Here is a 56758-nt window from a genome sequence, read left to right as displayed (position 1 = left end):
TCCCATGTATTGTAAGGAATCCATCCTCACTTTGTCCATAAAAAAAGCGGCTGGAGCCGCAAGTGCTTTTATCTTGCTCTTAGATTGACATGGTCGGCTGTCTGGTCTTTTCCAATGACGAAATGGAGCTCATAAGGGCCTGTATCATAGATATAGTCGATTTCATCCGTGAATGGGACGGTTAAAATTCGGTCGGCGGGGCCAATTTGATCGCTCAGCACATCCGGTGTAACCCCTCCAAGATTCAGACGGCGTTCTACTCCGGTTCCAAAGTAACGGATTTCTGAAATGGTCATGTCTTTGTTATAGGAAAAGCCGTAGCCGGGATTTCCCATATTCCAGCTGTATAGATCAAACATATTGTTTCCTCCAGCCGGTCTTTCCGGTTCTCCCATCTTGGCATGGACATCCCCTTTTGTGCTTTTGTTAATCGTAAGACCTTGTACCTGCTGCGGCATTTCACCTGTAAAAGCGGTGTTATAAAGATTTTTTACAAGCTCAGCGGATGATGAGGTTGTTTCTTCAGCAGGCGGATTTGCCTGAGCGGCAGCTTTTGCCGGAATTGCCGTCCCAAAGCCAAAAACAGTGCCTGACAGTGCTGCCGCCGCTGTTAATGCGGAAATGGTTTTCTTCATGGTTATCCCTCCCTTTTTGTCTATCATGACGTTTCCCGGTGTTCGTGCATTAAAACCTTTGTATGCGCTCTGTATGTTTTAATCAGCACATGCAAGGGAACTGAAATGGGTAATTCGGTATATAAACGCAAGAAAGGGGAATGGAGATGGCGGACACAAAAAAAGTAACCATAAACGGCGTTGAGATGGAGACAGCCGGAGATCAGACGGTGCTGCAGCTTTTGAATAACAGTTCAATTGAAGTGCCGCAAGTATGCTATCATCCGAGCCTTGGGCCGATAGAAACATGTGATACGTGTATCGTCAGCATCAATGGTGAGCTGAAGAGATCGTGCTCTGCTGAAATAAAGGATGGCGATGTCATTGATACGCTTTCGTCTGACGTGAAAAAGGCACAGGTCATCGGGATGGATAAAATCTTATATAATCATGAGCTTTACTGTACAGTTTGCGATTACAACAATGGAGGATGCGAAATACATAATACGGTGAAGGAAATGAAAATCAATCACCAAAGCATCCCGTTTGATCAAAAGCCTTATCATAAGGATGAATCCCATCCGTTTTACCGGTATGATCCTGATCAATGTATTTTGTGCGGCCGCTGTGTCGAAGCATGCCAAGACGTACAGGTGACAGAAACACTGACGATTGACTGGGAGCGGGAACGCCCGCGCGTCATTTGGGATCATGACGTGCCGATTAACGAGTCGTCATGTGTGTCGTGCGGCCATTGCTCAACCGTCTGTCCGTGCAACGCGATGATGGAAAAAGGAATGGAAGGGGAAGCCGGATATTTAACAGGCATCAATAACGAATCACTGCGCCCGATGATCGAGATTACGAAAGGCGTAGAGACAGGATACGGCTCGATTCTCGCCATTTCTGACATGGAATCTGCCATGCGTGATGAACGAATCAAAAAAACCAAAACCGTCTGCACCTATTGCGGTGTCGGCTGCAGTTTTGATGTTTGGACTAAGGGCAGAGATATTCTGAAAGTGGAGCCGCAGGAGGAGGCGCCTGCCAATGGCATTTCCACTTGTGTAAAAGGCAAGTTCGGGTGGGATTTTGTAAACAGTGAGGAGCGTCTGACAAAACCGCTCATCCGCGAAGGCGACCATTTCCGGGAAGCAGAGTGGGAGGAAGCCTTAACACTGATCGCAAGCAAGTTCACTGAATTGAAAGTAGAATGTGGCCCTGACTCACTTGCTTTTATCACGTCGTCTAAATGTACGAATGAAGAATCCTACCTGATGCAAAAGCTGGCCAGAGGGGTTATCGGCACAAATAATGTGGATAACTGCTCGCGCTATTGCCAGTCTCCGGCTACTGCCGGCCTGTTCCGGACAGTCGGATACGGCGGTGACTCAGGATCGATTACAGATATCGCCCAGGCAGATCTTGTTTTAATTATCGGTTCGAACACATCAGAGTCGCATCCGGTATTGTCTACCCGCATTAAACGGGCTCACAAGCTGAGAGGGCAGAAGGTTATCGTGGCAGATATCAGAAAACACGAAATGGCTGAGCGTTCTGATCTATTTGTTCAGCCGCGTGCCGGATCAGATATCGTCTGGCTGAATGCCATCGCCAAATATCTGATTGAAAACGGCAAGGCCGATGAACGCTTTTTGCAGGAAAGGGTCAACGGCCGGGATAAATACGTGAAAAGCCTTGCGCCGTACACACTTGAATATGCAGAGGAGAAAACCGGAATTGATAAACAAACCCTGATTCAAATGGCTGAAATGATTCATGAGGCTGACAGTGTGTGCGCGTTGTGGGCCATGGGCGTGACACAGCACATTGGAGGCAGCGATACAAGCACTGCGATTTCAAATTTGCTGCTTGTCACAGGAAACTACGGAAAACCGGGTGCGGGTTCTTATCCATTACGCGGCCATAACAACGTGCAGGGAGCAAGTGACTTCGGAAGCATGCCAGACAGCCTGCCGGGCTATGAAAAAGTGAAGGATGAACAAGTCCGCAAGAAATACGAACAAGCCTGGGGTGTGCAGCTGCCGAAGGAGCCGGGCATGACCAACCATGAAATGATTGAAAAAATCCATTCCGGCCAGCTGAAAGCGATGTATGTAAAAGGGGAAGAAATGGGCCTTGTCGATTCTAATATCAATCATGTGCACGCCGCATATGAAAAACTTGATTTCTTTGTTGTGCAGGACATTTTCCTATCTCGGACGGCAGAATTTGCAGATGTTGTTCTTCCTGCGAGCCCGAGCCTTGAAAAAGAAGGAACCTTTACAAACACTGAGCGCCGTATTCAGCGTTTATACCAGGTATTTGAACCTATGGGTGAATCAAAGCCGGACTGGCAGATTATTATGGAGGTAGCGAATAAGCTTGGGGCCAATTGGAATTATGAGCATCCTTCCGATATTATGGAAGAAGCTGCAATGCTGTCACCAATTTATGCAGGAGTAACCTATGAACGTCTTGAGGGCTACAACTCCCTGCAATGGCCTGTAAGTGCTGATGGGAAGGATTCACCTTTACTCTTTACAGAACGCTTTCCTTTTCCGGACGGCAAAGCGATTCTTTATCCGGTTCAATGGACTGAGCCTGAGGAGTTCGGTGAGGAATATGACATCCATGTAAATAACGGCAGACTCTTGGAGCATTTCCATGAAGGAAACCTGACGTATAAATCAAAAGGCATTTCTGAAAAAACGCCGCATGTATTTTTAGAAATTTCTCCAGAGCTTGCGGCAGAACGGGGAATCCAGAACGGGACCCTTGTCAGACTCACGTCGCCTTTTGGAAATGTGAAGGTGAAATGCCTGATCACTGATCGTGTCAAAGGGAAGGAAGTGTATCTGCCAATGAACGATTCTGGGGAAGCGGCGATCAACCTGTTAACAGGCAGCCACGCGGACAAGGATACCGACACGCCTGCGTACAAAGAAACATCAGCAAAGATGGAAATATTGAAGCAGGATGGAATCAATCCGCTGCCTAAAATCAATCACCGCAACGGAAATCCGCAGCCGCAAATCGGTGTGCAGGTTCATAAGAAATGGGCGCGGAAGGATTACATCTTCCCTGGCGATGCTGTGAAAAGGGGGATTGGGCACAATGGCTAAAGCGATTAAACGCATTCAGAAAGTACAGGTGACCGAAGAAGATCAGCGCAAACGTGATTTGGAAGAAATCGAAGATGCCTTAGTCGACAACAAAGAAGCCATTCTGGAGACGCTGCAAATGCTTGGGCACATGAACGAACGGGGCGTGCTGCCTTTGCTCCGCGGTCTTTTTGGCCAAGGTGATAAAGTCCTTGACATCCTAGTGAAAAAGGCAGATACAGAGGAAACGGCCAATATGCTTAAAAACCTGCTTCTCCTGTTTGGAACACTCGGCATGCTGGATGTCAAACAGCTGGAGCCGCTCATTTTGAAAGTGAATGCCGGTGTGGCGAACGCGGTAGAACAGAAGAACAGCGAAGAGAAAACAGGTTATTTTGATATCATCCGTTCGCTTAAAGACCCGGAAATCAACAAAGCGGTTACGCTGCTGTTCTCCTTTTTAAAAGGAATGGGACAAGATACAAAGGAGCTGGAACGCACAACTCAGCCTCCGGAACATCAAAAGCATCATCAGGAACCCCGAAAGAAAAGGGGAATGGATAAGCGAGATTGACACCCGCCCGAGCCGGCTAATGCCAGCTCGGGTTTTTGTCGATATGAGTCTTTAGAACTAGGAGGAAATATCCGAATTAGAAACAAGACAAAGAAGCTTTTGTTTTGGAAAATGATATGCCATCACCGGCCTGTCCAGTATTTTTTCCAGTAAAGGATAAATATCTATGTCATTAGCTGACCAATACTATGAATGGATTTGATAGAGTAATTTGTTACTTTATTCCCTGTTAAGAAAAGGAAAAGCGTGATTATAATAGAAAATGATTACTTTAGATGGAGGAACGGCAATGAAAAAAGCATTATTCATTTTGTTTGTGCTAACGATTGGATTTGCGCTTTCTGCGTGCAGCCAGTCCAGTGATGCGTCAGCTGAGCAAAAGACAGAAAAGAAAGAAGCAACAGCAACGGAAAAGAAAACAGAGGAAAAAGAAACCAAAACGGATGAAAAGGTGTATAAAGTAGGCGAAACTTTTAAAGCTTCCAGCACAAATTTCTCGGTCAATAAAGTATATACAACGGCAGAACAAGGCGAGTATAAGACAAAAATTGGCGAGAAAGAAAAAACAATAAATAATAATGAAGAATTTTTAATAGCTGAGGTAACGATCGAAAATACAAGCGACAAGTCTTTCAATTATACGAGTGGCGGTTTTGAATTGAAAGATGGCAAAGATCAATCAATCAGAGCAAACATAGTATCTACTGCTGACCTGAAAACAAGCCTTAAATCAGGAAAGTTAGCCTCGGGTAAAAAGGTAACAGGCACAGTCAGTTTCGTGATTCCAAAAGGAGAAAAAAACCTTAATCTGTCATATAGTCCATCATTTTTAAATTTTGAAACAGAGGATATTACATATTTCGTAAAACTGAATTAAGGTATCTTTTGAGCATGTCACCGGAAAATCGGAGCATGCTTTTTTAATTTAAAAGAGATTGATAGTATAAAATGGTAGTGAGGTGATCAATTATGCAAACCAAATGGCTGGAACGGGCCCAGCGGATTCAGGCGATCGCACAGGCGGGGCTTGCTTTTTCCAAGGATGTGTATGACAGGGAAAGGTACGAAGAGCTGATGAAGCTCAGCGCAGAGATGATGGCGGATTACTCGGAGAAGGACATTGAAGTCATCACTGATTTATGGAAAGGCGAGAAAGGCTATCCGACACCGAAGGCGGATGTTCGCGGCGCGGTATTTCGAGAGAATCGCATATTGCTTGTCCGGGAGAAGCATGACGAGCTGTGGTCACTCCCAGGCGGTTTTTGTGAAATTGGTTTATCACCCGCTGAAAATGTGATCAAGGAAATCAAAGAAGAGTCGGGTTACGATACAGTGCCTTCTCGATTACTGGCCGTGCTGGACAGCCATAAGCATCCTCATCCCCCTCAGCCTTATCATTACTATAAGATCTTCATTGAATGCAGCATAACGGGCGGGCAGCAGAAAACCGGAATTGAGACGAACCATGCCGCTTTTTTTCCGGAAGACAGGCTCCCTCCGCTTTCTCCAAAACGAAACACACAGTCACAGCTCAGTATGCTTTTTGACTTTCAGCGTCATCCGGATAAAAAAACTGTATTGGATTAAACAAAAAAGAGCCGGAGGCTCTTTTTTGTTTTTACAGGGCAATATGTTTTTCGCTGGCTAGCTTCAAAAGGGTTAGTACCGAATCGGCTTGTTTATGGCCGAGCTTTTGTTTTAGTTTGCTTTCTTCCACTAAACGGCTTCCATATATATCGACAGAGGCTTTGTCGACGACAGTATGCCAGTTTTCCTGTTTTTTTCCCTCAACGAGCGGTTTTGAATGTCTCTCAGAAAAAGAGAACACAAACAATACAAATGCAAGTGAAAGTACGATGCCGACAACTAGTTTTTTACGGTTGATCTGTGCTGTCATTTGTTCTCTCCTTCACCATTTTACTTTCTATTTAATCATATCTTCAGCATGCTTTACATAATGGAAAAGTCATCTTTTAGAGTAGTGCTTACGTTGCGGATGAGGGCGACGTGTGAGATTTTCATAAGCTATTGATTGCGTTTCTAAAATCGATGAGCATGCCTAAGGTCACGTTGTGAACCAAATTGGGTGTGCGTAATAGAAAAAAATTGAAAGATTATGGTAAGATGAACAACATTCGAGGGGGATTATATGATGCCTGCACCGGCATCTTGAAGACCTGCCTGCTGTTTCAGACGACAAAATGGATGTCCCTCTCTTTTTCGATAGCAGGAGGTGGTGAAGTTCGTCAATTGCTGAATCTTTTCTTTCATGGGGAGGGGAAACGCATGAATGTGGTAAATCGGCGACAAGCTTTGCAGCGTGCACTGATGAACGGAAAAAATAAACAGGATGCTTATCATCCGTTTCCGTGGTACGAATCGATGAGAAAGGAAGCTCCTGTTACCTATGATGAAGACAATCAAGTATGGAGTGTTTTTCTTTATGATGATGTCAAAAAAGTGATTGGGGATAAAGAGCTTTTCTCCAGTTATATGCCGGAGCAGACAAGTTCTATCGGGAATTCGATCATTAATATGGACCCGCCAAGACACACGCAAATCCGTTCTGTTGTCAATAGAGCGTTTACACCGCGTGTCATGAAGCAGTGGGAACCAAGAATTCAAGACATCGCAGATGATCTGATACATCGTTTTCATGGACGAAGCGAGTTTGATTTGGTTCAGGATTTCTCATATCCGCTTCCTGTCATTGTGATATCTGAGCTTTTAGGCGTTCCTTCAGAGCATATGGATGCGTTTAAGACATGGTCTGATATTTTGGTGAGCACACCAAGAGATGGAAGTGAGGAAGCGGAGAAAGCCTTTCTGAAAGAGCGGAACAAGTGCGAGGAAGAGCTAGCCGCGTTTTTTGCCGGCATCATAGAAGAAAAACGGAAGAAACCGGAACAGGACATCATCTCCATTTTAATTAAAGCGGAAGAAACCGGTGAGAAGCTTTCCGGAGAAGAGCTGATTCCGTTTTGTACATTACTGCTGGTGGCGGGAAATGAAACGACAACGAACTTGATTTCAAACGCGATGTACAGCATTTTAGACACGCCGGGCGTTTATGACGAATTGCGGCGGCATCCAGAGCTGATGCCTCAGGCGGTGGAAGAAGCTCTGCGTTTCAGGGCGCCTGCACCTGTTTTGCGGCGAATTGCCAAGAGGGATACGGAGATTGGTGGCCATCAGATGAAAGAAGGCGACATGGTGTTAGCGTTTGTGGCGTCTGCAAATCGTGATGAAGCGAAGTTTGACAGGGCGCACATGTTTGATATTCACCGCCATCCCAATCCGCATATTGCGTTTGGCCACGGCATTCATTTTTGTCTTGGGGCTCCGCTTGCACGGCTTGAAGCAGCCATCGCGTTAACGGCATTGACTCAAACGTTTTCTCGTATGGAGCCGGTCAGTATCACCCCGATTGAAAATAGCGTGATTTACGGACTAAAGAGTTTTCGCGTCAACATATAATATGAAAATTGGAGGCTGAAATGATGAGACAGCATCATATCTCAATTATTAATATCCCGGCATACGGACATGTGAATCCAACTCTTGCGTTAGTGGAGAAGCTTTGTGAAAAAGGGCACCGTGTTACTTATGCGACGACTGAGGAATTCGCGCCTGCGGTGAAGCAAGCCGGGGCAAGCCCGCTTTTATATCAAACTACGATTAACGTGGAACCGGAACGCATTAAGGAAATGATAGAGAAAAATGAAACACCGATTAGCATTTTAAAAGAATCGCTCGAAATCTTGCCTCAGCTTGAAGAATTATATCAAAATGACCAGCCTGATCTTATCGTTTATGATTTTATCGCATTTGCGGGAAAATTGTTTGCTGATAAGCTGAATGTGCCGGCCATCAGGCTCTGTTCTTCCTATGCGCAAAATGAATCCTTCCAGCTTGGAAGTGAAGAGATGCTCAAGCAACTCAAACAAGCGGAGGCCGATTTCCAGGTTTACCTTGAGAAAGAAAACTTACCGGCTGTCTCATTTGAACACTTGGCTATACCGGAAGCGTTAAATATTGTCTTTATGCCGAAGTCTTTTCAGATTAAAAACGAAACCTTTGATGAGCGATTCTGCTTTGTCGGCCCTTCACTTGGAAAACGAGGTGAACAAGAGAGCCTGCTGCCGGAAACAGGCAATCGTCCGCTCATGCTGATTTCATTGGGAACCGCTTTTAACGCATGGCCGGAATTTTATCGTATGTGTATAGATGCATTTCGGAATTCCGACTGGCATGTTGTGATGTCAACAGGGATATCAATTGAACCTGACAGTCTAGGTGACATTCCTGACAACTTTACAGTACGCCAGCGCGTTCCGCAGTTGGATATCTTAGCGAAAGCCGATCTGTTTGTTTCTCACGGGGGAATGAACAGTACGATGGAGGCAATGAATGCGGGGGTACCGCTTGTTGTGATTCCGCAAATGTATGAGCAGGAGCTCACTGCCCGGCGTGTTGATGAATTAGGCCTCGGCGTCTATTTGCCGAAAGAAGAGGTCAGCGTCTCCCGTTTGCAGAAGGCAGTTCAGGACGTATCCGGAGATAAAGAAATGCTCAACCGCGTAAAAGACATGCAGAAAGACGTAAAAGAAGCAGGCGGAGCGGAGAAGGCAGCCGCGGAAATTGAAGCCTTCATAAAAAAGTCTGTCGTTCCGCAATAACATATTTGCACCCGAAATCTGCTGAGATTTCGGTTTTTCTTCTTTTAAAAAGGATGGGATGCAATGAGTAAAGAAAACGCCGTCTATCTGATTACAGGGGTGATGGCAGCGGGAAAGTCCACAGTTGCCCAGCTTCTTTCTGAGCGTTTAGACAAGAGCGTTCATGTCAGGGGAGATGTATTTAGAAAAATGATTGTAAACGGCGAAATACAAATGTCAGACACTCCTTCAGCTGAGGCGCTGGAACAGTTGCGTCTTCGCTACCGGCTGGCGGCTAACGTATCAGATATGTATGCTGAAGCGGGGTTTCATACGGTGGTGCAGGATGTGATCATCGGACCTATGTTAGAAGAAATGGTGAAGTTGATCAGTTATCGTCCATTGTATGTGATCGTGTTGGCACCCCGAGCTGACATAATAGCCGCAAGAGAATCAGCACGCAAGAAAAAAGGATATGGAGATATCAGCATTGAATCTCTCGATGCCGTCTTGCAGTCAGAAACACCGCGTCTTGGCCTGTGGCTGGATTCGTCAGAGATGACGCCGGAAGAGACGGTGGGAATGATATACAAAGGGCTGGAGACTGCAGCGAAAATAAAATAATGAATTCCGCTTTCTCCAGCTTGTTCTCGGGTGCAGAGGCTAACCCCTGACCCGCGAACACCATCTATTAAATATTCTTTTTCATCCCGCATCTCCGGCATTCTCTCAAAAACTTTCCGCCTTTTACGGAGCTTTTAAAAAGCGTATAGTCACAATTATCACAGCGTCCGCTATGGACGTCGGGATATTCGTTGAATTCATAAATAACCGATGTGTCGTAGCCTTTTGTTTCGTATTCTTCTTTTGTTTCCATGGTCGATCCTCCGTTAAAGCGTGTCTGTTGTTTATATTACAGCATGCATCCGGTGTATTCAACGGGTAATGAGAGGCATTTGGTTCATCTTGATTTCTCCCTTGGTTTGCGACACAATAGCTTTATTAAAGGTTATATACATATAAAGCCTAAGCTGGCAAAGAGGAGAGGAACGGATATGGGTAAAGGTTTACATGGAAAACGCGTTGCGATCGGCGGTTCTCGGAAAACGGAAGAAATCAGCACAATCATTGAAAAACAGGGCGGAATTCCTGTCGTCCGGCCTCTCCAAGGAACAGTGTACTTGGCAGAGGAGCAGGTGGAGCCGGAGCTGCGCAAATTTGCGGAAGAAAAAGCCGACTGGGTGATCTTTACGACAGGCATCGGTACGGAGACGCTTGTGAAGATGGCAGAGAAAATCGGCGTAAAGGACGAGTTTCTGCTGGCGATTCGCCAGGCTAAAGCGGCGTGCCGAGGGTACAAAACATTGTCTGCGTTAAAAAAGCTTGGAATCACCGCAGAGGCTTCTGATGAAGATGGGACAACCAGCGGATTGATCCGGTCCTTGGAGCCTTACGACTTTTCAGGAAAAAAAGTAATGGTGCAGCTTCACGGAGAAAATGCACCTGCCCTCATAGCATTTTTGGAGGAAAAAGGAGCTTCAGTTTTGCCGATTCTCCCTTATCAGCATATCCCGCCAGAGGAGGAAACGGTAGAACAGTTATGCCGGGAACTGCTGAATGGTGAATTGGATGCTGTTTGTTTTACCACGGCGATTCAGGTTCGTTCTCTGTTTCAATTTGCCAAGGAGCGCGGCTTTATCAATGAAGTGAAGGCTGTATTCGAAGAGCGTGCCATCGCAGCGGCTGTCGGAAAAGTGACTGCTGAAGCGCTGCGGGAAGAAGGCATCACAAGGCTGCTTGCTCCGGAGATTGAGCGGATGGGCGCGATGATTATTGAACTTTCACGGTATTATGAAGAAATGGCTGGGGAATAACCAGCACAAAAGCCGCTTTTCTGTTGAGAAGCGGCTTTTATGTGATCTGCAAATCCCGAAATTGCTGTCATAATGTTAACCATTTTGCTTCAGCTGCTGATGCGCGGTAAATAATGACGGGTATGTCAGCACGCTGAGTATGACACAAGTCAGTGCGGCGGACGCCATCGTTGTAAAAACAATCAAAAGCTGAAAGCGTACCGCCTGAATCGGATCGGCGCCCGCTAAGATCTGGCCGGTCATCATGCCGGGAAGCTGGACGAGCCCTAATGTTTTCTGGCTTTCGAGCGTTGGGATCATACTCATTTTCATGGCGGAAGTCAGGATATGCTGTATGGATTGTTTTGGTGTGCCGCCAAGCGACAAAATCAATTGAATTTCTTCCTTGCGCACCCCGACCTCGGAGCTGAGCCGGTTTAAAAATAGGCTCGCGAGCACCATTGAATTTCCGATGACCATTCCGCTGATCGGGATGACATACCGGGCGGTAAGCGGGATGATGTGAAGCGCCAGAAGAATGCCTTGGGTGACGATTTCTACAATCGCTAACGCTACAAACACCCTCCAAAAAGAACCGATTTTCATTTTCTTTCGTTTGACGACGTTTTGCGCCGCCACCGCCAGCATTAACAGCACCATCAGCAGGATAAACACAGGGTGATCCCCATGAAATATCAGCGACAGCACATAACCGATCACAAGCAGCTGTACCGCCGCCCGGATCGTTGCAATCATCATATCTTTTTCAACGCCGGCTTTAAAGGATTTTGATAAAAACAAGGCAATCAGCACAAAGATCATGGTGAATGAGAGAGAAAGGTAATCCATTACCGTGTGCCTCCCTTCAAAAATTCACGGGCTGCTTCATGCTGAGGATGCGAGAAAAATGTGTCTGTCTCAGCGATTTCCAACAGCCGGCCATCAGCCATAAACCAAATGGTATCGGCTACTCGTTTCGCCTGTTCCATGTTATGGGTCACCCACATCACCGTCAGTTTTTTCTCTTGATGCTGCCTTTTGATCAGCTCTTCAATCTCCAGAGCAGAAACAGGGTCCAGGGCAGATGTAATTTCGTCCAATAATAGGATGGAGGAAGGGTTTGCGAGTGTTCTGGCAAGTGAAAGCCTTTGCCGCTGTCCGCCTGATAAATCCTTGGCGCTTCTGTCTAACAGCTCTGGAGACAGGCCTGTCAGTGAAGCGAGCTCTTCAGGAGAGTAAAGCTGGGTTTGGTGGAGCTTTTGTACCAGATTCAGATTGTCACGCACCGTTCCGTCAAGGACGGGGGCGGATTGAAAGGCAAGGGAGGCCGTCCGCCTCAGTTCATTCACATTCCAGTCTCTGACTTCCTTTCCGTAAATCTTCACTTCACCGTGATCCGGTGTTTTCATCAAATTGCACATTGACAGCAGTGTGCTTTTTCCTGAACCGGAAGGGCCCAAAAGTGCCACGATTGCACCCTGTTGAATGTCTCCGGTGACATCCTTTAATACATCATAGGTTTGTCCCTCTTGTTCATAGCTTTTTCGCACAGATGTGAATGAGATTGCTGGTATATCGTCTTTTTGATTGTTTGCTTCCATTAAAATATCACCTTTCAGTTAAGTGGGCTTAGACTATACATAAATATAACGTGAAACAGGTCTCTTTTGGAAGGCGTTAAAAAGAAAGGAGAACGGGCTTTCGCCCATTCTCCAGAAGCTGCTAAGCAGTCAGATTTGACTGAGTTTTCTCTTTAGGTTTTTGTTGGGAAGCGAAGGTATGTAACACCATTCCGGCAATAATGATCATTAATCCGGCAAACGATAAAATGGAAGGGAAAACACCTGACAGCAGGATTATTTCACCAAGCAAAGCGAATATCACTTCCCCGGATTGTGTTGCTTCAACAGCAGCAAGCTTTTGCGGATTATCTCTTACCATATCCGTTGCCCAGAAAAATAAAACGGTCGCAATGATGCCTGAGCTGACGGCAACGATAAAGGATTGAACGGTTTGTCCCGCGGTCGGGAGGCCATCTGACCACCAGCCGTAAGCTGCCAATACAAGCCAGAATGGAAGGCTTGCAAGGGTCATTCCCAGCACACGCTGGAACGTATCAAGCCTGCCTCCGTATTGCTCAAGCATTCTCCGGTTTCCCAGCGGATAGGCGAAAGCAGCAATGACAACGGGCAGCACGCTGAAGAGCAGCATTTTTCCGGAAAGCGATTCTGCATGCTGGAGCTGAATCAGCGCTGCCCCAATCAGAATGACGACGGAAGTGCCCAGCGAAACAAGGGGAATCTTTTGCCGAACGAGCAAAGTGCCTCCAGGCGTGTCTTTTTTCTCATAGAAAAATGGAGACAGCAGCACACCGGCTACAATGGTAATTTGCCATGTTCCGGCTACGAGCCAGCCCGGCCCGAATGCGGCGGCAAACGTGATCGGCGCATAAAAAAGAACAAAGCCGACGAAGCTCCACTTTATCCAAAAAAACGGCTTTTTCCGCATCTCTTGTAAAAGAGGAACGAACTTCCCTTTCATTATGACAATCAGACATAAAAACGGAACCATAAAAATAAAGCGTAACGAGGCGCTCCAAAGCCAGCTGCCTCCGGATAATTCCATCGCCCTGTTTAAAATAAAGGTAACGGCGAAAAAGAGAGAAGCCAATATCCCGATTACAATCGCTTTCATCAAATCCCTCATTCTGGCATTATTTTTTTATACTATACTACCCGGGATGATACAGATCAACGGAATTGTGAGAAAATAATGATGTTTTACGGATCAATATAAGTGGAAGACAGAAATAGGGAGGTGAAAATGATGGAAACAGAAACGTATTTTTTTCAGGATGACGGCAGGATTCCAAATCACCCTGATTTTCCGCTCGTTATCTATAAAAATGTTTTTATGGGACGTGCTGAACAGGCAGAGCGGATCGTCAACCGGCATGGCTGGCTAAACAGCTGGTCGGGCAGTGTTTTTCCGTACCATCATTATCACAGCAACACGCATGAAGTCCTAATCGCAGTCCGAGGGGAGGCTGTTATTCAATTTGGGGGAGAAAAAGGAGCTGCTGTTCCTATCAAAACGGGCGACGCAGCGGTCATTCCAGCCGGTGTCGGCCATAAAAAGCTAAGCGCGAGCCCCGATTTTACCGTGATCGGCGCTTATCCAGATGGTTCTCGGTATGATATGAAGACGGGAAAGCCGGATGAAAGAGCGGCTGCGCTAGAGAATATAGAGCAAGCAGTACTTCCGGCATTGGATCCAGTTACAGGAAAAAGAGAACCTCTATTGGACATATGGGTAACGCGTAGGGGAGAAAATTGATGGATTGTCAATAACTAGTGCTGAAGAAATGTTATGACACGGGCACCATATAAATTAATTTCATAATCGAAGCAATTCACGTTCAAATTTTGTTCAAAAAGTGTTATCATATAGAAGGTAATCAAATTGGAGTTTTTTATGTTTGCTATTTTCAGAGAGAGTAAAGGATTTTGACTTATTCAATGGTTTATTTTTGAGATAAAAATAATACTGAATATGGCAAGATGAAAAACTGGGTAGTAAACATTTATTTTTGCGAATGATTGTGCACGAATTCACAATCCTTCTTCTCATGCTTTCAAACATGAGATCAGGGAGAGGCACTACCCTTTCCAAAAAATCAGCATACTGCTTATAGTAAAGGAGAATTGGATATGCCAGAAACAATCGATCAAACAAATGCGTCTGTCAGCCAAAGCCAGCAAGATCTTATTGATCAGCTGTTAAAGCCAGAAGTTCAAGAATCACTGACTGTTTTAGTTGACCAGCTTCCAAAGCTGACTGAGTTAGTGAATATTTTAACGAAGTCTTACGATTTCGCTCAGTCTGTTGCGACTGACGAAGTATTGAAAAGCGATACAGTCGGTGCAATCACTGAAATTCTTGAGCCTGTAAAAGAAACAGCAAAAGAAGTGGCTGCGACTGCAATCGAAGCGAAAGACCGCGCGGATGCTAGCAACGAAACGATTGGACTTTTCGGCCTGTTGCGCATGCTGAAAGATCCTCAAGCTCAAAAGCTGTTCCGTTTTGCTAACAGCTACCTTGAAATCATGAACGAAAAACAAAAATAATCTCAGATTCAAATTGATATAAAGGACGGAGGATATACGATGTCAAAACATATTGTCATTTTAGGCGCTGGTTATGGCGGTGTTCTTTCTGCTTTAACAGTTCGCAAACATTACACAAAAGAACAAGCACGCGTGACAGTGGTAAACAAATACCCAACTCACCAAATCATTACGGAATTACACCGTCTTGCAGCAGGCAACGTGTCTGAAAAAGCGGTTGCAATGCCGTTAGAAAAACTTTTCAAAGGCAAAGACATTGATCTTAAAATCGCGGAAGTCAGCTCTTTCTCTGTTGATAAAAAAGAGGTTGCGCTTGCTGACGGTTCTGCATTAACTTATGATGCGCTAGTAGTAGGCCTTGGTTCTGTCACTGCTTACTTCGGCATCCCAGGACTTGAAGAAAACAGCATGGTTCTTAAATCTGCTGCTGATGCTAACAAAGTTTTCAACCACGTTGAAGACCGTGTGCGCGAGTACTCTAAAACGAAAAACGAAGCGGATGCAACAATCCTTATCGGCGGAGGCGGCTTAACAGGCGTTGAGCTTGTCGGTGAGCTTGCTGACATCATGCCGAACCTTGCGAAAAAATACGGCGTAGACCACAAAGAAATCAAATTGAAATTGGTTGAAGCAGGTCCGAAAATCCTTCCTGTTCTTCCGGATGATCTTATCGAACGCGCAACTAAAAGCCTTGAAAAACGCGGCGTTGAGTTCTTAACAGGCCTTCCTGTTACAAATGTAGAAGGAAACGTGATTGATCTGAAAGACGGATCAAAAGTTGTTGCCAACACATTTGTTTGGACTGGCGGCGTACAAGGAAATCCTTTAGTCGGCGAATCAGGTCTTGAAGTGAACCGCGGCCGTGCGACAGTTAACGATTTCCTTCAATCTACATCTCATGAAGATGTATTTGTTGCGGGTGACAGCGCAGTTTACTTTGCGGCAGACGGCCGTCCATACCCGCCAACTGCACAAATCGCATGGCAAATGGGTGAGCTGATCGGTTACAATCTATTCGCTTACTTAGAAGGAAAAACACTTGAAACATTCCAGCCAGTAAACTCTGGTACACTTGCAAGTCTTGGACGCAAAGATGCGGTAGCCATCATTGGTGCTAATTCTACACCGCTTAAAGGTCTTCCTGCTTCCTTGATGAAAGAAGCAAGTAATGTACGCTACTTAACACACATTAAAGGACTATTCAGCCTGGCTTACTAATCCTTTCTTGTAAAATCGGACATTGCCAAAAAGAGGTCTTTTCAGGCAGCTTTACGGCAATGTCTTTTTTGCGCTTATTTGCTAACGTTAACATTTAAATTTTAAAAAGAGATTGATCCCAGAGGAATATAAAGGTAAAATAAAAACAAATCAAAATGTTAACGTTAACATTTTGAAATAGAATGAAAGACGGTGAGGACATGGAACCCTTTATGGGAGAAAACTTTTTGCTGAAAAATGAAACCGCTGTCAACCTCTATCACCATTATGCGAAAGACATGCCGATTATTGATTATCACTGCCATTTGAGTCCGAAAGAAATCTATGAAAATAAGAGATTTCAAAACATGACAGAAGCCTGGCTGTATGGAGACCATTACAAATGGCGCATCATGAGAGCCAATGGAATTGAAGAAACATACATTACAGGCGATGCAGCTGATGAGGAGAAGTTCATGGCATGGGCGAGAACAGTACCGATGGCGATTGGCAATCCGCTCTACAATTGGACCCATTTAGAGCTGCAGCGATTTTTTGGGATTTACGAGATATTAAATGAGCAATCGGCGCCAAATATTTGGAAACGGACGAATGAACTGCTGGAAGGAGAAGGCTTCGGGGCAAGGGATTTCATTGTGAAATCAAATGTAAAAGTAGTATGCACAACCGATGACCCTGTCGATTCCCTCGAGTACCACCTATTATTAAAAGAGGACAAAGATTTTCCTGTCAGTGTGCTGCCGGGATTTCGGCCGGATAAAGGGCTGGAAATCAATCGCGAAGGCTTCCCGGATTGGGTGCAGGCGCTTGAAAAGGCTGCGTCACTTTCGATTACAACCTATGATGAGTTTTTGAAGGCTCTTGAAGAACGAGTGCGTTTCTTCCATTCAGTCGGAGGCAGAGTATCTGATCATGCGATTGATTCAATGGTGTTTGCCGAAACGGACAAAGAGGAAGCGGGCCTCATTTTTATCTCAAGATTAAACGGGGAACAGGTTTCTTACGAAGACGAGAAGAAATTCAAGACATATACGCTTCAATTTCTTTGCGGATTGTATGCTGAGCTTGACTGGGCGATGCAGTTTCATATCAATGCACTCAGAAATACGAATACGAAAATGATGAAGAAATTGGGGCCGGATACAGGCTATGATTCTATGAATGACGAAGAAATTGCGAAGCCTTTGTACAGGCTGCTGAATTCAGTCGAAATGAAAAACCAGCTGCCGAAAACGATTTTATATTCGCTCAACCCAAATGATAACTATGTCATTGCCAGCATGATAAATAGCTTTCAAGACGGCATCACGCCTGGGAAAATACAATTTGGCACAGCATGGTGGTTTAACGATTCCAAGGATGGGATGCTCGATCAAATGAAAGCGTTGTCAAACGTCGGGCTTTTCAGCCGTTTTATCGGCATGCTGACTGATTCCAGAAGCTTTTTGTCGTATACACGCCATGAATACTTCAGACGGATTGTCTGCAATCTGATCGGCGAATGGGCTGAAAACGGTGAAGTGCCGAAAGATATGGAGCTTCTTGGCGGTATCGTACAAGGCATTTGCTATCACAATGCGAAACAATATTTTCAATTTCAAGAAGAAAAGGCAAACGTATAAAATAAGTTCCGCTCAGAATAGCCAGCGTCATACTGAGCGGACATCTCATCGAAAATTCTTAAGACACAGAGGTGGAAGATGCGAGCAGAACTGGAAAATAAGGTTGTGTCGATTGAAACGGAGAAGAGGCTTTCGCTGAAGGAGAAAATTTCCTATGGTTTTGGTGATTTTGGGAACGGTTTTATGTTTGATTTAGGCCAAATCTATTTATTAAAGTATTTTACTGATGTGGCGGGAATTCCGGCCGCAATGGCGGGAAGTATTTTTTTAGTCAGCAAGCTCTTTGCGGCTGTAACAGACCCCATTGTCGGCTCATCAATTGATTATCGCAAAAACATCGGCAGGCGGGGGAAATTCAGGCCTTATTTATTAATCGGCAGCATTGTTCTTGCGGTGCTTACTGTTCTTATTTTTCTGTCCCCGAATGTATCAACGACAGGCAAGCTGATTTATGCGTATGCATCCTATATACTGTGGGGCGTGGGCTATTCATTTGTAAACATTCCGTACGGCTCATTGGGAGCGGCGATGACTCAAAATACCGAAGACCGGACTTCTATCTCTACTTTTCGCCAAATCGGCTCACTCGGGGCTTTGTTTATCACGAGCGTGGCCGTCATGCCGCTGCTCGTCAAGTTTGATAACCCGAAGGTAGGCTATCCGGTGGTCATGGGATTGTTTGCTGTTCTCGGTGTGCTTTGGTTTTATATTTGCTATCGCAACTGCAAGGAACGTATTGTTCTTGCGGAAGCGCCAAAAGAGAAATTAACATTTTCATCTGTCGTCAAAACGTTTATAACGAACAAACCGCTGTTAACCCTTGTCCTGATGACCATTTTTTCGATTTCCGCATACAACATTAAATCCGCAATGCTCGTATACTTCGCACAATATAACCTAGGCAATGTCGAACTGATGGCTTATATGAACTTTATCATTATTGGATCTTCCTTTTTGGGCGTCGTGTTTCTGCCAAAGCTCGTCAAGATGTTTGGAAAGAAACAAACCGCAATGATCGGTTTCGGCATCAGTGTTGCCGCGGATCTGATCAACTTTATGCTTCCTTCAAATGTATATGTGTTTACGATCCTTGCAAGCATCGCGTTTATTGGGATCAGTATTCCCAATGGCATTACGTGGGCGCTTGTCTCAGATATCATTGACTACGGCGAGTGGAAATCCGGTGAGCGGAAAGAAGCAACGACATATTCCCTCTTTAACTTCTCGCGAAAGCTTGCTCAGTCATTGTCTGGTTTTCTCTCGGGGATCGGATTGGGGCTTGTCGGATATATGCCGAACGTAGCCCAGACGGCACAAGCGCTGCTCGGCATTAAAGCGCTTCTTCTTCTGTATCCCGCCATTGCTTTGGCATTAGCTATGGTCATTATCGGTTTTCTTTATAAACTGACAGATCAGCAGCATGCACAGATTGTCGAAGAGCTTCAGCATAGAAACTGATCAAACAATCATATAAAGAATATTTTGAATAGTTCGCAAGTAATAATAATTTGTAAGGGTTTTCGCTAAGTGATGAAACTGAAAGAAAGGAGGCTCTTTATTGAATTGAATACGGTAACGATTTCCGCTGAAGAAGCGAAGGAACTGGTTCAGCAAAAGCTGATCGGCGCCAATTTGAATGAACGAGATGCCGAAAAAGTAGCAGACGTGCTCATACACGCCGATTTACGCAATGTGAATTCTCATGGTGTTTTGCGAACAGAACATTATGTGAACAGGCTGAGGGCTGGAGGCATCAATCCAAAAGCGTGTCCCATTTTTAAAGAAACGGGGCCGGTGACAGGAGTGCTGGACGGTGATGACGGGTTCGGCCATGTGATTGCCGATAAGGCGATGGCTCATGCCATTGAAATGGCAAAGAAAAATGGTGTTGGCATGGTCACCGCGACAAACAGCAGCCATTGCGGAGCGTTAAGTTATTTTGTGCAAAAAGCGGCTGAGGAAAAACTGATCGGAATCGCTATGTCTCATACTGACAGTATTGTAGTCCCGTTTGGCGGGAGGTCTCCTTTTTTAGGCACGAATCCAATTGCTTACGGTGTGCCGGCAAAGCATAAAAAACCGTTTATCCTAGATATGGCGACGTCAAAAGTGGCATTTGGAAAGATTCTGCAGGCGCGTGAAGAGGGCAGAGAAATACCAGAAGGATGGGGAGTCGATGAAAACGGAGAGACGGTAACAGACCCTCACAAGGTCGTCTCACTTTCAACGTTCGGGGGTCCTAAAGGCTACGGGCTATCTGTTGTGGTGGATGTGTTTTCAGGTTTGCTGGCTGGGGCGGCTTTTGGTCCGCATATCGCTAAAATGTATGGCGATCTTGATCAAAATAGGAAGCTTGGACATTATGTTTGCGCGATCCATCCGTCCTATTTTACCGGACAAGATACGTTTTTAGAGCAGATGGACGCCATGCTTGATGAACTGCAGCAATCACCTTCGGCTAGAGGAGTCGAGCGAGTGTATGTGCCTGGCGAATTGGAGCAGCTGCATGAGGAAAGAAACAGGAAACACGGAATTTCAATTGCTCGGAGCGTGTATGAATTTTTAAAAAGCAGGTGAGAAAATGAAAGCGGTTCAAGTGCGAAAAGCGTATGATTTGGTGACAGCAGACATGGAAAAGCCTGTTCTTTCAAAGGCTGATGAGGTGCTCGTCAAAGTAAAACGAGTCGGAATTTGCGGTTCTGACATGCATATTTATCATGGCACGAATCCGCTTGCGACACTTCCGAGAGTAATCGGACACGAGGTAACGGGAGAAGTGGGGGAGGTTGGTGCAAATGTTAAAGGCCTGAAAGCCGGAGACCATGTTGTGATTGAACCGATTTCTTATTGCGGAAACTGTTATGCCTGCCGTAAAGGCCGGCCAAATGTTTGTGCGAAGCTTTCTGTGTTTGGCGTTCATGAAGACGGCGGGATGCGGGAATATGTTGTGCTTCCTGAAAAGCAGCTTCACGCGGTTTCAAAAGAGCTGCCTTGGGAGGAGGCAGTTATGGCCGAGCCTTATACAATAGGTGCCCAGGCTGTTTGGCGGGGACAGGTGGAAAAGGGTGATCGCGTTCTGATTCAGGGGGCGGGGCCTATCGGCATCTGTGTGTTAAAAATGGCAAAGCTAGCGGGTGCTTCCGTCATGATAACCGACTTAAATAATGAGCGGCTGACATTTGCTACAGAAAACGGTGCCGACGCTGTTGTGAATGTTCAAACAGAACATGCGGCTGAGCGGGTTCGGGAATGGACGGGCAATGAAGGAGCCAATGTAGTCATTGATGCTGTCTGTCTCCCTGCGACTTTTGAGCTTTCCGTTGATGTTGTTTCTCCGGCAGGGCGTGTGGTGGTGCTTGGATTTGATGAGAGAGCGTCACAAATTCCTCAGCTCCCCATTACAAAAAAAGAAGTCACGATTACCGGCTCAAGACTCCAGACAAATCAGTTTCCGAAAGTTGTAAAGCTGCTGAATGAAGGCCGGTTAGCGCATAACGGGCTCGTCACCCATACGTTTTCAGTTGAAGATGTCCATCACGCGTTTCAATTTATCAAGGAGCATCCTGATCAGGTGCGGAAGGCAGTGATCACATTTGATTAAAAGGCTCAATCCGGAGGTGTAGGATGAATATTACATTTCGATGGTATGGACGAGGCAACGATACAGTCACACTTGAACACGTGAAACAAATTCCCGGGGTGAAAGGCATTGTCTGGGCTCTCCATCACAAACCTGCCGGGGAAGTGTGGGAAATAGAGGAAATCAAAGCCGAGACGGAATATATACAATCCCATGGTTTTCATGCGGAGGTTGTCGAAAGCGTAAACGTTCATGAAGCGATTAAACTGGGCAGCGAAGAACGCGGCCGGTACATTGAAAATTATAAGCAGACCATCCGCAATCTGTCTGCTTTTGGCGTGAAAGTGATTTGCTACAATTTTATGCCGATTTTCGACTGGACACGCACCGACATGTTCCGTCCGCTGGAAGACGGCTCAACCGCTCTGTTTTTTGAAAAAGCCAAAGTGGAGAGCCTGGAGCCTCAAGAGCTGATTCGGACGGTGGAAGAAGCGTCTGACCTGACACTCCCAGGGTGGGAGCCTGAAAAAATGGCTCGGATCAAAGAACTGTTTAAGGCCTACAGGACGGTCGATGAAGAACAGCTGTGGAACAATTTATCATTTTTTTTGAAGGAAATTCTGCCGGTTGCTGAAGCGCATGGCATTCAAATGGCCATTCATCCGGATGACCCGCCTTGGCCGATTTTTGGATTGCCGCGTATTATCACAGGAGAGGCAAGCTATGAGAAGCTGCGGGTCATATCAGACTCACCTTCTAACTGCATCACCTTATGTACCGGTTCCATGGGGGCCAATCCCGCCAATGACATGGTGGAAATTGCTAAAACATATGCCGGGCTTGCTCCATTTTCACACATCCGCAATGTGAAGATCTTTGAAAATGGGGATTTTATTGAAACGTCTCATCTGACAAAGGACGGTTCGATTAATATTCATGGGGTCATGGCAGAACTGCACAAGCAGGATTACAACGGATATGTCAGGCCGGATCACGGTCGCCATATTTGGGGAGAGCAATGCCGTCCGGGCTACGGCTTATATGATCGCGCTTTAGGCATCATGTATTTGAACGGACTGTGGGACGCGTACGAATTAATGGCGAAAAAAGAGGTGGAATTATGATTCCTCTTCATCATCGGCTGGCAGGTAAAGTTGCTGTTATCACAGGGGGCAGCGGTGTGCTCTGCTCGGCCATGGCCCGGGAGCTTGCCCGCCATGGCATGAAGGTGGCGATACTGAACCGGTCAGCTGAAACAGGACAAGAGGTTGTGAGGGAAATTACGAAAGCTGGCGGCACGGCATATTCCGTTTCTGCTGATGTGCTGGACAGGACGTCGCTAGAGAAGGCGAAGACTGATATCCTTGACCGATTTGGCGCTGTTCATCTCTTAATCAATGGAGCAGGAGGAAATCATCCCGCTGCGATTACTGATGTGGAGACATATGAAGCAGAAGGAGAAGGGCAATCATTCTTTGACATGGATGAAAACGGATTTTCAACTGTTTTTTCAACCAACTTCACTGGGGCATTTCTGGCTACCCAAGTATTTGGAAGGGAATTGCTGAAGGCAGACTCACCAGCCATTGTGAATATCTCATCAATGAGCGCTTATTCACCTATGACGAAGGTTCCGGCGTACAGTGCGGCCAAAGCATCAATCAATAATTTTACAATGTGGCTGGCTGTGCATTTTGCGGAAACCGGACTGAGGGTTAACGCAATCGCACCAGGCTTTTTTCTGACAAAACAAAATCACGATCTGCTGATCAATAAGGATGGAAGCTTTACAGACCGCTCTAAAAAGATTATTGCGGGAACACCGATGAAGCGATTTGGAAAACCGGAGGACCTGCTCGGCACGCTTCTTTGGCTGGCGGATGATTCCTATTCAGGCTTTGTCACCGGCATCACCGTTCCTGTCGATGGAGGTTTTATGGCTTATTCAGGAGTGTGACGAAAGCAGATACAGATACTGAACCAACATAGGGGTGAGGTTGAGATGTTTTCAAAAGATAAGCTTCCAGTCATCCTTTTTTTGTTCCTGGCTGGTGTGATTAACTATCTGGACCGTTCGGCATTGTCCATTGCAGCTCCATTCATTCAGGATGATCTCACACTGTCCGCTACACAAATGGGCTTGATTTTCAGCAGTTTTTCGATTGGATATGCCGTTTTCAATTTTCTTGGCGGTGTGGCATCCGACCGCTATGGAGCAAAATTGACCTTATTTGTGGCCATGGTCGTTTGGTCGCTGTTCAGCGGAGCAGTTGCATTGGCTTTTGGCTTTGTCAGCCTGCTGATCATACGAATTTTGTTTGGAATGGGGGAAGGGCCGCTTTCGGCGACCATCAATAAAATGGTCAATAACTGGTTTCCGCCGACTCAGCGGGCGTCTGTTGTCGGAGTCACAAATAGCGGAACGCCCCTTGGCGGAGCCATTTCCGGACCAATTGTCGGCATGATCGCCGTTGCATTCAGCTGGAAGGTTTCCTTCGTTCTCATCATGATCATCGGATTGATTTGGGCATTTCTCTGGTTAAAATTCGTAAAAGAAAAGCCGGCTGAGCCAATGGGCAATGCACCTGCGATGAAAGTTGAAGCCGCTCCCGAGGAGAAAATTCCGCTGACCTTTTATCTGAAACAAAAAACAGTCTTGTTCACGGCGTTTGCTTTTTTCGCTTACAACTACATCCTCTTCTTCTTTTTGACGTGGTTTCCGAGCTATCTTGTCGAGGAGCGGGGATTGAGTGTTGGGTCAATGAGTGTCATCACAGTCATTCCGTGGATTTTAGGATTTATCGGCCTGGCAGCCGGGGGATTTGTTTCGGACTATGTATACAAAAAAACAGTCCGGAAAGGCGTGCTGTTTTCGCGTAAAGTCGTGCTCGTCACGTGTTTGTTTTCTTCCGCGGTATTGATTGGTTTAGCTGGGCTTGTCACCACAACTGTAAGCGCTGTTACGCTCGTGGCTCTGTCTGTCTTCTTTTTATATTTGACGGGCGCGATCTACTGGGCTGTTATTCAGGATGTAGTCGACCAAAAGAATGTCGGTTCTGTTGGCGGATTCATGCATTTTCTCGCCAACACCGCAGGCATCATCGGTCCCGCTTTAACCGGCTTTATTGTTGACCGGACGGGTACTTTTTCTGGCGCATTTTTACTTGCCGGAGGGCTGGCCGTCTTCGCTTCACTGGCTGTCATCCGTTTTGTGCGGCCGATCATCGGCAGCGCAGCAGGAACGCATGCTGATGATACGGTTTCTTATTAATCTGGAAATATGGTGGGAGAGGCGGTGTGTTTGATGATACAATATGTAATAACGAATCGCAGCCGGTATGATAAGGAAGGGAAATAGATGGTAACCATTAAAGATATCGCAAAACTTGCAAACGTATCCCACACAACCGTTTCCAGAGCACTCAATAACAGCCCTTATATTAAAGAACACACAAAGAAAAAAATATTGGAGCTTGCCTCACAGCTCAACTATACACCGAATGTGAATGCAAAAAGCCTTGCAATGCAAAAATCCCATACGATCGGGCTTTTCTTTACAAGCATCATAAACGGAACCTCACACAGTTTTTTCGCTGATACCATAAAAGGCGTAAACCAGGCAATCAGCGAGGAGTACAATCTGTATGTGCGCGGCATTGATGATCTGAAAAGCTATGACTCTGTAACACCAATGAGATATGACGGCATTATTTTAATGAGTCAAAGTGATATTGATAATTCTTTTATTTATCATATTCGGGAAAAAAAGATCCCGCTCGTCGTGCTGAACCGGGATATCGATGACAGAGGCATTACCAACATATTGTCCAATGACAAGGAAGGTTCTCAGGAAGCTGTAGAATACTTGATTAAAAACGGACATCAAGACATCGCCATCATTGAGGGAATCGAAGGATTTAAATCCTCTCAGCAGCGAAAGGAAGGCTACTTAGCGGCGCTGATTCGCCATCATATACCGATCAAACATGAATACAGTGTAAAAGGGCAATACGATATGGAGAGCGGCTTTCAGGCGATGGAACGCCTGCTGGCGCTTCCGAACACTCCAACCGCTGTCTTTTGTTCGAATGATGACATGGCGATCGGAGCAATGAATGCCATATTTGCCAAGGGGATGCGCGTGCCTGATGATATATCTGTCATCGGATTTGATGATATTGGTTTTTCGCAATATATCACGCCAAGGCTTTCTACAGTGAAACGTCCTGTTGAAAAAATCAGCGTGCTCGGTGCAAAAAAATTATTGAAGCTGATCAGCACACCTGATACGAAGGCAGAAAAAATCTTTGAAAACACAGAGTTTATGGTGCGTGATTCAGTAAAAGATGTCACGACATGATGCCCCGTTTTTCCAGCGGGCATTCTTTATAGAGAAAAATGTTAACGTGTGCATAAATCTGAAAGGGAGGCAATGACGGTGCAAAAGCTGAATAAAAAATTGTACGAAAGCTATACACAGTATCCGGAAAGGATTCTCCAGTTTGGAGAAGGAAATTTTCTGCGGGCGTTTGTCGATTGGCAAATTGAGCAATTGAATCGACATACTGATTTCAATGGAAGTGTCGCGGTTGTACAGCCGAGAGGTTCAGAGAAAATCAAAAGATTAAATGACCAGGATGGCTTGTATACTCTTTTTTTACAGGGAATGAAGGATGGAGAAGCGGTAAATGAAAAGATGATTATCAATTCAATCAGCCGCGGGATTGATCTGTTTTCCGACTATGACGAGTTCAAAAAGTTGGCTTCAAGCGAAGCACTGCGTTTTATCATTTCTAATACGACCGAAGCTGGTATTGTTTGTGAGAAAGAAGACCGCTTAGAGGATAGGCCGCAAAAAACATTTCCAGGGAAATTAACAGCTTTTCTGTACTTTCGCTACCAGGCTTTTGCTGGAGACGAGACAAAAGGGTGTGTCTTGATTCCGTGTGAGCTGATTGAGAATAACGGGCAAAAGCTGAAGGAAGCGATTCTGCATTATGCTGATCTATGGGAGCTGGAAGAGGGGTTTACGCAATGGATTCAGAACGCCAACACGTTTTGTAATAGTTTAGTAGACCGCATTGTTCCCGGTTTTCCTGTAGACAGCATTAATGAGATCACTGCGGAATTAGGCTATCAAGATGAACTGGTTGTTGTGGGAGAACAGTATTATTTATGGGTGATTGAAGGGCCGAATTGGATTGGAGAAGAATTGCCCTTTGCGGCAGCCGGTCTTCATACAAAGATTGTCAGCGATCTGACCCCATACCGGACGAAAAAAGTGAGAATTTTAAATGGCGCGCATACGGCAATGACGCCAGTGGCTTCTTTATACGGTTTGAAAACGGTGCGTGATTCAGTTGAACATCCGGCAGTGGGGCGCTTTGTTGAGGAGCTGATTCATGATGAAATACTTCCTGTTTTGAAAATGGAAGGGCTTGCTCAATATGCGGAGGATGTGCTGAATCGCTTTAAAAACCCGTACATCAAACATTATGTGGAAAGCATTGCACTGAATTCAGTGTCAAAGTTCAAAACGAGAAACCTGCCGACCCTTCAGGAATATGTTGAACAAAAGGGTCAGCTTCCTGCACGTTTAGTGTTTTCATTCAGCGCGCTTCTGTATGTTTATCGAAAGAAGGAAATGCAGGATGACCCGGCTGTTCTTCAATTTTTCCAAGAGGTTTGGAATCAGGAGACCGGAGATATGCTCCGTATCGCTTCAGCCTTATTAGGAGAACAATGGCTGTGGGGAGCAAATCTGAATGAAATTCCGAAGCTGACTGAGAGAGTCGCTGATTACTTGAATGATATTCAAGAACTGGGAATGGAGCGGGCTCTTGAACAATGCTGTCTGCAAAGGGGGAAAGTGCTGTGAAATCATTTATAAAAATTCATAGACAGGACAATGTCTTGCTTGCTCTGCGTGATATTCAGAAGGGAGAGCAACTGAACGCGGACGGCGTGTCGATTGAAGTAAAAGATGATATTAAAAGAGGCCATAAGATTGCATTGCAGCATATAAAGGAAAACGGCAGCATCATCAAATACGGGTTTCCGATCGGGCATGCGTTAAAAGATATTTTTATTGGGGAGCATATTCATGTTCATAATACAAAAACAAATTTATCTGATATCCAAACGTACAGTTATACACCGAGATTTGAACAAAATCCCTACACACATGAGGACCGGACATTTAAAGGATATAGAAGAGAAAATGGCAATGCCGGTGTTCGCAATGAATTGTGGATCGTGCCAACCGTCGGCTGTGTCAATGGAATAGCCGAAAAAATGCTTCAGCGGTTTGTCAGAGAAACGGGGGATATTGCCCCATTTGACAACGTATTAGTGCTAAAACATCAATACGGATGCTCACAGCTTGGCGATGATCACGAAAATACTAGGCAAATCCTGCTGAACGCCATTCGCCATCCAAATGCCGGCGGTGTCTTGGTGCTGGGGCTCGGCTGTGAAAATAACGAGCTGGCAGCAATGAAAAAAGCGCTTCAGGATGTCAACAAGGATCGGGTGAAGTTTCTTGAATCCCAGTCGGTGACAGACGAAATGGAGGCAGGTGTCGCATTGCTGAAGGACATCCATGAAGCGGCCAAAGGGGATAAACGGGAAGACATACCGCTTTCTGAGCTGAAAATAGGGTTGAAATGCGGGGGGTCTGACGGTTTTTCCGGCATCACAGCGAACCCATTGCTCGGACGATTTTCTGATTATATCATTGCGCAGGGAGGCAGCACGGTGCTGACGGAGGTGCCGGAGATGTTCGGTGCGGAAACGCTGCTGATGCAGCGGGCTGCCAATGAAGAGGTATTCCATAAAATTGTCGATTTAATCAATGATTTTAAACAATATTTTATAAAGCATGATCAGCCGGTGTACGAAAACCCTTCGCCAGGCAACAAAGCAGGCGGCATTTCCACCCTTGAGGATAAATCGCTGGGCTGCACGCAAAAGGCGGGGATTTCTCCTGTCTCGGATGTATTAAAATACGGTGAAGTGCTTCAGACAAACGGACTGACGCTATTGAGCGCGCCCGGCAATGATTTAATCGCCTCCTCCGCATTGGCTGCTGCCGGCTGCCACATTGTTCTGTTTACAACAGGACGAGGCACGCCGTTCGGCACTTTTGTTCCAACGGTAAAGGTGGCGACGAATACACAGCTGTACGAGACGAAGCCGCACTGGATTGATTTTAACGCAGGTCTCTTAGCAGAGGATGATGTTCATGAGGAATTTGTGCTTCGTGAGTTTATCGATTATATCACGAAGGTTGCAAGCGGAGAGCTCGTGAATCACGAAAAAAATGACTTCAGAGAGCTTGCCATTTTTAAATCGGGTGTGACGCTATAAACCAAGAAAGGCTATCCTGTTCAGGATAGCCTTGTTGATTAAATCAGCTTCAAGCCGCTGATTAAGATAATGGATGCCATAATAAATTGCAGCGGACGGGGTGAAAATCTAGGTGAGAGATGACTGCCAACCAGCACCCCCGGAATGGAACCGATAAGCAAATTGGCCGCTAACAAATAATCAACGCTCCCGAAGCTTGCGTTTAAAATACCTGCCGCAGTAACGAGCAGAAAAGCATGCGCAATATCTGTTCCGACAATGTCGGATGTTTTCATTTTAAATAAGTACAGCATAGCAATCGCAAACAACGAGCCGGAACCGATCGACGTTAAGCCAACGATAAATCCAAACACGACACCGATAAGAATCGTAAGCATCCGCTTGTCTTCTAGCGGCATCAGCTGCCAGCGGTTCGGGCGAAGTTTTTTGTCCAGAAACAGGCGGACGATGATCGAAATGGCAACTAGGGTCAACACATAACCAAGAGCGTGTTTAATAATCTCTTCCTGATGCTGGTGGAAGGCGGGGAACAAATGAAGTATGCCAATGGCTATAGAAGCACTCGGAATACTGCCGATGGCTAAGTATTTTACCAATTTAAAATTGATTGTTTTCTGCCGCCAATGGGACGCAACACCAAACAGCTTGGTGATCGAGTTATAGACAAGGTCCGTACCGACTGCAATGGAAGGATTGATTCCAAGCACTATTAAAAGAGGAGTTAAAAGCGCAGCTCCGCCTACACCTGTCAATCCGACTAAGACACCGACTAACAAACCCATCAAAATGATGCTAACACTCATGATAAAGGCCTCCTGAAAACCCGACTATTTTTATCAGATTATATATGATTAGGTCGCTTTAATCAATTAAATTTTTTGAATATTTGTACGGGTGTTTCTTTGATTTTTGTATGCTCAATATCTTTATTCATTTGCCCTATAATGAGTGTCAGGACGAGATGGGATTGAGTTTGACCGGTTAAAACAGGTAATTCCGGTCGGTATTTGGCTGAATGAGGTCAACCAGTCAGCTATATGCAAATACTGGCTGTCACTGGGAATGGGGTATATTGGATACGGTAGTGAACTGAAGGCAATAAAAAAGATACCTTTAGATCAGGTATCTTTTTTTAGGTTACATGCGCTGCTGATAAAACGGCAGCTCCGTATGGCCCATTTCCCTTACATAAACAAACAGGTTGCCTTTATGGTGAATTTCATGCTCCATCGCAAGCTGAAGCAATGCGCTGCCAGTGACTTTTCTTCCGAAAGTGGCTGTCAGGTCAATTTCTCTGTCAAGGTGTTCCTCAGTGAGCTGCTCAAGGATGGCAGCCGTTTTTTCTGTAAACGTTTTAGCCAAAACATTGAGATCTGTTTCCGTTTCTTCCTGCTGGTTTTGAAAAGGTGAGGCATTGCCTTCTTTAATGACATTTGCGAACAGATGGAAAGTCGTCAGGATGTGCTTGACAAGCTCTTCTGCTGACATTGATGTTTCCGTCGGTTTGTAGCTGTAATGATTTTTGCTGATTTTTTCTGTCAGCTCAATCGTCACATTGCGATGTGACAAAAAGTGACTCACAATTTGAGTGGATTTGCTCAATAGAATCTCCTCCATATGTAAAAATAAATGGTGCAATGAAATCCTATATCAATGGGCATAAATTAACAAGCAATATGCTGAGAAGTGATTGTATTTTTTGCGGTTAGCCGAAATTCGACAATTGCGGTCTTTTTGCGTTCTTCTTTTTCTTGTAAATATGATAAAATATGACATATCTCGGGTATATAAAAGGGGGGATTAATTGAGGATGAAGCAGACTATTCCGTCCTCTTATGTCGGGCTTAAAATTAATGAATGGTATACCCATATCCGGCAGTTTCACGTAGCTGAAGCCGAACGGGTCAAGCTCGAAGTAGAAAGAGAAATCGAGGATATGGAAGAAGATCAAGATTTGCTGCTGTATTATTCTTTAATGGAATTTAGGCACCGTGTTATGCTGGATTACATTAAGCCTTTGGGAGAGGACACCTCGCAGCTAGAGTTTTCAGAATTATTAGAAGACATCGAGGGGAATCAGTACAAGCTGACAGGACTGCTCGAATACTACTTTAACTTTTTTCGCGGGATGTATGAATTTAAGCAGAAAATGTTTGTCAGTGCCATGATGTACTATAAGAGGGCAGAAAAGAACCTTGCCCTTGTGTCAGACGACATTGAAAAAGCTGAATTTGCTTTTAAAATGGCTGAGATCTTTTACAATTTAAAGCAGACTTATGTCTCTATGAGCTATGCCGTTCAGGCGTTAGAAACGTATCAGATGTATGAAACGTACACTGTCCGCAGAATCCAATGTGAATTCGTTATTGCAGGTAATTATGATGATATGCAGTATCCAGAAAGAGCATTGCCCCATTTAGAACTGGCTTTAGATCTTGCAAAGAAAGAAGGCAATCCCCGCCTGATCAGTTCGGCCCTTTACAATCTCGGGAACTGTTACGAGAAAATGGGTGAACTGCAAAAGGCAGCCGAATACTTTGAGAAATCTGTTTCTATTTGCAAGTCGGAAAAGTTCGATAATCTTCCGCATTCTATCTACTCATTAACACAAGTTCTGTATAAACAAAAAAATGATGCCGAAGCGCAAAAGCAATATCGTCAAGGATTGGAAATCGCCCGTCAGTATAGTGATGAATTATTCGTGGAGCTTTTTCAATTTTTACATGCGTTATACGGAAAAAACATTGACACAGAATCAGTCTCACACACCTTTCAATTTCTTGAAGAACATATGCTGTATCCTTACATTGAAGAGCTGGCGCATGATGCTGCCCAATACTATATAGAGAATGGACAGCCTGAAAAAGCACTTTCCTTTTATGAGAAAATGGTGCACGCACAAAAACAAATCCAGAGAGGAGATTGTTTATATGAAATCTAAATGGATGACAGGTTTGTTGCTCGTTGCGGTCGGGTTCAGCTTTACTCAGGTGATGGTCCATGCAGGAGAAACAGCAGATACAGAGGGAAAAACATTTCATATCGCGGCACGCAATCAAACATGATGATGACAAAAAAAGACCCTCCGGTTGCGGAAGGGTCTTTTTTATTTCAGCTTCCATTCCTTAATGGTCAGCTCAGAGGACCCGCTGAACACCAATGGATCAGCTTGTCCGATTTCGCGCGCCTCTTCCAGTGAGCCCGCTTTGATGACGTAGGCTCCGCCTGTGGCGTCGCTGAAAGGCCCGAACATTTTTAAGCGTTTTTCTGCCTGCAGACGGTCCAAAAATTCATAGTGTCCGGCTGCATGCTTCTGATTGAATTGATCTGTTCTCGTAGTCAGCATTAAGTACGTATTCAAGAATGTCTCCTCCTTTTGAACTTTAACTTAGCACAATTATCCATATAGCGGTGCTTTTCGTCCTACGAATGCCACCTATTGATGAAAAAAGAAAAAGGAGAGATGATAGGTGAGCATTCAAGTGAAGAAAAATTTGGTTTCTGAGGCAAAGTACGCGCTGAAATGCCCGAATGCGATGTCCGCTGAATATATTACCATTCACAACACGGCAAACGACGCGTCCGCTGCCAACGAAATTAGCTACATGATCGGGAACACCAGCTCGACAAGCTTTCATTTCGCGGTTGATGATAAAGAGGTGATTCAGGGATTGCCGCTTAACCGTAACGCTTGGCATACTGGTGACGGCACAAACGGTACAGGCAACCGCAAGTCGATTGGCGTTGAAATTTGCTACAGCAAATCGGGAGGCCCAAAGTACGAGGCAGCCGAGGCATTGGCGATCTCTTTTGTGGCACAGCTTTTGAAGGAGCGGGGCTGGGGAATTGATCGAGTCAGAAAGCACCAAGACTGGAACGGAAAATACTGCCCGCACCGCATTTTATCAGAGGGGCGCTGGGAGCAAGTCAAGGCGGCAATTGAAGCGGAATTAAACGGCAGCGCCTCAGCGAAAAAGGTTTCTCCTTCTGCGCAAGTGTATCATGTGAAAAAAGGAGATACGCTGTCCGGCATCGCAGCATCACACGGTATCAGTGTGAAAACTCTGCAAAGCTTAAATCACATCACTGATCCAAATTACATTAAAGTCGGACAGGAGATCAAGCTTTCCGGGACTGCCTCTTCCTCTAAAAGCCATGCCGCATCCTCTTATCCGCTGCCATCGGGGGTAATCAAAGTAACGAGCCCGCTGACAAAAGGCACAAAAGTAAAGCAGGTTCAGACTGCGCTGGCAGCTCTTTATTTTTATCCTGATAAAGGGGCGAAGAATCATGGGGTGGACGGTGTATATGGGCCAAAAACAGCAAATGCTGTCAAACGCTTTCAATCTGTCAGCGGATTAACGGCAGACGGCATTTACGGGCCGAAAACGAAAGCTAAAATTGAACAAAAACTATAATGAAAAAAGGAAGCTTCACTTGGATGGAGCTTCCTTTTTTACCTTACATACAAACGGCAGCAAGAACCTTTTGACTGATTTGGCACAGCAGGAGAGTGCCGTGCCACAATAGGATGTTAAGAGTTATGAACAATTTGCTAGGCATAAAGTTAACAAGAAATCTAGAAAAGCAAAAAACCTTCGAGCAATAAAATAGAAAATAAAAAGACCCGGTGATCACCGGGGAAAAGAAATAGAACGTTAAAGGTTTAGTAATACTTTTTATATTCTACTTTGTAATCATAGTCATGCTTGTCATGATCATAACACTTTTTGCCGTGGTCATAATATTTTTTGTCATGGTCATAGTATTTTTTGTCGCAATCATAATCTTTCTCATGATCATCATAATACTTTTTATCGTGGTCGTAATACTTCTTGTAGTACTTCTTTTTGTAAGTGTAATACTCTTCTTTATATTTTTTATAATAACCCATACTAACGCCTCCTTTAATGTTTGATCAGTTTTATTATATGGATTAAAAAAGAGATGGTATGGTCAAATGTATTCGTTATCAAAAAAAGGCTGTTTTCAAAAACAAACTGATAAAAATGGATAGCGTGCCAGCTTACATAAGCCTTTTAAAAGAATGATTTATAACATTTATACTTAATCCACCTGTAGATCGACCGCATAAGGCCCCCATTTAAACGCCGCAGTTTTTCTTTCTAGTAAAATAAGTGCTTACTTTTCTATCGCCTCAGCTGTTGAAAGAGTTGACACATTCCAGCAAGATATCGATAAATCCCTTCATATATCTCCTGATATGGAAATACGATAAAAAGGTTTTCATTCATAGATGAGTAGAGTAAACTGGTGCTGACTGATAAAGGAGAGCGCTTAACATGAAAGATATGTATGACAGTTTTTTATCTCTTTCTGCGTCTGAATCGGAATACCGGATTATTTATGAAGAGAACAGCGGGAGCGAGCATATTGTCATCGGCCCTCACGGCGGAAGAATTGAGCCGGGCGTCAGCGAACTGGTGCGGGCATTTGCTGATCAAAGTTCCATTTATATCTTTGAAGGATTGAAGCAGCGCAACAACCGTTCGCTCCACCTGACAAGCACTCGTTTTGATGAACCGCTTGCCATAGAAAAAGTAAACGCCCACCGATTCGCGCTGGCATTTCACGGCTATCATGATCTGAAAAAGCCGCATACATTGGTCGGGGGCGCGGATCGGATAAAAGCAGAAGCCATTTGCGAGTTGCTGAATGAGGCAGGTTTCAGTGCGGAACTGGTCAGTGAAAAAGACCGGCTGGCAGGTGTTCATCCGCAAAATATCGTCAATCGGACGAAAAGGGAGATGGGGCTGCAGCTGGAATTGAGTACGGCGCAGCGGAGCGCGCTGTTTCACAATTTTGGCTGCCGTAAGGGACAATACATAGAAAACAATCTTTTTTCTCGATATGTGAATGCCGTTAAGCTTGGTTTTTATCGAAGAAGCAAGCAGGACCTGCAATAACTGCCTATTCCTTCATATGCTGTGATTGTTTGAATGCGCAGGGAGGAATAAACGATGTTTTATCATATTAAAGAGCTTCAGTATCAGGCAAAGCCTTCCCATCCGGATCCTGTTTATGCGAAAAAGCTCCAAGAGGTGCTGGGCGGCCAATTTGGTGAAATTAGTGTGATGATGCAATATTTGTTTCAGGGTTTTAACTGCAGGGCGGATGCCAAGTATAAAGATTTGCTATGTGATGTGGGGACGGAAGAGATCGGACATGTGGAAATGTTGGCTACGATGATTTCCAGGCTTCTGGATGATGCTCCCGCTGATGTACAGGAGAATGCTTACAAAAGCAACCCCGCTATTGCAGCAGTGATGTCAGGGATGAATCCTCAGCACGCTATTGTGTCCGGCTTGGGTGCGATGGCATCAGATAGTGAGGGCTATCCGTGGAATGCAAAATACATTATCTCAAGCGGAAATCTGCTGGCGGATTTCCGTGCAAACTTAAATGCGGAAGCCCAGGGGCGCCTTCAGGTGACACGGCTTTACGCCATGACTGATGATCCCGGGGTAAGAGATATGCTGTCATTTTTGATTGCGAGGGATACTTATCATCAAAATATGTGGTATGCAGCGATTAAAGAGCTGGAAGAAAGAGAACGGGATATTGTCGTTCCCACGACATTTCCGCGTGAGCTAGAAAAGCAGGAAGTATCCTATGACCTGTTTAACTTTTCCAGAGGGGATGAAAGCTCACAGGGAAGGTGGGCTCATGGCGAATCATTTGACGGCCGGGGAGAATTCAGATATATACCGGCTCCGATTGCATTTGGTCCGGAACCTCATCTTAAACCGGCACCGAAGTGGTTGCATGATACGATGCCTCCCATGTCAAAATGCTAGTTTCTCTGCGGTCTGAGGACATATGTCCCCAGACCGTTTTCATGTCAGCCGCGCCTTCTGATATTGTACAGTGCTTTTGCTTCCGCTACCTGTAATGGGGGCTGATCTTCCTCATATTCCGCTTTTGGCCGCTTATCAGATAATAAATAAGCAAGCCGCTTCTGAAATTGAATACCTGCTTTACGCCGTTCAAACATTTCAAGTCTTTTCTCAGCAAAGTCCTTTGTCACCCGGAATACCGTCGCAATGGTTGCAAGAGCCTGACTTCTCCATTGCGGCAGTTCCATCTGCAACAGCATAAAGGTTGGCACACAGAAGTGGTACATAAATTGGTTCGCCTGAAATTCCTGCAGCTCCCTGAAGAGCTTGTTCATCTGAAAATGATTGCCTGCATGCTTTAATACGTGGCACAGTTCATGGCCAAAATCCTCCCATTGCTCTTCCTGGGACTTTCTTTGGTTCAATATGATACTGTACATGCCGTCGTATTTCACCATCATGCTTCCCATATCCTCGAAATGAACCCATATATCAAGATCGTTTGCGATTTTCAGCATGTCAATGTGATGGGGAGAGGTGATGCCCAGCCGGCTGTATAAATTTTTTACGTATTCCTCCAGATGTGATAAGTAATCGCCCAATTGAATACTCCCTTTCGAACATATGTTCTGTTTGTAGCGAGAAAGAAAAGCCCGTTTAGGACTAAAAAGTGTGTTGAAATCTTTCCCTTTTCTTTAAAAAATAAACACTTTTTCTTTATATCGGTCTATTTTTTATATGTTTTAGAGAACAGAGAAATATTTATTTGTTTTTCGATTTCCGGTTTTTCTCTTTTTCTTTTAAATAGTTGATAAATTCGATGGCCTGCTGTTTGCTTTCAGGGGAAAAATCCTGCATATCCCGGTATGCGAGCTGCAAGTCCGGATCAGAAAACATATCATCATCAGATTTTTTTTCTTTTCCTGTTAATAAGTAATCCGTTGTCACTTGGAAGTAATCAGCCAGCTTTTGCAGTGTGTCGTAATCAGGTTCGCTTCGCCCGTTTTCATAATGAGAATATCGTGCGCGCGATACACCGATGTGAGATGCGATTTCTTCCTGTGTCCTTTTCCCTCTGAGACTCTTCAATCTGCCGCCTATCATACTATGACCTCTCTTTTTTAAACTCCCTAAGTTACTTATGATTATAGATACAATCTGTATCAAAATAAAGTTATGATAAAAAAAGTATCAAAAATAACTTGATGATACAGAATGTATCGTTTATACTTGGTAACAGTTGATACGAATTGTATCAAAAACAAATCGGGGGAGTGATCACATGCATCCGATTCAAATCGTTTTTAGTGAACATCCGATAGATCAGCGCCATCTCGGACAATCCGGCGGCTCCATTTCTTTTACGGCATGCGGCCTTCCGGTATTCCATTTTGAAAATCGAGAACAATTTCAAGCGTACTTGCTGTTAAAAGAAGAGGTGAAACGCAATGAAAATGGATAAAAGCTATCCTTTTCCTATGTATTCAGGGCTGTTGAATTCAGAACATTATGACAAAATAGGCTCGGCCCTGTGGCTGTTTCTCTGGTTTATCAGCTCAACGACAAAAGAAATTGAAAAGGACGGCGTGAGCTGGGGAATTGTGCTCGGCCATAAGCCATTAAAAGCAAGAGAGATGGCGGCCGTATTCGGTGTAAGTGAAAAAACAGTCAGAAGATGGCTGGAGCTTCTTGAAAGCCATGGATACATAAAGGCTGCCCGCGCGCCATACGGACTCATGATTTCTGTGAAGCACTCTAAAAAATTCAGCTTCAGATCGGACAAAACTGCACACCGCAGCGATAATGAGCGGTCATTTTCGCCGCTGGCACAGGACAAAGAAGACCGCTCTAATATAGATAAAGCAAAAACATATACTGCTGCTGATGATGCAGTGGATCACATTGCGAAGCGGTTTACACAATTACGGTCGGCTCAAGAAGGACGCACCGTGTATCCTTCCTCCAGAGATTATCAAGCCATCGCCCGTATTGTCGCCATCGGCGTTCCCGTAACGCAAACAATCAAATGGCTTGAGGAATGTTTTCAAGCTTTTGAAAACCGGCGAACTGCTGCTTCAGAAACGATAAAGGCCTTTCGCTACTGTTCGAAATTCATCGAAGACCGATTTTTCGCGCAGCAAGCCAAAAAGACCGCCGCAATACAACATGAGAGGAATGAAAGTAATGACAAAACATACAATCGAGCAGATTTTAGACGAGTTGAGAAAAGGGAGACGTCCATTACTGGCGGACAAACCGGCCGAATCAGACGCAAGCCGGTATGATTGTCCGCGCTGCAAGGATCAGGGAGGATATCTCAGCCGGCAAGACGGTCTGGAAGTGTGGACAATGTGCAGCTGTATGGCAGAACGAAAAGTGAAACGGCTGCTTGGCGCAAGTGAAATTACACCTGCTTTCAGACAGCTTGGCTTCCATGAATTCCGCACCCAAGGGAAGCCACAGGCCGTCAAGGACGCGTTTGAATGCGCCAAAGAGTTTGTGGCGGATTATGAACAAATCAAGGACAGCCGGAAAAACAGCATCGCCCTTTTGGGTCAGCCTGGTTCCGGGAAAACACATCTTCTTACCGCTGCGGCCAATGACCTGATGAGAAAGCGCCATGTGCCGGTCATTTATTTTCCGTTCGTTGAAGGCTTTACTGATTTAAAAAATGATTTTGATCTTTTGGAAGCCAAGCTGAATCGAATAAAGCAGGCAGATGTGCTGTTCATTGATGATCTCTTTAAACCGGTAAACGGCAAACCGCGCGCCACTGATTGGCAGCTGGAACAAATGTATTCCGTTTTGAACTACCGCTACTTAAATCATAAACCGATTCTGCTTTCAAGCGAGCTTACGATTGAAACGCTCGTCCGGGTTGATGAAGCGATCGGCACGAGAATCTATGAAATGTGCAGTGATTATTTAGTGATTATCAAAGGAACAGCGTATGACCTGAATCATAGATTGGAGGGCATCAGATAATGTGCAGGCTCTGTAAGACAAAGAAAGTAATTGTTGAACATACCGGGATCGGAGCGGTTTTTCATCCATGTCCGAACTGCCGGTCCGGCAATGATTTAACGCCGGTTATTCAAAAGCTGGAACAAATGCTGACAGCCGGAAAAGCGGGGCTGAATGCCCGTGATTAAACAGCTGGCTGCTCTGTTCGCGTTGCTGTTTCGGGCGAAGCGGACAGAAAAAAACATCGAACAATGGTACAAGGATGATGGGAAGTGAAGCAGATGCAAGAAACAAAACAATTTGAAATGAGTCCTGCGCCGTGGCGTGCTGTCGCAAGCGGAGATACGAAGCCAATTTATATCTATTCTGCTTACAGTGAAGAAGAAAAAGAGAGATTCCCTTATTCAAACGGCCGGCTGATCGCCGCTGTATTTGACCTCAGCTCTTTTTCGCAAATAAGCAATGCCAACTTGATGGCAGCCGCACCTGAGCTGAAGGAAGCGGCTAAAGCGGCGCTGGATTTTCTAAACGGGAATTCCGCTCACTCCAAGGAGCACATCATAAGGGTATTAGAAAAAGCTAACAAAAGTGCTGAACCCGAAAGGAAGGAAAAGACATATGATCAACCCTAAAAAGCTCGTAAATATTGATTCCATCACGCTCGACAGCCAGCTTGAGGATGGGAAAATCCGCGTTATTATAGTCGACGGCATAAAGCATGAAGCCTGGATCACAGAAGCTCCGGAGCACGGGAAAACGCTTGTTGAAACGAGAAAGGGAGACCTTGCCCGAGTAGAATTTGAAATCGGCTACAAATTAAACTAAAGCGAAAAAAGAATACGTCCAAGACGGAAAGCCTGCGGACACTGATCAACATGCACAGCATTTGTGCGTTGATTGGTGTCCGCTTTTTTATTGCACAAATGAGGAGGAATCATAGAATGCAAGACTTATTATTTGAATATAAACGCACATTAAAACAAACAAGAACACAATATAAACCGCTCGCTGAAGCAGATGAATCAGTGCTCTCAGCTGAGGACATGAAGGATAAAAAGATTATCAGAAACATCATCACAGACCTTGAATATGTAACAGAATGGCTTGAAAAAGGAAGACAGCCCGGCATCAGACGGGCGATTGACCGGCGTGATGCGTATCAGCGGCTGATGATCAAAGATCCAAGAATCATAGAATCATTTTCTTGCGATATGATGTTTGAGCCGGACGGACAGGTATCTGAGGAAGACAGGGAGAGAATCCGAGAAGCTTTATCCCTTTTAACGGACAGGGAGAAAGAAATGTTTTTGCTGCACAAGGTGGAATGCTTTTCTTATGAACGCATTGCCGATCTTCTTGGCGTCAAAAAATCAACTGTGCAGACAACAATCAAACGGGCTTTATTAAAGATGCAAAGACAGCAGGAGGAAATAAACCGATCGCTTGCCTGAATGCTTGTCATACGTTTGCCACCTATAAGTGAAAAGAGCATGACACATAAGCGGACGGCATAACCGGCCGCTTTTATGAATAGAAATCCATGCTGGAGGTGGCGGTGATGCCGTAGCATGAAAACACAACAGAGAGAACAAGCATTAGCAATCTATCAGCACCATCAGGGAAATATCACAAACAGGGCCATTGCAGACACAATCGGCGTTTCGGCGAAAACAATCGGCATCTGGAAAAAACAGGACGGATGGAAAGAAGTTTTGTTTTCTGAAAACGGACTTAAGCAGCGCCGCATAGAAAACGATGAATTAAATGAACGGCAGCGGCTGTTCTGCCTGTACTATGTAAAAAGCTTCAATGCGACACAATCAGCGATCAAGGCGGGCTATTCTCCGGACAGCGCCCATGTGACGGGCTGCCGGCTGTTAAAGAATGAAAAGGTTGCCGCTGAAATCAGGCGGATAAAAAAAGAAATGGTGAATGAAGTGTTTATTGAAGCGATGGACGTTTTGCAGGTATATGTCAAAATCGCGTTCGCCGATATCACGGATTATGTGACCTTTGGCAAAAAAGAGGTGCAGGCCGTCGGAAAGTCGGGACCGCTGTTTGATGAAGATGATAACCCGATCATGAAGGAAATCAGCTTTGTCGACGTCAAAGACTCCGGTCTCGTTGACGGCACCATTGTCACGGAGGCAAAGCTCGGCAAGGAAGGCATCGCCATTAAGCTTGCCGATAAGATGAAAGCACTTGAAAAGCTGTCATTATACTTTGATTTGTTTCCGGATCAATTTAAACAAAAAATAGAAAATGAGAAGTTAAAGCTCGCGAAACAAAAAGCGGAAAAAACTGATGACGGCCGCGAGCCAATTGAAATCATGATCAAACGAAAAGAGGACAAGGCATGATTGTAAAAGAAATCAATCCTCATTTTGAAGATTACGTGTTCAATTGGGAGCAGACGTACCAGTTTCTCGTCGGCGGCTACGGCTCATCAAAAAGCTATCATACGGCGCTGAAAATCGTGTTAAAGCTGTTGAAGGAAAAGCGGACGGCGCTCGTCATACGCGAGGTGTTCGATACCCACCGGGATTCGACCTTCGCTTTATTTGAAGAGGTGATTGAAGAGCTTGGTCTCTCGAAGGCAGCCGCAGCACTTTCTTCCCCGCTTCAGCTGCGGTTTCAAAACGGCAGCCGGATCATGTTCAAAGGAATGGACAACCCGGCGAAGCTGAAATCTGTTCACAACATTTCTTTAATATGGATTGAAGAGTGCTCTGAGGTGAAGTATGAAGGCTTTAAGGAATTAATCGGCCGTCTTCGCCACCCTGAGCTGAAGCTGCACATGATTTGCACCACCAATCCCGTCGGCACCTCCAATTGGACGTACCGGCATTTTTTTCGGGATGAACGCAATCAGCGGTTTGTGCTGGATGACAGCGAGCTTTACGAAAAGCGGACACTTGTCAGGAGAGATACGTATTACCATCATTCCACGGCAAACGACAACCTCTTTCTCCCGAAAAGCTATATCAGGCAGCTTGACGGACTGAAGGAATATGATCCTGACTTATACCGAATTGCCCGTAAAGGCAGGTTCGGCGTCAATGGAATCAGGGTGCTGCCGCAGTTTGAGGTGCTCCCGCACGACCGTATTGAAGAACGTATTGCCGCCATCAGCCAGCCGATCCTTCGCACAGGCATGGATTTTGGTTTCGAAGAATCCTACAATGCTGTCGTCCGTCTCGCCGTCGATCCTGATAAGAAATATCTCTACATTTATTGGGAGTATTATAAAAACAAAATGACAGATGACAGGACCGCTGAGGAGCTGCGGGAATTGGCTGAAACACAGGAAATGATCAAAGCCGACTCTGCTGAGCCGAAAAGCATTCAATATTTCCGCCAGCAGGGTTTTCGGATGGTCGGAGCCAGGAAGTTTCCCGGCTCCAGGCTTCAATACACCAAAAAGGTGAAACGCTTCAAAAAGATCTTCTGTTCGGACCGCTGTGAAAATGTCATCTATGAGCTCAAGACACTGACGTACGCCAAAGATAAAAACGGCGCGCTGATTGAGGATGAATTCACGATTGACCCGCATACGCTTTCTGCTATTTGGTATGCGCTCGATGATTATGAGGTCGCAGATGTGAAGGAAACAGCGCAAAAACGAATCCGTCCGAACCGAGAAAGGAGGAGGTCATAAATGCCGCACAATCAAACAGTCAGAGCAACGGTTTTAAAAGCCAATGCATCTGCTCCTCAGACAAAGCAAATTTATGAAGACGACTTTTCTGATTTGTACGGAGAGGATATCATCGCTCCGCCCTACAATATCACTGAGCTCAAAACAATTGCTGAATACTCAACCATTCTTCAGCAATGCATTGATGCGTACAGAGTGAATATTACTGGTTTTGGTTTTGATGTGGAGTACACGTTTGATGTCAACGCCACGGATGTCGACCAGGAGAAAAAGAAAAAAGCAGAAAAAGACTGGGCCAGACTTGAAGCCTTTTACAAATGCCTTCACTTTGATGAATCTGCTGAAATGATTTTAGGCTATGCCATTGAAGACAGGGAAAAAACCGGAAACGGCTTTATGGAAGTGCTTCGCGACGGGATGGGAAAACCGGCTGGCATTGAATATTTGGATGTGAAATATATGCGCGTATGCGGGGCCGGCGAGCCTGTCGAAGTATCTTTTATGTATGAAGAAAACGGAAAAGTGAAGAGAATCAAAAGGCAAAAACGGTTTCGGAAATTTGTACAGATGATCAATGGAAAAAAAGTATTTTTCAAAGAATACGGCGATCCCCGAAAAATGGACATGCGCACGGGCGAGTATGTCAGCACACTGGCTGAAAAGCACCAAGCAAACGAAGTGATCCATCTTAAAATCGGAAGCGGCGTATACGGCGTGCCCCGCTGGGTAGGCAATATCGTCAATTTATACGGCGCCCGGAAAGCGGAAGAGCTCAATTTTATGTACTTTAAGCAGGGGCGTCACGTACCCGCTGCGATTACGGTGGAAAACGGGATGCTGTCTGAAGCTTCTTACCGGGAACTGCAGGAGTATATGAATGACCTTGAAGGTGTGGAAAACGCCCATAAATTTCTTCTGATTGAGGCGGAAGGCATCGCGAAGGAGAAGGACCTTCACGGCGGTGAAGATATCACGCCGGTTTCTGTGGAAATCAAATCCCTTGCGGAAATCCTGCAAAACGACGCCTTGTTTCTTGAATATGATGAAAAAAGCAGAAATAAGCTGCGCTCTGCTTTCCGTCTGCCGCCGCTTTATACGGGAGAAGCTCAGGAATACAACCGGGCTACGGCTGATACAGCGAGAAAAATTACGGAGGAGCAGGTGTTTCAGCCAGAGCGGAAAACGCTTGTCAACAAATTGAACACACTGCTTTTGCCGGAGCTGAATCTTCACGATGTGAGGCTGACATTAAAAGGACCGGACTTTCGTGATCCGCTTGAGATTGCGAAAGTGCTCGGTCCTTTTATTACAGCTGGAGCCGTTTCGCCGAATGATTTGCGAGACCTTGCCGGACGGGTGCTCGGCAAAACGCTTGAGGAGTGGCCGGAGGACATTTACAAACGCCCTGCCGGACAGGATGCTGAAAAGACAAATCTGACAGCACTTATGCAGGAGCTGAAGGACAGCATCGAAGATATCAAAACGTCCTGAAGGGAGGTGAATCAAGCAGGTGGCGCGGGAATTGAAAAATGCCAAAATCAGCTTTGTCAGCTATGTGGACAAGGCGGCAAACCAGACAGAATTTTTCTTTACGAAGTCAGCCGAACCTCCGTCATTTGAAAAAAAAGTTCGGCTGTTTACGAAAAGCGAGCAGGATGAACAAAAGCTCGTATACGGAATTGTGTATGAGCCTGATGTTCCAGATGCCCACGGCGACTATATGACCGCAGAAGAAATTGAAAAAGCGGCGCATGGCTTTCTTGCAGACGCGCGGGAGATTGATATTAATCACAGCTTTGAAGGCGGCACAGGCGTGGTCGTTGAATCCTATGTGGCGCCCGATGATTTTATCATCGGAACAAAACGGATTACAAAGGGCTCGTGGGTGCTTGTGACAAGAGCGTCAGATGAGGTGTGGGAACAAATCAAAGCCGGCATCATCACCGGCTACAGCATGGCGGGCACTGCTGATGTATATGAAGAAGAACCGGTTGAAAAAGCCGGATTTCTAAGCGTGTTTAAGCAGCTGCTGGCCGACAAAACAGGAAAGGAGACTGAAGAAATGAGGAAAGAAGACATGAGGGAATCAATCGAGCATGCGCTGTATCCGTTGCTCAAACGGCTGGAGACAATTGAAAAAAACACAGAAACAGAGGAAAAACCGGAGCAGACGGGAGATGACGAGCGCCTGAAGAAGCTCGTTGAGGACATGATTGCCCCGCTGATCGAACGCATTGAGGCCCTGGAAAAAGCTCGGGGAGCCTCTAAACAGACGGCGGACGATGCGGCCGGCAATACAGAGCAAGTCAAAAAATCAATCTGGAGCGGACTGCTGTAAACCAGTCAAAGAGGAGGAAATCAATTGAGAAATCAAGAGATCATTCGGAAAGCGGAAATGTCGCTTTCTGCTTTAAAAAGCGGCGGGCTCATGAACCCTGCACAAGCATCAGCTTTTATCCGCATGGTGCAAAACACGCCGACGATTTTCAGTGAATCCCGTGTGATTCAAATGGAAAACGATTCGCAAAAATTTGAGAAAATCGGTTTCGGCCAGCGTATTTTGCGCGCGGCTCAAGAAGGAAAGGCGCTGACAACAGACGAACTGACGGTTCCGACGACAAGCACTGTCCAGCTGAACACAAAGGAAGTCATTGCGGAAATTAACATTACGTACGACACGCTCGAAAACAATATTGAAAAAGGCGGACTGCAGCAAACGATCATGCAAATTTTAGCAGAGCGGGCGGCAGTTGATATTGAAGAGCTGATCGTAAACGGAGATACTGCATCAGCAGATCCATACCTGGCGCAGCTGGACGGCATCCGTAAACAAGCAGTGTCACACATCGTCGATATGAACGGTGAAGAACTGTCCAGAGCGACATTTAAAAAAGGCTTAAAGGCTGTTCCGCCAAAATATTTGCGCATCCCTCAGGAATTCAGATTCTATACATCGCACGGCTTAGAAGTTGAATGGAAGGACCGCGTGGCGGACCGCCAGACAAATCTTGGGGACCAGGCTGTTCAGGGCGGCTTGTCCACAGCATTCGGCGTACCGGTAAAAGGGGTATCCAATATCCAGCCGTACGCAGTCGGAGAGGGAGACGCGCAATATGATGCGTCCGATATCATTCTGACACATCCGAAAAATATCATTCTCGGCTTCTCACGCAATATTCGAATTGAAGTCGACAAGGATATCCGCTCCCGTAAGTTCATCATTGTCTTAACGGCGAAGCTGGACAGCAAGTTCGAGGAAGAGGATGCCTGCGCTAAATTAATTAACGTAAAAGAATAATCGAAATGGGGTGGCCAGCTTATATGCTCATCGAACCGACGGACGTTACCGCCTATTCGGTCTATGACCAGGTGAAAAACAGGCCGGAAGAACTGCTGGCGCAGGATATCATCGAGGCGGAATCGGAAGCGGCCCTCATTACAGGGCACAGCTTTACAGACAGCATCTACGACCCGCTCCCTGAAAAGGCGAGATTAGCTTTGCTGAAGCTCGCCCAATACTTTGCGCTAGTAAACAGCGACGAATCAGCCGCATCAAGATATCAGTCTGAGAAAATGGGGGATTACTCCTACACGGTTTCCGGTGAAGCCGGCATTCAAAAGCCCGATGTATATCATTTGCTGGAAGAGTTTATCGCACCGGACTATGTTCCGGAGTCTGCCAGATTGAAGGTGCGGTCGTTATGAGTTATCAGCAGATGCTGATCCATCGCTGTGATATTTATCATGAAACAGCGCAGCCGCCGCCGGCGGGACGATTCGGAATTCCGGCGGACAAGCTTCAGCCGGTCTTTTCATATCCGAATACACCTGATGAAGAAAATGTCCCTTGCTACTTTACAGAAAAAACGCAGCAGCTGATTCAGGAGGAGCCTGATCAAACCGTGTATCACAGCTTGCTTGTCCATTTTCCATTCTCTGCGGATATCCGGATGAACGACAAAATCATTTGGCAACACAACAGCTATATTCTGAAGCTGCCAAAAAAGATCAGACACCATCATTGGGAAGTCATCGCTGTCAGAGATGAAAGTCTATGAAGATAGCGGGACTTAAAAAGCTGAACGCATCGTTAAAAGAAGCGGCATCCGGCGGTTTTTCCCGCGAGGCGTCCCGGTGGCTTGAAGAGTGTGGGCAAGATTTTCTGGAGATCGTACAATCTGAACTCATCAGCACGCAAACGATAGATACAGAAAAACTGCTCAGCTCCTTTCAGAAAGGCTCAGAGGACAACCTCTGGAAGGTACAAAGCGGCGGACTCTCACTTGAGGTCGGGACCCAGCTTGAATATGCTTCTTTTCTCAATGACGGCCACTGGACGTCAAAAGGAGACGATGTGAGATGGGTGCCGGGGCATTTTCAAGGCTCACGGTTTATCTATGATCCGGCTTCTTTCACAGGCATGGCACTCAAGAAAAAATGGATACCCGGCACGAGCTATTGGGAGCATGCACTGCTTCTATATGAACAGATGTTTGCAAAATCAATGGAACATAAATTGCGCCAGTGGCTGAAAAAGATGTAAAGGAGGAGCCGGATGAACAGCGAAACAGGATCGATCATGGCTTTTTTGTACAGCCAGTGGTCTGTTCCCATTTATGAAAGCGAGCTGCCTGATCAGTTTCAAGTGCCGTCTTTATATGTCCCTGCGCCATCTGTTTTTGAAGAAACAGATACAGTCTCCACATTTAAAAAAACCTACAGTCTCAATGTAAAGCTGTTTCATCTTGACTCCGTGCAGGCGCTGGATGAAGCGGACAGGCTGGCGGATGCCATCAGAGAAGCGAGAAATATAGTTCCGCTGCTTAGTGAATCCGGTGAGAAGACAGGGGATATGCTTCGCATCACCCGAATTGAGACAAGGGTGGGAGACAGGGGCGAGGCGGTCATGGTGATCAGGTGGAGCAGCCGATATTATTATCATAAAACAGAACAGCCTGTCTTACAGGATATCGATATGAACAGCGGGGTGAAATAGCGGTGGCAAAGCAGAAACAAGCGAAGGCTGTACATACAGAGAGCCGGGAAGCTCTTTTTGATACAGCGGATTTGATCAAGCACGCAAAGGAACTGTTCGGCGTTAAGCCGGAGATCCTTCAGGGGGCTTTATTTGGCGTGGACAAAACACGCCTGACGAAATCAGAGGCAAGTCAATTGATACAAACATTTTTAACTAAGGAGGTCATGCAATAATGAATGGCGGAACATTTACAGCAGGAAAAGAAAAGGACCGTGCAGGCATTTATTTCAATTTTAAAACGACGGCACAGGAACGGGTGTCACTCGGTGAACGGGGGACGGTCGCACTTCCGGTCGCATCAAGCTGGGGCGAAGCGAAAACATTCGTCTCCATTTCAAGCGTGGAGGATTTAAACAAAAAAGTGGGTCTCAGCATCGACGATCCATCTTTATTACTGTTGCGTGAAGCGAAGAAAAACGCGAAAACGGTATTGATGTACCGCCTCACTGAAGGCGTCAGAGCATCTGCCGATATTGCCGAAGGCGTTAAAGCGACTGCTCTATACGGAGGATCAAAAGGGAATGACATCATCATCCGCATTAATGAAAATGTACTGGATGCAGCGTCATTTGATGTCACAACGTATATGGATGAATCAGAAGTGGATAAACAGACTGTCAAAAAAGCTGAAGAATTAACAGCAAACGGCTATGTGACATTTACCGGAAAAGGAGACCTTTCCTCTTCAATTCCGCTGACTGGATCAGAGGGAGACGCGGCTGCCGAGACGCTGAACGCATCTGCGGGTATCCGTTTATCCGGCGGTACAGATAAAGCGCCGGTCAACTCAGACTATACTGATTTCTTGGCTGCGGCTGAAACGGAGAGCTTTGATGTCATCGCTTTGCCGGTTGCAGAAGGAGATCAGCTGAAGGCGACCTTTGCCGCATTCATTAAGCGTCTGCGTGACGGTCAAGGGCAAAAAGTCCAAGGGGTAACAGCCAACTACAGCGGTGACTATGAAGGCATCATCAACGTGACAGAAGGTGTGCTGCTGGAAGATGGAACAGAAGTGACACCGGACAAAGCGACGGCGTGGGTAGCCGGCGCAAGTGCGGGAGCAACCTTTAACCAATCTCTCACATTTGTGGAGTATGAAGGTGCCGTTGATGTCTTAAACCGCCTTGACCACGACGCGATTGTGGAACGCTTAGCCAAAGGCGAATTTTTATTCACATTTGACGCCCGCGATAAATCGGTAAGCGTAGAAAAAGACATTAACTCACTTGTCACGTTTACGGCTGAGAAAAACAAGAAGTTTGCGAAAAACAAAATCGTCCGTGTACTCGACGCAGTCAATAACGATTTAACACGCGAGCTGAAAGCATTAATCAAATCAAGAAAGGGAAGCGGAAGCGACATCCCGGCCTCTGAAGACGGGCTTCAGTATGTGAAAACGATGATTACGCAATACATGACAACACTTCAGGATGCGGGCGGCATTACCGGTTTTGATTCTGATCAAGATATCACAATTTCAATGAATGAAGACCGTGACGGCTTCTTGATTGACCTTGCTGTACAGCCTGTCGACGCGGCAGAAAAATTCTACTTTAATGTGGAGGTAAACTAATATGGCATTAAAAGCACAAAACACGATTTCAGGTAAAGAAGGACGCTTATTTCTCGATGGCGAAGAAATGGCGCATATCAAAACATTTGAAGCAAATGTGGAGAAAAACAAGTCTGAAGTAAATATTATGGGCCGTCGCATGACAGGCCATAAAACAACAGGCGCAAACGGAACAGGCACAGCGACGTTTTACAAAGTCACATCAAAATTTGTGATCCTTATGATGGATTACGTCAAAAAAGGCAGCGATCCTTATTTCACCCTGCAGGCTGTGTTAGATGATAAATCTTCCGGAAGAGGAACAGAAAGAGTCACGCTTTACGACGTAAACTTCGACTCCGCAAAAATCGCCAGCCTCGATGTCGATTCAGAAGCATTAGAGGAAGAAGTTCCGTTTACATTTGAAGACTTCGACGTGCCTGAAAAGCTTTCTGACACGTTTTAATCAAAACTGAACAAGCCATAAGCAGACCTTTCTGAGAAAGGTCTGTTTGTAAATGATGAAATCAATTTAAAGATAAGGGAGTTTTTTACATGAGCGAGAAGAACGAAAACGTATATGATCTTTCCTTTTTTATGCCGGGAAAAACAATCGAAGCCGAAGAAATCAAAGTGCCGATCTCTAAACGTTTTGTTGATAAAAAAGGGAATGTCATACCGTTTATTTTAAAACCAATTACCACCGAACGAATTGATGAACTGGAGAAAGAAAATACAACATTTAAAAATGTGAAAGGCCGCGGACGCGTTAAAGATTTAGACTCCCAGCGCTTTTATGCGAGAATTGCCATCGAATCCACTATTTATCCGGATTTTCGTTCAAAAGATTTAAGAGAGGCATACAAAACAGCAGACCCGGTGGAAGTCGCCAAACGTGTACTATCGGTGGGAGGAGAATATGCAAACTGGCTGAATAAAGCAATTGAAATCAATGGTTTTGAAGATGATCTTGAAGATCTAGAAGAAGAAGCAAAAAACTAGTAAAGGATGGCGATAAGGAAACTGTGTATTTGTATTATGCAATGCATGAACTTCATTATTCGCCATCCCAGCTTCTTGAATTATATGAAGCACCAAAGCACTTTAAAGCTCTTTTATTTGGGTTGATTGGATATAAGTTAGATCTATTAGAAAAAGAATCAAGGAGAGGAGGGAATTAAAATCGCAAAATTAACAGCCCGCTTTGATCTCGAAGACAAGGTATCTAAAAAACTAAAACGGATACATAAAGGATTCCAAGAGGTCGAAAAAAAAGTAAAGACCATTAATCGGCAAATCAAAATTAGTATCAGAGCAGAAGATCAGGCATTTTACCGGCTGAGAAAAATAAATGACTACATTATTTTGAAATTCGCGAAATCACTTGAAATCAAAGTTGTACTTGATGACCAAGCCACTTCAAAGCTGGAAGCGATTGAACAAAAACTAAAACGGTTGCCGAAAGAAAAGAAGCTGACTGTATCTTTGGTAGACCGGACAGCAGCTGCGTACAAAAAAATAAAGAAGATGCTATCTAAACAAAAACTATCATTCCTTTTGGTTCCAGATGACAAGGTTACTTCAGCCGTTAAAAAGATTATTGGTTATATCAAGAAAAATTTGAAAAACGGATATACAGTCAAATTAAAAGTTATCGATGAAATTACAAAAACAGTGAATCGATTAACAGCACTTTTGAAGAAATTTGAAAAAACCTATTATGTAAAGGTCGTTGTTAAGACAAAAATATCAGACAAAATCAATAAAAAAGAAAGCCCGATTAATAAAGACAAATCTAAGAAAGAATCAGACAAAGCTTCGGATAAAGGCGCTGACAAAAGTTCTGATCAAAAACCTGGCTGGGTCGGGAAAATCAAAGGATGGCTGAAGGATTGGTGGACAAAGTCAGCTTGGCCTTGGATTAAGGATACGCTCAACCAAATAGGCAAAGCTTTTTTGGATCGTTTCAAAGAAAGATTGATAGAAAAGCTGAAAAATGATGTGTTTGATAAGATCATTGATAAAATTCTAGGACCTCAAAAAAAGGACGATTCTGGTGAAAATTCTGAAACGGATAATAAAGTCCTTAACCGTAATACAGGAGGAAATTGTTGCTGTTGCTGCTGTGAAGACGGGGGTAACAGTCCGGGCAGTAAAAATAGAAAAACCTATAAAAAAAAGAAAAGCCCGACAAAGGCTCCAAACAGAACACTTAGGGTTCCTGGAGAGGTAATAAGAAGACGCCAGAGCGGCACATCCGGTGAAAGTGCGCCACGGTCCTCTGGTTCGAAGTTCAAGAACTGGCTCGGAAGCTTAAAATCGCTAGGGAAGGATTCATCCAAACTAGGAAAAGCGTTCAGAGGAATGGGTAAGGCTGTTCCATACGTAGGATCTGCTTTAGCAATGTTCGATCTAGCTGGAATCAATAAAGATAATGCTGGTGAAAAGGTTGGTTCAATCGGAGGACGCATTGCCGGCGCAGAAGCAGGAGCAACTGCCGGAGCAGAGGCTGGTGCGACAATCGGATCCTTTGTGGGTCCGGAAGGTACAGTAATCGGGGGAGCTATCGGCGGAGTCGGCGGCGGTTTAGTAGGCGGAATAGGCGGCGAAGAAGCAGGTAAGAACATTGGTAAGATGTTTGATACTTCTCAAATCAAAGAGAACATTTCAAATACATTATTTAATGGTGATTGGTGGAATGAAAAATGGACAGGTGTTAAAACAACAACGAGTGATACTCTCGGAGGCCTTAGTGATACATGGACTAATATAAAAGATACAGCTTCTACTACTTTTTTTGACTCAAATTGGTGGGCAGAAAAAGCTGGTTATGCATACGGTACATTAGAGTCTACACTTTTCAATAGTGATTGGTGGGGCGGAAAATGGGAGTCTGTAAAAGGTTGGACACAGGAAAAATGGGATCAAGCTTCCTCTGTCTGGAACTCTGTAAAATCAAAAGTAAAAGAAACAGTCTTTAATAAAGATTGGTGGTCCGGTAAGTGGGAAGGCGTTAAGAGCTGGGCTCAAGAAAAATGGAACGGTGCCGTTTCTGTTTGGGAATCAATTAAGTCGAAAGTAAAAGAAACAGTATTCAATAAAGACTGGTGGTCCGGTAAATGGGAAGGTGTTAAAGGCTGGACAAAAGAAAAATGGGAAAACACAAAGTCGCTTTGGAAAAAATTCAAATCCACACTTGAAGACAGCCTATTTAATAAAGACTGGTGGTCTGAAAAATGGGGCTCAGTAAAAGAGTGGGGAAAAAATATATTAGGAGATTCTTGGAATGCAGTAAAGTCTGCAGGCGGAAAAGTAGTAAAAACTGCTCAAAAAGTGGGCGGCGGAGTGACGTCTTGGGTTAAAGAAAAGGTAGATCATTTTCAAAAAGGACGAGAGAAGGCTCACAGAGACTTTGGGATGAAAGCTGACAAAAACGCCACAGGTGGTTTTATTACCAAACCGACTATCTCCTGGATCGGTGAGGCAGGTAAGGAATTTGTCATTCCAGTCGATAATAATCGCGGTCGCGGCAAAATGCTGTTAGGGCAAGCAGCATCGAAATTGGGCATGCATGTGGTCGATGATATGGCATCAGCCTCTACACTTTCAGGTGGGACAGCTCTAAACACTGTTGGCAGCCATTCTGCTTCAATGCCATCTTCTATTAACACATCTAGCCTTAACGGCCAAGCTTCAGACCTCGGACAGCAATTTTCAGAAGGCTTTGGTAAAGGCATCAGCAATCAGCCGGTCAAAATGGAAGATTGGAAAAAGAAAAACATCAATATGCCATTTACACAAATGATTTCTTCTTCACCAAATTACGGAAAACAGATGGTAAGCGGCTATGCTAAGGGGCAAAACAGCACAGCAACCGGAACAGACGGCTTTTTACAATCAAAAGTCAAAACACCGTTCCAAGCTACTGTAAACAAATCTTCATCATGGGGAAGCAGTACAATCAAAGGATTTACTTCAGGACAAAATAGTTCCCAAACCGGTACTGATCAATATGTAAATACACATGTGAATAAGCCGTTTTTGCGATCTAAAGAATCATCAAACGGCTGGGGTAGCGGCATGATCGGGAATTTTGTTTCAGGTATGACTTCAAAGGCAAGTGAAGTCCATGAAGCTGCCAAGGAACTCGCGAAAAAAGTTGAGAAGGCTTTCCGTGAAGAATTAGATATCCATTCGCCTTCTCGAGTTATGATGAGTCTCGGCCGCTTTGCATCTGTCGGGGTAGTAAAAGGATTGGATTCTGTCGATGTGAAAAAATACGCTGAAAAGCAAGCCGGTTCACTGGCAGCTGCTTATTCCGGAATGGGTGCAGTAGGGGGAAATGTGAAGCAGTGGCTTATGGCTGCAATGATGGCCACAAAGACACCTTTAAGCTGGCTTCCAGGATTGATGACGATTGCTCAGTATGAATCAGGAGGCAACCCGAACTCTATTAACCTGTGGGATAGCAACGCGAAGGCGGGAAATCCATCACAAGGACTCATGCAGACAGTCCCGACCACATTTAATGCTCATAAAGCACCGGGCATGGGTAACATCAGAAATCCGATTCACAACGCTGCTGCCGCTATCGGCTATATCAAAAGCAGATACGGCTCAATTGATAATGTACCTGGCATTAAAAGCCTGAAACGTGGCGGTCCCTATGTCGGTTATGCCAACGGCGGACTGATCACAAAAGAACAAATCGCCCGTGTCGGTGAAGGAAACAAGCGGGAATGGATCATTCCGGAGGAGCGAGGCATACGCGGCCGCTACCTCCTTCAGAGAGCAGCGCAAGCTCTGGGTATGGAAGTGACAGATCCGTCTCAATCCCAGCAGTCTGAGCTTTCTTCAGGCCAAGTCTCCGCTGTTACTTCGGCAAGCCGGCCAACGACAGCGGTATCCGGATCAAAAGAAATTTATATTCAATTTAATGGTGACCAGCACTTCCATAATGGACAAGACGCCGAAACTCTTGCAGCGAAAATCAAGCAGGCGCTTATAGACGAACTGCAAAAGGATATCAATATTGGAACGAAGGGAGTCGTTGCATTTGACTAAATCCGTATATGAATTTTGGATTTCACAAGGGAAGGACAAGCTGCGGCTCCCCGTACTTCCCGACCAGCTGAATATTTCAAATACGGTTCAGAATGAGACGGTTAAAGTAGCCAAGTTTGGTGACCTTACATTTATTGACGAACAGGGAGCGAAAGAAATTTCGTTCTCTTCGTTTTTTCCGAAGAAATACAGCCCGATAGCTGAATATCAAAACTTCCCGTCGCCGGAAAACGCGATAACAAAAATTGAAAAATGGATGAAGGCCAAAAAAACGGTCCAGTTTTTGATTACGGGGACAAAAGTCAATCTGACCTGCAGCATTGAGGGATTTTCCTACAGCGAAGGCCAGCAGGATATCGGTGATCGCTCGTTTGATATTCAATTAAAAGAATACAAAACCGCTTCCCCCCGAAAAATCAAGCAAAAGAAAAAAACAAAGGCAAAACGTCCGTCAAAGGCCTCTCCGAAAACCTATACAGTGAAAAAGGGAGACACGCTTTGGGACATTGCCGGCAGATTTTACGGGAACAGCACGCAATGGCGCAAAATTTGGAACGCCAATAAAACAGCGATGATCAAGCGAAGTAAACGAAATATCAGGCAGCCGGGCCACTGGATTTTTCCCGGTCAAAAATTAAAGATACCGCAATGAAGCAGGTGATGTATGATGATAGAATTGTTCGTCATTAAAGATACAGAATGGCTTGAGCTGGTAGCGGAAAGCGTGTCGCTGGAGGGACACCGATATCAAGCGCCGCGCTCCATAGAAGCGACCATCGTCATCAAACAGGGCGACCAAACGTATTACAGCGTCACAGAAGGAGATACCGTCTTGTTTAAGTGGAAGGGAAAAGAGCTTTTCCGCGGGATCGTCTTCGCCCGAACGCCTGATGAACATACGCTTGCCTTCAGTGCGTACGATATGCTGCAATATCTGGTCAAAAATCAGGATGTGTACGTGTTTTCCAATCAGCGTGCTGACCAGATGATCAGGAGGATCGCCAATGATTTTCAAATTCCGACAACCTCTATTGCGAACACAAGTCATACGATCAAAAGCCTTGTGATTAAAAATGATACGAGCCTGTACGACATCATATTGAAGGCTTTAAAACAGACAAAGAGCCAGACGGGCAGGAATTATCAGCTGTATTCGGAAAAAGGAAAGCTCGGTCTGCGCGCTTGGCCAGATCCATCAGAGGTATGGGTGCTGGAAACCGGCGTCAATATTACGGGCTACCAATACAGCACGTCTATAAATGATACCGCAACACGGGTGGTGCTGCGCCGCCAGAAGGAGAATAAGACGTATAAAGCGTCTGCGAAGGACAATTTAGGCTTAAACAAATACGGCGTGCTTCAATATACGGAGACCGTAACAGACGAAATTAACCAGGCGCAGCTTCAGCAGAGGGCCGACGTACGCCTTGCTGAAAAAAAGGGCGTAAAAAAAGAACTGAAAAATATTCAGGCCATCGGCATTCCAGAAGTGCAGAGCGGCTTGCCTGTCTATATATCCATTCCGGAGGCAGGGATTAAGAAAATCTACTGGGTAGATACAGACCGGCATGAGTTTAAAGGAACGAAACATACGATGACCATTGATGTTGTCGAAAAGAATACGATGCCGGAAGGGGTTTCCTGATGAGACTGAGTGAAGCCATCAAACATTTGGCCGTCGGTGCGGTTGATGCTGAATCTCCGGTGGAGCTGCTCCCAGCTGAGGTGGTTTCGGTTTCTCCTGTTGAAATCAAATTAAAAGAAAACAGCAAACTGATTATACCGGCTGACGCCCTCATCATCCCAAAACGGATGCAGTCCGGAGGAGATGATGCACTCGAGCTGGGGGATCGCGTCATGACTGCAGCTCTGACAGGCGGACAATCGTTTTTTATTTTAGATAAACTGTAAACAAAACCGCTTCGGACGAAGTGGTTTTTTATTTAGCATGTATAAAGGAGTGGGCATCATGGCCCTGACACCAGAAGTGGAGTTTGAGGATATTGAAGATGACGGCGAAGTCATTGAAACCTCGCAAACCTACAAAATAGATTTTGAAAACGGAAGAATTACAAATGAGTTGATTACCGGGCTTGAAGCAATCAGACAGTTTGTGTATATCGCCTTACAAACTGAACGATATGCGTATTCAGTTTATAGCCATAATGTCGGAAATGAGCTTCAGGACGTGCTTACAGATCATGAGACGACTGATGCCTACAAAAAAATGGAGATTCCAAGGCTCATAGAGGAGGCACTTGTTTATGATGACCGTATTTCCGCTGTAACAGACTTTGAGATAGAAAAACAAGGCGATGCATTTCATGTTTCCTTTGTAGTCGAGACAGATGAAGGATCGCTTGAGATTGAGGAGGTGATTGGCGAAGATGTTTGAGGACCAGACCTTTGAAGATATTATGGAGCGTATGCTGAACAGCATCTCCGCAGATATTGACACGAGAGAAGGCAGTGTTATTTATAACGCATTAGCCCCGGCGGCAGCCGAGCTTGCGAAGTCGTATATATGGCTTGATACCGTGCTTGAGCTTGTGTTTTCTGATACTGCGCAAGGAGAGTTTTTGGACCGGCGCGCTGCGGAAGCGGGGATTGAACGGACAGCTGCCACAAAGGCCGTGAGAGCAGGGGAGTTCACAGCTGGCGTCAGAATTCCTGAAGGCTCCCGCTTCTATGTGGACAATCTTTATTTTCAATATACAAGAGACGGGACGCTTGTCTGTGAAACGCCGGGAGAAGCAGGAAACGCCAATCTGACCGGACGCAATCTGTTGTCACTGGATACCATCCCGGGATTGGAAAAAGCGATTGTCAAAGAGATTCTGATTCCCGGGCGTGAAGAAGAAGGAGATGACAGCTTAAGAGAACGGTATTTTACGAGGGTTCGGCGTG

At 45.2% G+C, this 56758-nt stretch carries 64 protein-coding genes and 1 pseudogene (1 of these 65 running past the window's edge); 53 read left to right on the top strand and 12 right to left on the bottom strand.

The window, feature by feature from the left end; genetic code table 11:
* Window positions 1–68: 68 nt before the first annotated feature.
* On the bottom strand, window positions 69–635 hold the full coding sequence (locus KXD37_RS15520; RefSeq protein ID WP_095713527.1) for a YjgB family protein: 567 nt from the start codon (window positions 633–635) through the stop codon (window positions 69–71).
* Window positions 636–781: 146 nt separating this feature from the next.
* Here KXD37_RS15520 and fdhF point away from each other — a divergent pair, with 146 nt between their 5' ends.
* The 4 genes from fdhF to KXD37_RS15500 all read left to right on the top strand — a co-directional run bounded on the left by fdhF (window position 782) and on the right by KXD37_RS15500 (window position 5879).
* Complete coding sequence (gene fdhF / locus KXD37_RS15515) at window positions 782–3739, top strand: formate dehydrogenase subunit alpha (protein WP_263463641.1); 2958 nt, start codon at window positions 782–784, stop codon at window positions 3737–3739.
* The gene (locus tag KXD37_RS15510) at window positions 3732–4292 is read left to right on the top strand and encodes a DUF1641 domain-containing protein (protein ID WP_106020477.1); all 561 of its coding nucleotides are present in this window, start codon (window positions 3732–3734) and stop codon (window positions 4290–4292) included. Before fdhF ends, KXD37_RS15510 begins: the two co-directional genes overlap by 8 nt.
* Window positions 4293–4581: 289 nt before the next feature.
* Window positions 4582–5169 carry a DUF4352 domain-containing protein gene (locus tag KXD37_RS15505; protein WP_095713524.1) on the top strand — a complete coding sequence of 196 codons (588 nt, stop codon included), beginning with the start codon at window positions 4582–4584 and terminating at the stop codon, window positions 5167–5169.
* 92 nt (window positions 5170–5261) lie between these two features.
* A complete protein-coding gene (locus KXD37_RS15500) occupies window positions 5262–5879 on the top strand; it encodes an NUDIX hydrolase (RefSeq protein ID WP_127695432.1) in 618 nt (205 codons plus the stop codon).
* A 31-nt stretch (window positions 5880–5910) separates the two neighbouring features.
* Here KXD37_RS15500 and KXD37_RS15495 read toward each other — a convergent pair whose 3' ends face one another.
* Window positions 5911–6189: a hypothetical protein gene (locus tag KXD37_RS15495; RefSeq protein ID WP_024121023.1), complete on the bottom strand. Its 279-nt coding sequence runs from the start codon at window positions 6187–6189 to the stop codon at window positions 5911–5913.
* 389 nt (window positions 6190–6578) lie between these two features.
* Here KXD37_RS15495 and KXD37_RS15490 point away from each other — a divergent pair, with 389 nt between their 5' ends.
* The 3 genes from KXD37_RS15490 to KXD37_RS15480 all read left to right on the top strand — a co-directional run bounded on the left by KXD37_RS15490 (window position 6579) and on the right by KXD37_RS15480 (window position 9574).
* Window positions 6579–7769, top strand: a complete 1191-nt coding sequence (locus tag KXD37_RS15490) for a cytochrome P450 (protein ID WP_095713522.1) — start codon at window positions 6579–6581, stop codon at window positions 7767–7769.
* Between the two features lie 23 nt (window positions 7770–7792).
* Complete coding sequence (locus KXD37_RS15485; protein ID WP_024121025.1) at window positions 7793–8971, top strand: macrolide family glycosyltransferase; 1179 nt, start codon at window positions 7793–7795, stop codon at window positions 8969–8971.
* A 63-nt stretch (window positions 8972–9034) separates the two neighbouring features.
* On the top strand, window positions 9035–9574 hold the full coding sequence (locus KXD37_RS15480) for an AAA family ATPase (protein ID WP_254518195.1): 540 nt from the start codon (window positions 9035–9037) through the stop codon (window positions 9572–9574).
* A gap of 67 nt (window positions 9575–9641) precedes the next feature.
* Here the strand turns inward: KXD37_RS15480 and KXD37_RS15475 are convergent, their stop codons facing one another.
* Window positions 9642–9827: a hypothetical protein gene (locus KXD37_RS15475; protein WP_010333860.1), complete on the bottom strand. Its 186-nt coding sequence runs from the start codon at window positions 9825–9827 to the stop codon at window positions 9642–9644.
* Between the two features lie 178 nt (window positions 9828–10005).
* Between KXD37_RS15475 and KXD37_RS15470 the strand changes: the two genes are divergently transcribed.
* A complete protein-coding gene (locus KXD37_RS15470) occupies window positions 10006–10824 on the top strand; it encodes a uroporphyrinogen-III synthase (RefSeq protein WP_095713520.1) in 819 nt (272 codons plus the stop codon).
* Window positions 10825–10899: 75 nt separating this feature from the next.
* Here the strand turns inward: KXD37_RS15470 and KXD37_RS15465 are convergent, their stop codons facing one another.
* From KXD37_RS15465 to KXD37_RS15455, 3 genes are all read right to left on the bottom strand, one after another.
* Window positions 10900–11652 (bottom strand): ABC transporter permease, encoded by a 753-nt coding sequence (locus KXD37_RS15465; RefSeq protein ID WP_103671539.1) that lies wholly within the window; start codon window positions 11650–11652, stop codon window positions 10900–10902.
* A complete protein-coding gene (locus KXD37_RS15460; RefSeq protein WP_024121030.1) occupies window positions 11652–12404 on the bottom strand; it encodes a phosphate ABC transporter ATP-binding protein in 753 nt (250 codons plus the stop codon). The genes KXD37_RS15465 and KXD37_RS15460 overlap by 1 nt, the downstream gene beginning before the upstream one ends.
* 121 nt (window positions 12405–12525) lie before the next feature.
* Entirely contained in the window at window positions 12526–13497 is a 972-nt protein-coding gene (locus KXD37_RS15455) for a multidrug resistance efflux transporter family protein (RefSeq protein ID WP_151174947.1), read from the bottom strand.
* 129 nt (window positions 13498–13626) lie between these two features.
* On the opposite strand from KXD37_RS15455, the gene KXD37_RS15450 reads away from it, so the two are divergent.
* The 13 genes from KXD37_RS15450 to KXD37_RS15390 all read left to right on the top strand — a co-directional run bounded on the left by KXD37_RS15450 (window position 13627) and on the right by KXD37_RS15390 (window position 28718).
* The gene (locus KXD37_RS15450) at window positions 13627–14139 is read left to right on the top strand and encodes a cupin domain-containing protein (protein ID WP_369888522.1); all 513 of its coding nucleotides are present in this window, start codon (window positions 13627–13629) and stop codon (window positions 14137–14139) included.
* A gap of 374 nt (window positions 14140–14513) precedes the next feature.
* Window positions 14514–14930 carry a DUF1641 domain-containing protein gene (locus KXD37_RS15445; protein WP_010333866.1) on the top strand — a complete coding sequence of 139 codons (417 nt, stop codon included), beginning with the start codon at window positions 14514–14516 and terminating at the stop codon, window positions 14928–14930.
* 39 nt (window positions 14931–14969) lie between these two features.
* Window positions 14970–16148: an NAD(P)/FAD-dependent oxidoreductase gene (locus KXD37_RS15440; protein ID WP_024121033.1), complete on the top strand. Its 1179-nt coding sequence runs from the start codon at window positions 14970–14972 to the stop codon at window positions 16146–16148.
* Between the two features lie 200 nt (window positions 16149–16348).
* Window positions 16349–17770: a glucuronate isomerase gene (uxaC, locus tag KXD37_RS15435; protein ID WP_255004151.1), complete on the top strand. Its 1422-nt coding sequence runs from the start codon at window positions 16349–16351 to the stop codon at window positions 17768–17770.
* 78 nt (window positions 17771–17848) lie between these two features.
* Window positions 17849–19228, top strand: coding sequence for an MFS transporter (locus KXD37_RS15430; RefSeq protein ID WP_106020474.1), 1380 nt, complete (start codon window positions 17849–17851; stop codon window positions 19226–19228).
* A 105-nt stretch (window positions 19229–19333) separates the two neighbouring features.
* A complete protein-coding gene (gene allD, locus KXD37_RS15425) occupies window positions 19334–20347 on the top strand; it encodes an ureidoglycolate dehydrogenase (protein ID WP_106022260.1) in 1014 nt (337 codons plus the stop codon).
* A 4-nt stretch (window positions 20348–20351) separates the two neighbouring features.
* Window positions 20352–21371 carry a zinc-binding alcohol dehydrogenase family protein gene (locus KXD37_RS15420; protein WP_106022259.1) on the top strand — a complete coding sequence of 340 codons (1020 nt, stop codon included), beginning with the start codon at window positions 20352–20354 and terminating at the stop codon, window positions 21369–21371.
* Between the two features lie 23 nt (window positions 21372–21394).
* Window positions 21395–22474 (top strand): mannonate dehydratase, encoded by a 1080-nt coding sequence (gene uxuA, locus KXD37_RS15415; protein ID WP_263463640.1) that lies wholly within the window; start codon window positions 21395–21397, stop codon window positions 22472–22474.
* Entirely contained in the window at window positions 22471–23307 is an 837-nt protein-coding gene (locus KXD37_RS15410; RefSeq protein ID WP_106022257.1) for an SDR family oxidoreductase, read from the top strand. The genes uxuA and KXD37_RS15410 overlap by 4 nt, the downstream gene beginning before the upstream one ends.
* Window positions 23308–23352: 45 nt before the next feature.
* Window positions 23353–24621 carry an MFS transporter gene (locus KXD37_RS15405; protein WP_024121040.1) on the top strand — a complete coding sequence of 423 codons (1269 nt, stop codon included), beginning with the start codon at window positions 23353–23355 and terminating at the stop codon, window positions 24619–24621.
* An 87-nt stretch (window positions 24622–24708) separates the two neighbouring features.
* A complete protein-coding gene (locus tag KXD37_RS15400) occupies window positions 24709–25710 on the top strand; it encodes a LacI family DNA-binding transcriptional regulator (protein ID WP_127695426.1) in 1002 nt (333 codons plus the stop codon).
* 78 nt (window positions 25711–25788) lie between these two features.
* Window positions 25789–27228 carry a tagaturonate reductase gene (locus tag KXD37_RS15395; protein ID WP_127695424.1) on the top strand — a complete coding sequence of 480 codons (1440 nt, stop codon included), beginning with the start codon at window positions 25789–25791 and terminating at the stop codon, window positions 27226–27228.
* Window positions 27225–28718: a UxaA family hydrolase gene (locus KXD37_RS15390; protein WP_127695422.1), complete on the top strand. Its 1494-nt coding sequence runs from the start codon at window positions 27225–27227 to the stop codon at window positions 28716–28718. Before KXD37_RS15395 ends, KXD37_RS15390 begins: the two co-directional genes overlap by 4 nt.
* Window positions 28719–28756: 38 nt before the next feature.
* Here the strand turns inward: KXD37_RS15390 and KXD37_RS15385 are convergent, their stop codons facing one another.
* Window positions 28757–29521: a sulfite exporter TauE/SafE family protein gene (locus KXD37_RS15385; RefSeq protein ID WP_044156273.1), complete on the bottom strand. Its 765-nt coding sequence runs from the start codon at window positions 29519–29521 to the stop codon at window positions 28757–28759.
* Window positions 29522–29855: 334 nt separating this feature from the next.
* On the bottom strand, window positions 29856–30320 hold the full coding sequence (locus tag KXD37_RS15380) for a DinB family protein (RefSeq protein ID WP_263463639.1): 465 nt from the start codon (window positions 30318–30320) through the stop codon (window positions 29856–29858).
* A gap of 202 nt (window positions 30321–30522) precedes the next feature.
* Here KXD37_RS15380 and rapA point away from each other — a divergent pair, with 202 nt between their 5' ends.
* Together rapA and phrA are read left to right on the top strand one after the other, a co-directional pair.
* Window positions 30523–31659 (top strand): response regulator aspartate phosphatase RapA, encoded by a 1137-nt coding sequence (gene rapA, locus KXD37_RS15375; protein WP_081638280.1) that lies wholly within the window; start codon window positions 30523–30525, stop codon window positions 31657–31659.
* On the top strand, window positions 31649–31783 hold the full coding sequence (gene phrA / locus KXD37_RS15370) for a phosphatase RapA inhibitor PhrA (RefSeq protein WP_024121047.1): 135 nt from the start codon (window positions 31649–31651) through the stop codon (window positions 31781–31783). Before rapA ends, phrA begins: the two co-directional genes overlap by 11 nt.
* Window positions 31784–31824: 41 nt before the next feature.
* Here the strand turns inward: phrA and KXD37_RS15365 are convergent, their stop codons facing one another.
* On the bottom strand, window positions 31825–32079 hold the full coding sequence (locus KXD37_RS15365; RefSeq protein ID WP_044156268.1) for a YciI family protein: 255 nt from the start codon (window positions 32077–32079) through the stop codon (window positions 31825–31827).
* A 109-nt stretch (window positions 32080–32188) separates the two neighbouring features.
* Here KXD37_RS15365 and KXD37_RS15360 point away from each other — a divergent pair, with 109 nt between their 5' ends.
* On the top strand, window positions 32189–33136 hold the full coding sequence (locus tag KXD37_RS15360; RefSeq protein ID WP_106020465.1) for an N-acetylmuramoyl-L-alanine amidase: 948 nt from the start codon (window positions 32189–32191) through the stop codon (window positions 33134–33136).
* A gap of 248 nt (window positions 33137–33384) precedes the next feature.
* On the opposite strand, the gene KXD37_RS15355 is transcribed toward KXD37_RS15360, so the two are convergent.
* Window positions 33385–33612, bottom strand: a complete 228-nt coding sequence (locus KXD37_RS15355; RefSeq protein ID WP_024121050.1) for a hypothetical protein — start codon at window positions 33610–33612, stop codon at window positions 33385–33387.
* Window positions 33613–34021: 409 nt separating this feature from the next.
* Here KXD37_RS15355 and KXD37_RS15350 point away from each other — a divergent pair, with 409 nt between their 5' ends.
* Window positions 34022–34645: a poly-gamma-glutamate hydrolase family protein gene (locus tag KXD37_RS15350; protein WP_106022253.1), complete on the top strand. Its 624-nt coding sequence runs from the start codon at window positions 34022–34024 to the stop codon at window positions 34643–34645.
* Window positions 34646–34699: 54 nt separating this feature from the next.
* A complete protein-coding gene (locus tag KXD37_RS15345; RefSeq protein ID WP_024121052.1) occupies window positions 34700–35536 on the top strand; it encodes a manganese catalase family protein in 837 nt (278 codons plus the stop codon).
* A gap of 44 nt (window positions 35537–35580) precedes the next feature.
* On the opposite strand, the gene KXD37_RS15340 is transcribed toward KXD37_RS15345, so the two are convergent.
* Together KXD37_RS15340 and xre are read right to left on the bottom strand one after the other, a co-directional pair.
* Window positions 35581–36177, bottom strand: coding sequence for an ImmA/IrrE family metallo-endopeptidase (locus KXD37_RS15340; protein WP_095713506.1), 597 nt, complete (start codon window positions 36175–36177; stop codon window positions 35581–35583).
* Between the two features lie 160 nt (window positions 36178–36337).
* Window positions 36338–36679 (bottom strand): HTH-type transcriptional regulator Xre, encoded by a 342-nt coding sequence (gene xre / locus KXD37_RS15335; RefSeq protein WP_106022252.1) that lies wholly within the window; start codon window positions 36677–36679, stop codon window positions 36338–36340.
* A gap of 178 nt (window positions 36680–36857) precedes the next feature.
* Between xre and KXD37_RS15330 the strand changes: the two genes are divergently transcribed.
* The 27 genes and pseudogenes from KXD37_RS15330 to KXD37_RS15200 form a co-directional block, all read left to right on the top strand.
* A complete protein-coding gene (locus tag KXD37_RS15330) occupies window positions 36858–37037 on the top strand; it encodes a hypothetical protein (protein ID WP_024121055.1) in 180 nt (59 codons plus the stop codon).
* Complete coding sequence (locus tag KXD37_RS15325; protein ID WP_106022251.1) at window positions 37024–37860, top strand: phage portal protein; 837 nt, start codon at window positions 37024–37026, stop codon at window positions 37858–37860. Before KXD37_RS15330 ends, KXD37_RS15325 begins: the two co-directional genes overlap by 14 nt.
* Entirely contained in the window at window positions 37760–38560 is an 801-nt protein-coding gene (locus KXD37_RS15320; RefSeq protein WP_082687928.1) for an ATP-binding protein, read from the top strand. The genes KXD37_RS15325 and KXD37_RS15320 overlap by 101 nt, the downstream gene beginning before the upstream one ends.
* A complete protein-coding gene (locus KXD37_RS15315) occupies window positions 38560–38727 on the top strand; it encodes a hypothetical protein (protein WP_106020463.1) in 168 nt (55 codons plus the stop codon). The genes KXD37_RS15320 and KXD37_RS15315 overlap by 1 nt, the downstream gene beginning before the upstream one ends.
* 93 nt (window positions 38728–38820) lie before the next feature.
* Window positions 38821–39171 carry a phage portal protein gene (locus tag KXD37_RS15310; RefSeq protein ID WP_106020462.1) on the top strand — a complete coding sequence of 117 codons (351 nt, stop codon included), beginning with the start codon at window positions 38821–38823 and terminating at the stop codon, window positions 39169–39171.
* Complete coding sequence (locus KXD37_RS15305; RefSeq protein ID WP_010333893.1) at window positions 39158–39364, top strand: XtrA/YqaO family protein; 207 nt, start codon at window positions 39158–39160, stop codon at window positions 39362–39364. Before KXD37_RS15310 ends, KXD37_RS15305 begins: the two co-directional genes overlap by 14 nt.
* 116 nt (window positions 39365–39480) lie before the next feature.
* Entirely contained in the window at window positions 39481–39990 is a 510-nt protein-coding gene (locus tag KXD37_RS15300) for a sigma-70 family RNA polymerase sigma factor (RefSeq protein ID WP_024121061.1), read from the top strand.
* 117 nt (window positions 39991–40107) lie between these two features.
* Window positions 40108–40899, top strand: a complete 792-nt coding sequence (locus tag KXD37_RS15295; RefSeq protein ID WP_106022249.1) for a terminase small subunit — start codon at window positions 40108–40110, stop codon at window positions 40897–40899.
* Window positions 40896–42197, top strand: coding sequence for a PBSX family phage terminase large subunit (locus KXD37_RS15290; protein ID WP_106022248.1), 1302 nt, complete (start codon window positions 40896–40898; stop codon window positions 42195–42197). Before KXD37_RS15295 ends, KXD37_RS15290 begins: the two co-directional genes overlap by 4 nt.
* Entirely contained in the window at window positions 42198–43688 is a 1491-nt protein-coding gene (locus tag KXD37_RS15285; RefSeq protein ID WP_024121064.1) for a phage portal protein, read from the top strand.
* Between the two features lie 19 nt (window positions 43689–43707).
* A complete protein-coding gene (locus KXD37_RS15280; RefSeq protein WP_024121065.1) occupies window positions 43708–44535 on the top strand; it encodes an XkdF-like putative serine protease domain-containing protein in 828 nt (275 codons plus the stop codon).
* A gap of 21 nt (window positions 44536–44556) precedes the next feature.
* Window positions 44557–45495, top strand: a pseudogene (locus tag KXD37_RS15275) (phage major capsid protein); the annotation flags it as partial.
* Window positions 45496–45518: 23 nt separating this feature from the next.
* Window positions 45519–45902 (top strand): DUF3199 family protein, encoded by a 384-nt coding sequence (locus tag KXD37_RS15270; protein WP_024121067.1) that lies wholly within the window; start codon window positions 45519–45521, stop codon window positions 45900–45902.
* Entirely contained in the window at window positions 45899–46255 is a 357-nt protein-coding gene (locus KXD37_RS15265; RefSeq protein WP_095713499.1) for a YqbH/XkdH family protein, read from the top strand. Before KXD37_RS15270 ends, KXD37_RS15265 begins: the two co-directional genes overlap by 4 nt.
* Window positions 46252–46740, top strand: coding sequence for an HK97 gp10 family phage protein (locus tag KXD37_RS15260; protein WP_106022247.1), 489 nt, complete (start codon window positions 46252–46254; stop codon window positions 46738–46740). Before KXD37_RS15265 ends, KXD37_RS15260 begins: the two co-directional genes overlap by 4 nt.
* 12 nt (window positions 46741–46752) lie before the next feature.
* A complete protein-coding gene (locus tag KXD37_RS15255) occupies window positions 46753–47193 on the top strand; it encodes a DUF6838 family protein (protein ID WP_106020456.1) in 441 nt (146 codons plus the stop codon).
* 2 nt (window positions 47194–47195) lie between these two features.
* Entirely contained in the window at window positions 47196–47408 is a 213-nt protein-coding gene (locus KXD37_RS15250) for a hypothetical protein (RefSeq protein WP_059336109.1), read from the top strand.
* Window positions 47408–48808 carry a phage tail sheath family protein gene (locus KXD37_RS15245; protein WP_106022246.1) on the top strand — a complete coding sequence of 467 codons (1401 nt, stop codon included), beginning with the start codon at window positions 47408–47410 and terminating at the stop codon, window positions 48806–48808. Before KXD37_RS15250 ends, KXD37_RS15245 begins: the two co-directional genes overlap by 1 nt.
* 1 nt (window position 48809) lies before the next feature.
* On the top strand, window positions 48810–49253 hold the full coding sequence (locus KXD37_RS15240) for a phage tail tube protein (protein WP_003220592.1): 444 nt from the start codon (window positions 48810–48812) through the stop codon (window positions 49251–49253).
* An 89-nt stretch (window positions 49254–49342) separates the two neighbouring features.
* Window positions 49343–49789 (top strand): phage-like element PBSX protein XkdN, encoded by a 447-nt coding sequence (locus KXD37_RS15235; protein WP_003232676.1) that lies wholly within the window; start codon window positions 49343–49345, stop codon window positions 49787–49789.
* 29 nt (window positions 49790–49818) lie between these two features.
* Window positions 49819–49968 (top strand): hypothetical protein, encoded by a 150-nt coding sequence (locus KXD37_RS15230; protein ID WP_003239113.1) that lies wholly within the window; start codon window positions 49819–49821, stop codon window positions 49966–49968.
* A gap of 1 nt (window position 49969) precedes the next feature.
* Window positions 49970–53851: a transglycosylase SLT domain-containing protein gene (locus tag KXD37_RS15225; RefSeq protein ID WP_106022245.1), complete on the top strand. Its 3882-nt coding sequence runs from the start codon at window positions 49970–49972 to the stop codon at window positions 53849–53851.
* Complete coding sequence (locus KXD37_RS15220; protein ID WP_106020454.1) at window positions 53844–54503, top strand: LysM peptidoglycan-binding domain-containing protein; 660 nt, start codon at window positions 53844–53846, stop codon at window positions 54501–54503. The genes KXD37_RS15225 and KXD37_RS15220 overlap by 8 nt, the downstream gene beginning before the upstream one ends.
* A 15-nt stretch (window positions 54504–54518) precedes the next feature.
* On the top strand, window positions 54519–55496 hold the full coding sequence (locus tag KXD37_RS15215; RefSeq protein ID WP_127696906.1) for a phage portal protein: 978 nt from the start codon (window positions 54519–54521) through the stop codon (window positions 55494–55496).
* Window positions 55496–55762: a DUF2577 family protein gene (locus KXD37_RS15210; RefSeq protein WP_024121076.1), complete on the top strand. Its 267-nt coding sequence runs from the start codon at window positions 55496–55498 to the stop codon at window positions 55760–55762. The genes KXD37_RS15215 and KXD37_RS15210 overlap by 1 nt, the downstream gene beginning before the upstream one ends.
* A gap of 58 nt (window positions 55763–55820) precedes the next feature.
* Complete coding sequence (locus KXD37_RS15205; RefSeq protein WP_024121077.1) at window positions 55821–56246, top strand: DUF2634 domain-containing protein; 426 nt, start codon at window positions 55821–55823, stop codon at window positions 56244–56246.
* On the top strand, window positions 56239–56758 hold the start of the coding sequence (locus KXD37_RS15200; RefSeq protein WP_106022243.1) for a baseplate J/gp47 family protein. The gene runs 527 nt beyond the window's last position; only the first 520 of its 1047 coding nucleotides appear in the window; its start codon is at window positions 56239–56241; the stop codon falls past the right edge of the window. The genes KXD37_RS15205 and KXD37_RS15200 overlap by 8 nt, the downstream gene beginning before the upstream one ends.

The sequence above is a fragment of the Bacillus sp. XT-2 genome, assembly GCF_025696525.1.
GTDB lineage: Bacteria > Bacillota > Bacilli > Bacillales > Bacillaceae > Bacillus > Bacillus halotolerans.
Note: the sequence above shows the minus strand (reverse complement) of the source record. Positions and strands in the feature narration are given on the sequence as shown.

Bases quoted from the DNA above. Each gene is read 5' to 3' on its own strand.
- KXD37_RS15350 (WP_106022253.1), top strand. From the start codon at position 34,022: ATGAAAGATATGTATGACAGTTTTTTATCTCTTTCTGCGTCTGAATCG.
- KXD37_RS15290 (WP_106022248.1), top strand. From the start codon at position 40,896: ATGATTGTAAAAGAAATCAATCCTCATTTTGAAGATTACGTGTTCAAT.
- KXD37_RS15325 (WP_106022251.1), top strand. From the start codon at position 37,024: ATGAAAATGGATAAAAGCTATCCTTTTCCTATGTATTCAGGGCTGTTG.
- KXD37_RS15485 (WP_024121025.1), top strand. From the start codon at position 7,793: ATGAGACAGCATCATATCTCAATTATTAATATCCCGGCATACGGACAT.
- KXD37_RS15240 (WP_003220592.1), top strand. From the start codon at position 48,810: ATGGCATTAAAAGCACAAAACACGATTTCAGGTAAAGAAGGACGCTTA.
- KXD37_RS15345 (WP_024121052.1), top strand. From the start codon at position 34,700: ATGTTTTATCATATTAAAGAGCTTCAGTATCAGGCAAAGCCTTCCCAT.
- KXD37_RS15300 (WP_024121061.1), top strand. From the start codon at position 39,481: ATGCAAGACTTATTATTTGAATATAAACGCACATTAAAACAAACAAGA.
- KXD37_RS15495 (WP_024121023.1), bottom strand. From the start codon at position 6,189: ATGACAGCACAGATCAACCGTAAAAAACTAGTTGTCGGCATCGTACTT.
- KXD37_RS15245 (WP_106022246.1), top strand. From the start codon at position 47,408: ATGAATGGCGGAACATTTACAGCAGGAAAAGAAAAGGACCGTGCAGGC.
- KXD37_RS15255 (WP_106020456.1), top strand. From the start codon at position 46,753: ATGAACAGCGAAACAGGATCGATCATGGCTTTTTTGTACAGCCAGTGG.
- KXD37_RS15445 (WP_010333866.1), top strand. From the start codon at position 14,514: ATGCCAGAAACAATCGATCAAACAAATGCGTCTGTCAGCCAAAGCCAG.
- KXD37_RS15460 (WP_024121030.1), bottom strand. From the start codon at position 12,404: ATGGAAGCAAACAATCAAAAAGACGATATACCAGCAATCTCATTCACA.
- KXD37_RS15500 (WP_127695432.1), top strand. From the start codon at position 5,262: ATGCAAACCAAATGGCTGGAACGGGCCCAGCGGATTCAGGCGATCGCA.
- xre (WP_106022252.1), bottom strand. From the start codon at position 36,679: ATGATAGGCGGCAGATTGAAGAGTCTCAGAGGGAAAAGGACACAGGAA.
- KXD37_RS15310 (WP_106020462.1), top strand. From the start codon at position 38,821: ATGCAAGAAACAAAACAATTTGAAATGAGTCCTGCGCCGTGGCGTGCT.
- KXD37_RS15315 (WP_106020463.1), top strand. From the start codon at position 38,560: ATGTGCAGGCTCTGTAAGACAAAGAAAGTAATTGTTGAACATACCGGG.
- uxaC (WP_255004151.1), top strand. From the start codon at position 16,349: ATGGAACCCTTTATGGGAGAAAACTTTTTGCTGAAAAATGAAACCGCT.
- KXD37_RS15235 (WP_003232676.1), top strand. From the start codon at position 49,343: ATGAGCGAGAAGAACGAAAACGTATATGATCTTTCCTTTTTTATGCCG.
- KXD37_RS15405 (WP_024121040.1), top strand. From the start codon at position 23,353: ATGTTTTCAAAAGATAAGCTTCCAGTCATCCTTTTTTTGTTCCTGGCT.
- fdhF (WP_263463641.1), top strand. From the start codon at position 782: ATGGCGGACACAAAAAAAGTAACCATAAACGGCGTTGAGATGGAGACA.
- KXD37_RS15490 (WP_095713522.1), top strand. From the start codon at position 6,579: ATGAATGTGGTAAATCGGCGACAAGCTTTGCAGCGTGCACTGATGAAC.
- KXD37_RS15430 (WP_106020474.1), top strand. From the start codon at position 17,849: ATGCGAGCAGAACTGGAAAATAAGGTTGTGTCGATTGAAACGGAGAAG.
- KXD37_RS15295 (WP_106022249.1), top strand. From the start codon at position 40,108: ATGAAAACACAACAGAGAGAACAAGCATTAGCAATCTATCAGCACCAT.
- KXD37_RS15400 (WP_127695426.1), top strand. From the start codon at position 24,709: ATGGTAACCATTAAAGATATCGCAAAACTTGCAAACGTATCCCACACA.
- KXD37_RS15475 (WP_010333860.1), bottom strand. From the start codon at position 9,827: ATGGAAACAAAAGAAGAATACGAAACAAAAGGCTACGACACATCGGTT.
- KXD37_RS15465 (WP_103671539.1), bottom strand. From the start codon at position 11,652: ATGGATTACCTTTCTCTCTCATTCACCATGATCTTTGTGCTGATTGCC.
- KXD37_RS15410 (WP_106022257.1), top strand. From the start codon at position 22,471: ATGATTCCTCTTCATCATCGGCTGGCAGGTAAAGTTGCTGTTATCACA.
- KXD37_RS15265 (WP_095713499.1), top strand. From the start codon at position 45,899: ATGAGTTATCAGCAGATGCTGATCCATCGCTGTGATATTTATCATGAA.
- KXD37_RS15355 (WP_024121050.1), bottom strand. From the start codon at position 33,612: ATGGGTTATTATAAAAAATATAAAGAAGAGTATTACACTTACAAAAAG.
- KXD37_RS15470 (WP_095713520.1), top strand. From the start codon at position 10,006: ATGGGTAAAGGTTTACATGGAAAACGCGTTGCGATCGGCGGTTCTCGG.
- KXD37_RS15320 (WP_082687928.1), top strand. From the start codon at position 37,760: ATGACAAAACATACAATCGAGCAGATTTTAGACGAGTTGAGAAAAGGG.
- KXD37_RS15455 (WP_151174947.1), bottom strand. From the start codon at position 13,497: ATGAAAGCGATTGTAATCGGGATATTGGCTTCTCTCTTTTTCGCCGTT.
- KXD37_RS15285 (WP_024121064.1), top strand. From the start codon at position 42,198: ATGCCGCACAATCAAACAGTCAGAGCAACGGTTTTAAAAGCCAATGCA.
- phrA (WP_024121047.1), top strand. From the start codon at position 31,649: ATGAAATCTAAATGGATGACAGGTTTGTTGCTCGTTGCGGTCGGGTTC.
- KXD37_RS15215 (WP_127696906.1), top strand. From the start codon at position 54,519: ATGATAGAATTGTTCGTCATTAAAGATACAGAATGGCTTGAGCTGGTA.
- KXD37_RS15205 (WP_024121077.1), top strand. From the start codon at position 55,821: ATGGCCCTGACACCAGAAGTGGAGTTTGAGGATATTGAAGATGACGGC.
- KXD37_RS15260 (WP_106022247.1), top strand. From the start codon at position 46,252: ATGAAGATAGCGGGACTTAAAAAGCTGAACGCATCGTTAAAAGAAGCG.
- KXD37_RS15385 (WP_044156273.1), bottom strand. From the start codon at position 29,521: ATGAGTGTTAGCATCATTTTGATGGGTTTGTTAGTCGGTGTCTTAGTC.
- KXD37_RS15450 (WP_369888522.1), top strand. From the start codon at position 13,627: ATGATGGAAACAGAAACGTATTTTTTTCAGGATGACGGCAGGATTCCA.
- KXD37_RS15440 (WP_024121033.1), top strand. From the start codon at position 14,970: ATGTCAAAACATATTGTCATTTTAGGCGCTGGTTATGGCGGTGTTCTT.
- uxuA (WP_263463640.1), top strand. From the start codon at position 21,395: ATGAATATTACATTTCGATGGTATGGACGAGGCAACGATACAGTCACA.
- KXD37_RS15305 (WP_010333893.1), top strand. From the start codon at position 39,158: ATGATCAACCCTAAAAAGCTCGTAAATATTGATTCCATCACGCTCGAC.
- KXD37_RS15480 (WP_254518195.1), top strand. From the start codon at position 9,035: ATGAGTAAAGAAAACGCCGTCTATCTGATTACAGGGGTGATGGCAGCG.
- KXD37_RS15330 (WP_024121055.1), top strand. From the start codon at position 36,858: ATGCATCCGATTCAAATCGTTTTTAGTGAACATCCGATAGATCAGCGC.
- KXD37_RS15270 (WP_024121067.1), top strand. From the start codon at position 45,519: ATGCTCATCGAACCGACGGACGTTACCGCCTATTCGGTCTATGACCAG.
- KXD37_RS15505 (WP_095713524.1), top strand. From the start codon at position 4,582: ATGAAAAAAGCATTATTCATTTTGTTTGTGCTAACGATTGGATTTGCG.
- KXD37_RS15510 (WP_106020477.1), top strand. From the start codon at position 3,732: ATGGCTAAAGCGATTAAACGCATTCAGAAAGTACAGGTGACCGAAGAA.
- KXD37_RS15420 (WP_106022259.1), top strand. From the start codon at position 20,352: ATGAAAGCGGTTCAAGTGCGAAAAGCGTATGATTTGGTGACAGCAGAC.
- KXD37_RS15520 (WP_095713527.1), bottom strand. From the start codon at position 635: ATGAAGAAAACCATTTCCGCATTAACAGCGGCGGCAGCACTGTCAGGC.
- KXD37_RS15210 (WP_024121076.1), top strand. From the start codon at position 55,496: ATGAGACTGAGTGAAGCCATCAAACATTTGGCCGTCGGTGCGGTTGAT.